Here is a 57,671-nt window from a genome sequence, read left to right on the forward strand (position 1 = left end):
AAAGAAAGCTGCGCCACAGCCTTGGCAGGCCATCGCGCAGCGATTTTGTTCAATTAGAGGTTATTGATGGACAGCAGAGATTGACAACTCTTATGCTACTTTTAAGAGCGTTCTATTCTAAGTTCGGTCATATGCAGGACAAGGCTTCTATATCAACAAAGCAGAACATTGAAAAGTGTTTATGGAAAACTGATGAATTTGGCGAGCCTGATATGTCACAGCTCAAGATAGATTCTGAGGTTGCCACTGATAATGATAAAGAAGAATTTCTTGAGATATTAAGAACAGGAAGTGTCAATAAAGAAATGAAAAGCAAATATGCTTGCAACTTCAGATTCTTTCAGGATAATATTGATGAATTTTTGTCCAAATATCCTACTTACTTTGCTTATTTACCTACCCGTATTATGAATAACTGTATTCTCCTTCCGATTGAAGCTGAATCGCAGGATACAGCGTTGCGGATTTTCTCAACGCTTAATGATAGAGGAAAGCCGTTGTCTGATGCGGATATTTTTAAGGCACAGTTTTATAAGCATTTTTCTAAATTGGGTAAAAAAGAAGAATTTATTACTCAATGGAAAAAGCTCGAAGAACTTTGCGAGAGAATATTCCACCCGATTTCTGGTACACCGATGGACGAATTGTTTACAAGATATATGTATTTTGTTCGTGCAAAAATGGGAATTGTATCTTCTACAACAGAAGCTTTAAGAAAGTTTTATGAGAAAAACTCGTATGCCCTTTTGAAAGACACTAATACATTAACCGAATTGATTGTATTGGCTGAATTTTGGGAAGATGTTTCCAACCAAGATACCGATAGATTTTCAAATAGAGTTTTGAAGCAATTTTTTGTATTGAACTATGCTCCAAACGGAATGTGGACATATTTTGTATCCGTATATTTTATGCAAAATAAAGATGATGAAGGTTTGCTTGATGACGAGAAGTTCTATACATTCTTGCAAAAGATAACTGGATTTATATGGACGTATGCTATTACAAATCCGGGCGTAAATGCACTTAGAACTCCAGTGTATGCTGAGATGGTAAATATCGTAAATGATAAGCCTGTTGAATTTTCAAAATACAAGTTCGATGCGGATACTATAAGAAGTATGTTTGATAATTTCAGCTTCAATAATGCACGTCCAATTACAAAAGCAATGATAGCTTGGTGGGCATATCAGAATGATAAACAGCCACTACTTTCACTTGAAACTACTTTTGAGATTGAACATATTTATGCTCGGAATAGAAATGAGAAAGAAAATTCATTAACAGATGCTCGAAATGTAGAGTCATTGGGCAATAAAGCATTACTTGAGAAAAGAATCAACATTCGTGCTTCTGATTATCGTTTTACGGATAAGAAGAAGTATTATGAGGGATTTACAAACAGTAAAGGTCAGGTGAAAGAGGGAACAGGTGTTGTTGAACTTCTTGATCTGACGGCTACATCGGCTGATTTTACCGAGAAAGATATTATTGACCGATATAAAAAGATGATTGATTGCTTTATCAATTACTTACAGAAGAATGGCTTGTTAAAATAAGAGCATAGAATGCGAAAAATATATTTTATTTGGAAAGGTACAGGAAATTTACTTGGAAAATAATAAAGCTGTTTTATTTGAATTAAATATAGAAAATGACAGATGCATATTCCCAAACACAATATCAGATGCAATCATTGATGCCAATGAAGAACTGAAAGATTTGGAAGGTAAACTAACTGAAACACTTGAAACCATACGCACACTAGTTAATTACAACTGAAGAAAGTGAATTGAAGAAAATGCAGATATTTGTAGATGCAGATGCGTGTCCGGTAGTGGACATTGTAGAGACAATAGCAGAGAAATACAATATTTCCACCACATTGCTGTGTGATACAAATCACATTTTGTATTCTGATTACAGCGATGTGATTGTGGTAGGTGCAGGAGCAGATGCAGTAGATTATAAACTGATCAGCATTTGTCATAAAGGGGATGTAGTAGTATCGCAGGATTATGGTGTCGCTGCTATGGCTCTTGGAAAAGGTGCATATGCTATTCACCAATCTGGCAAGTGGTACACGAATGATAACATAGATCAGATGCTTATGGAACGACATCTTAACAAGAAGGCAAGACGCAGCTCTCATAAGAATCATATGAAAGGACCGAGAAAGCGTACAGAAGAAGATGATGTACGTTTTGCACAGTCCTTTGAAAAACTTATAGAAGATATATGGCAGGAAAGGAACAGCAAACCAACCAAAGTGAAATAAAATTATGAGCAGTAAAGCAGAAAGCAGAAGAAAAAGTATCGGGATGACATCCGGCTCTTTATGGAAGAACATCTTCCTCTTTAGCATACCGTTGATGTGTTCTCAGATATTAGAAGTATTATTTAATTTAAGTGACGTAGCAATTGTAGGAAAATATGCAGGATATATCCCCCTTGGGTCGGTTGGCTCGACCACGCTGTTGGTGTCCTTATTTACCGGCTTCCTGATTGGAATGGGTGGCGGTGTTAATGTAAGGGTAGCGCATAAACTGGGCGTAGGCGATGCGAAGGGAACGGAAGAAACCGTGCACACGGCGGCATTGATTTGTCTGGTGGCAGGACTTATACTGTGCCTGATATGTAATATATTTGCGGAGCCATTTTTAAACATTTTACATACAAAATCAGAGTTTATGGATGGCGCAGTACTATATTTTCGGATTTATGCACTGGGGCTTCCGGCACTTGCAATTTACAATTTTGGAAATGGTGTTTTAAGTGCATCCGGCGAGACGAAGCTTCCACTTATTTATCTGAGTATTGCCGGTGTGTTAAATGTGTTATTAAATCTTTTCTTTGTTATCCAGTGTAATATGGCAGCAGGCGGAGTGGCAATTGCCAGCGTTATTGCTCAGTATGTGTCAGCTATTTTGGTGGTTTCTCATCTGTGCCGGAGAAAGGATAGCTGCAGGCTTTACTTTTCCAGACTGCGTTTTCATAAGGAAGCGGCGAAAAGTGTGCTGATGCTTGGCGTTCCGGGCGGAATGCAGAATGCAATCTTTGCAATTGCAAATCTTTTTGTGCAGACCGGAGTCAACTCCTTTGATGCGGTTATGGTGTCCGGCAATTCAGCGGCAATCAATGCAGATACGCTGATTTTTAATATTATGACAGCATTTTATACGGCATGCGCCAGTTTCATGGGACAGAATATGGGGGCAGGAAACAGGGAACGCATGATAAAAAGTTACCGCATCAGTTTATTGTATTCGTTTCTGGCAGGCGTAATTTTTGGTGGGCTGCTGGTGGTTTTCGGAAGACAGTTCCTGTCTCTTTTTGCCAGCAAACCGGAGGTAATTGAAGCCGGAATGGAGCGGATTAAGATTATGGGATTTTCCTATGCACTTTCCGCATTTATGGACTGCACTATTGCGGCATCCCGCGGAATTGGAAAGAGCATTGTGCCGACCATTATTGTTATCATGGGCTCCTGCGTATTCCGTGTAATCTGGGTATATACGATCTTTGCATATTTTGGAACCATTGCATCCTTATATCTTTTGTATGCATTTTCCTGGTCGATTACAGCAATTGCCGAGATTATTTATTTCAAAGTATGCTTCCGGAAGCTTCGGATAGCGGCATAGAACCATAGAGTCATGGAAGAAAGTAAAAAAGAAAGCGGAAGAGAGAAAGAAAAATGGAAGAAAGACGTTCGGAAAATACAACGCTTTGCTATATAGAAAAGGAAAATTGCTACCTGATGATGCACCGGGTGAAGAAAAGCCATGATGTAAATAAGGATAAATGGGTTGGTGTTGGCGGTCATTTTGAAGCCGGAGAATCTCCGGAAGAATGCCTGCTTCGGGAAGTAAAAGAAGAAACCGGGCTTACTTTGGATGCCTATCGGCTGCGGGGCGTGGTAACTTTTGATTCCGATGCGTGGCCGACAGAATATATGTTTCTTTATACGGCAGATGAATTCCACGGTACGATGACCGAGTGCAACGAAGGAACACTGGAATGGATGCCAAAGGAAGAAGTATATAATCTGCCTATCTGGGAAGGTGATAAGATATTTTTCAGGCTGTTAGAAGAGAGGGAGAGCTTCTTTTCACTGAAATTATCCTATCGGGGAGATGCTTTGACCCATGCCATATTAGATGGGACAACCCGATTGAAATAAAAGTAAATTATAAGTAGAAATAAGCAACCAGATACCATTAATTAGAAAAACTAATTAGTGGTATTACTATATATAATTGGTCTTTATAAGCAAATGAAGTTATAATGTAAGTAGCATTGAGCAGTGCCAGACCTTATAAGCAGTCCGCTGGGCTGCTGGCAGTCCAAACGGGCTGATTATGGTCTGATAGGGCAAAAGCCCGTAGTATGGAAATGCGAAGCATTTCCATACTTGCACGGCAAGAGTAGTAACGTGCAGGAAGATAATAAAATCAGCACAAAATAAGAAGCAGGATAAATAATAATTTCAGGAGGAAGAACAATGGATTACAAGAACGCAGGCGTGGATATTGAGGCAGGATATAAGTCCGTAGAACTGATGAAGGAGCATGTAAAGAAGACCATGCGTCCAGAGGTTCTTGGAGGACTGGGCGGATTTTCCGGAGCATTTTCATTAGAGAAGATTAAAGAAATGGAAGAACCGGTACTGTTATCCGGAACAGATGGCTGTGGCACGAAAGTAAAGCTCGCCATGATTATGGACAAGCATGATACCATCGGTATTGATGCAGTAGCAATGTGTGTAAATGATATTGCCTGTGCAGGTGGAGAACCATTATTCTTCTTAGATTATATTGCATGTGGTAAGAATTATCCGGAGAAAATTGCAGCCATCGTAAAAGGTGTAGCAGAAGGCTGTCTTCAGTCTGACGCAGCATTAATTGGTGGAGAGACTGCAGAGCATCCGGGTCTGATGGCAGAGGATGAATATGACCTGGCTGGATTTGCAGTAGGTGTATGTGATAAGAAAGATATGATTACCGGCGAGACCCTGGCAGACGGTGATGTTCTGATTGGTATGGCATCAACCGGAGTACATTCCAATGGATTTTCACTGGTTCGTAAAATCTTTACCATGGATAAAGAAACCCTTGATACATACCATGAAGAACTGGGAACTACTTTGGGAGAAGCATTACTTGCACCAACCAGAATTTATGTAAAAGCACTGCGTGCCATCAAAGATGCCGGCATCCGTGTAAAAGCCTGCAGCCATATCACAGGCGGTGGTTTCTATGAAAATGTTCCACGTATGCTTCCGGAAGGAAAACATGCAGTGATTGAAAAGAACAGCTATCCGATTCCACCAATCTTTACCCTGATGGCAAAAGAAGGAAATGTAGAAGAGAAAATGATGTACAATACCTACAACATGGGACTTGGTATGGTACTCGCAGTTGCACCGGAAGATGTAGATAAAACCATGGAAGCAATCAAATCTGCCGGAGACAAGCCATATGTTGTTGGTAAGATTGAAAACGGAGAAAAGGGTGTTACATTATGCTAAAAGTTGCAGTATTAGTATCCGGTGGTGGAACCAATCTTCAGGCAATTATCGATGCCATGGATAATGGAACCATTACCAATGCAAAGATAGAAGTGGTAATCAGTAATAATCCGAATGCCTATGCCTTAGAGCGTGCAAGAAAACATAATATCAAGGCACTTTGCATTTCTCCGAAATCCTATGAGAACCGGGCGGCATTCAATGCTGATTTCTTAGAAAAATTGAATGAATATAAAGTAGATTTGGTTGTACTGGCAGGCTTTTTGGTGGTAATTCCACCGGAAATGATTGCACAGTACCGCAACCGGATAATCAATATTCATCCATCCCTGATTCCATCTTTCTGTGGAACAGGCTTCTATGGATTAAAAGTCCACGAAGGAGCACTTTCCCGTGGAGTGAAGGTAACAGGAGCTACGGTGCATTTTGTGGATGAAGGAACAGATACCGGCCCAATCATTTTACAGAAAGCAGTTGCAGTTGAAGAGGATGATACGCCGGAGATTCTGCAGCGTCGTGTGATGGAACAGGCAGAGTGGAAAATTATGCCACAGGCAATTGATTTAATTGCCAATGGAAGAGTAAAGGTAGAAGATAGCAGGGTGAGAATTCTGCCAGAGACGAAGTAGAATTACCCACATAAATAGAAAACCAGATAGTGTGTCATAAGTTGGTACACTAGCTGGTTTTTGCAGAAAACAGGAGGATTAACATGAACGTATTAGTAGTTGGAAGCGGCGGAAGAGAGCATGCAATTGTGACAAGCGTAGCAAAGAGCAGCCGTGTAGATAAGATTTACTGTGCACCGGGCAATGCCGGAATCGGACAGCTGGCAGAATGTGTGAACATTGGAGCCATGGAATTTGACAAGCTGGTAGCTTTTGCAAAGGAAAAAGAGATTGATTTTACCATCGTAGGAATGGATGATCCATTGGTCGGTGGAATTGTAGATGTATTTGAAGCAGAAGGATTAAAAGTATTCGGACCGAGAAAGAATGCTGCAATCTTAGAGGGATCCAAAGCATTTTCCAAAGATTTGATGAAGAAATATAACATTCCGACCGCAGGATATGAGACCTTTGATGACCCGAAAAAGGCATTGGAGTATCTGGAAACTGCAAAAATGCCAATCGTATTAAAGGCAGACGGACTGGCACTTGGTAAAGGTGTTCTGATTTGTAACACCTTAGAGGAAGCGAAAGCCGGAGTAAAAGAAATCATGGAAGATAAGAAATTTGGTTCTGCCGGCAACCATATGGTAATAGAAGAGTTCATGACAGGCCGTGAAGTATCCGTGCTTTCTTTCGTAGATGGCAAGACCATTAAGATTATGTCTTCCGCACAGGACCACAAACGTGCCAAAGATGGAGACCAGGGCTTAAATACCGGTGGAATGGGTAACTTCTCTCCAAGTCCTTTCTATACCAAAGAAGTAGATGATTTCTGTAAGAAATATATCTATCAGGCAACCGTAGATGCCATGGCAGCAGAAGGAAGACCATTTGTAGGTGTTATTTTCTTCGGTCTGATGTTGACAGAGGATGGACCAAAGGTATTAGAGTACAATGCCCGTTTTGGTGACCCGGAGGCTCAGGTAGTTCTTCCGAGAATGAAAAATGACATCATTGATGTAATGGAAGCCTGCGTAGACGGTAAATTAGATACCATTGATTTACAGTTTGAAGATAATGCAGCTGTATGCGTTGTTCTTGCATCTGACGGATATCCGGTGGCATATGAAAAAGGATTTGAAATCAAAGGCCTTGAGAACTTTGATGGCAAAGAAGGTTACTACTGTTTCCATGCTGGAACCAAGTTAAATGAGGAAGGAAAAATTGTAACCAACGGAGGCCGTGTACTTGGCATCACAGCCAAGGGAGCTACCTTAAAAGAAGCAAGAGCCAATGCTTATAAGGCAACGGAGTGGGTAGACTTCGATAACAAGTATATGCGCCATGACATTGGAAAATCCATAGATGAAGCATAAAGTTAAAGAATGATTTAACGAATCGACAAAATAGAAAGATAAGAAAAGTATCCGTAAAAAACAGAAAAATTTACGGGTACTTTTTCGATACTTAAAAATGCAATGCAATAAAGAGACGAGAATCAATGACGAATTCTTGAAATTAAAACAAGACATAATAAATTTTGATAAAATAAAAACCAATCATACTACGATAATTCAATTCATATTAGAACAGACCGGTTCATATTGGGATAGACCAATTCTTCCGCCCATCCCCCAGTCCGGCACATTCCCTTCTTCTAAAAAATAATAAAATCAGAAAACAAATTAACATAAATCTTAAAAGAAAGATTTTAAGATTACATAATATATAAAATAATAAAAATTGATAAGACAACTTGCAGAAAAAAAAGAAAATGCACAAGCTGCAATCATAAATTTGTAATGTTAAATTTTCTACTCTTGCGCTTGGTGGGATTATCCGATACAATATTAATTTAGAATATACTCTAAACAGTGAAAAAACTAGCGCAGGAGGTGCCGCAGCATGAGTCTGGCAGATAAAATTTTTATCGATATGTGTCAGGATATATTGGACAACGGGGTAAGTACAGAAGGAGAAAAGGTCCGCCCACATTGGGAGGATGGAACCAGTGCTTATACAATTAAGAAATTTGGTGTGGTAAACAGATATGATTTATCCAAAGAATTTCCGGCAATTACATTACGAAAGACAGCAATCAAGAGCTGTACCGATGAGATGTTATGGATCTGGCAGTTGAAGTCCAATAATGTCAATGACTTACACAGCCATGTCTGGGATGAATGGGCAGATGAGACAGGCTCCATTGGAAAAGCATATGGCTACCAGATGGGAGTAAAGCATAAATATAAGGAAGGAATGTTTGATCAGGTAGACCGTGTGATTTATGACCTTAAGAACAATCCTTTCAGCAGAAGAATCATGACCAACATATATGTACATCAGGATTTAAGTGAGATGCATCTTTATCCATGCGCATACAGCATGACCTTTAATGTAACCCAGAAGAAGGGGGACGATAAGCTGACTTTGAATGCAATTTTAAATCAGCGTTCACAGGATATCTTAGCTGCCAATAACTGGAATGTCTGCCAGTATGCAGTACTGATGCATATGCTGGCACAGGTGTGCGATATGCGTGTGGGAGAGTTAGTGCATGTGATTGCAGATGCACATATTTATGACCGGCATATTCCTATTATAAAGGAACTGATTCAAAGACCGACGTATGACGCACCGACATTCTGGTTGAATCCGGATGTAAAGGATTTCTATGAATTTACCAGAAATGATGTACGTCTTGATAATTATGTAACAGGACCGCAGATTCAGGATATTCCAATCGCAATATAAAAAGGAGCAGGTGAAAGAGATGAATTTAATCGCAGCAGTAGATGCTAATTGGGCAATTGGCTATAAGAATAAATTACTGGTAAGCATTCCGGATGATATGAAATTTTTCCGTCAGACCACAACCGGGAAAGTGGTAGTCATGGGACGTAAGACCTTGGAAAGCTTTCCAAATGGACAGCCTCTTAAGAACCGTGTCAATATTGTACTGACCAGTGATAAGAATTATAAAGTGAAGGATGCCATTGTGGTGCATGATTTAGACGAACTGCATAAAGAGTTAGAGCAGTATAACAGTGAGGATGTCTATGTTATTGGCGGTGAAAGCATTTATCGTCAGCTTTTGGATGAGTGCGATGTAGCACATATTACGAAGATTGACTATGCATATGATGCAGATGCCTATTTCCCGAATCTGGATGAAAAGGAAGAATGGCAGATTACAGAAGACAGTGATGAACAGACCTATTTTGATCTGGAGTATTACTTCTTAAAATATGAAAGAATAAGATAAGCAGAAAGAAACGTGTAAGAAATGAATAATCTTATTTTCAGTTTAAATACCACCATGCCAATCTTTCTTGTGATGGTAATCGGTTATATCTTAAAGCAGATTGGTATGCTCAATGATAATTTTGTGACGGTGGCGAATAAGTTTAATTTTAAGGTGACCTTGCCATTTATGTTATTTCGGGATATTTCTACGGTAAATATCCGGGAAATCTTTGATTTGAAATATGTGCTTTTCTGTGCACTGGCAAGTACCGTCTGTTTCTGGGTAATCTGGGGAGCCACAAAGCTCTTTGTAAAGGATAAATCCATCCGTGGTGCATTTGTGCAAAGCTCCTTCCGGAGCAGTGCCGCAGTCATGGGACTTGCCTTTATTGAAAATATTTATGGCAGTTCTGCCATGGGACCATTGATGATTATCGGGGCAGTGCCGCTTTATAATATCTTTTCTGTTATTGTACTGACCTTTGAAGCCAATGAAGATGGAGAAGGAGAAGAGGCAGCACATGGTGGCAGAATCAAGAAAGCATTTCTTAACATATTAAAGAATCCGATTATCCTTGGAATTGCCTTTGGTATGGTGGCAGCATTATTGTCCCTTGATTTTCCTGCCATGGTAGATAAGACCATTGAGAATGTGGCAAAGATGGCAACACCACTGGCGTTGATTGCACTGGGTGCAGGCTTTGAGGGAAGAAAAGCCCTGGCAAAAATCAGACCGACCCTTGCAGCATCTGCAATCAAGCTTGTGATACAGCCGCTTTTACTACTTCCGGTGGCAGCAGCCTTGGGATTTACCGGAGAAAAAATGATTGCAATTCTGATTATGCTTGCATCACCGACTACACCAAGCTGCTATATTATGGCAAAGAACATGAAAAATGATGGTGTGCTGACAGCAAGTATTATTGTGACAACAACGCTTTTGGGAGCATTTACCTTAACTGGCTGGATTTTTATCCTTAAGACCATGGGATTGATATAGAGGAGGACGTTAGATGGATATTACAGGAAGAAAATTATTTGTAAAGGCGATGATGGAAGAAGGCGTGGATACCATATTTGGCTATCCGGGCGGAATGGTCACCGACCTTTTTGATGAATTATATAAACAGGATGATATTCACCTGGTGCTTCCCAGACATGAGCAGGGACTGATTCATGAGGCAGAAGGATATGCGAGAGCTACCGGAAAGCCGGGAGTCTGTCTGGTAACCAGCGGCCCGGGAGCTACCAATATTATCACAGGACTTGCGGATGCACATTTTGACAGTATCCCGCTTGTTTGTATTACCGGTCAGGTGCCGCTTCCACTGATTGGAAATGATGCCTTTCAGGAGGTTGATATTGTAGGAATGACCCGTTCCATAACAAAATACGGCGTAACCGTTCGGGACAGAAAAGATTTGGGAAAAATAATCCGTATGGCATTTCATATTGCAACCACCGGAAAACCGGGACCGGTTCTTGTGGATATCCCAAAGGATATCCAGTTAGAGAGTGGACCATCCGATTATCCAAAGAGTGTGCAGATTCGTGGTTACAAGCTAAATGAAGGCGTACATATCGGACAGTTGAAAAAGGCATATAAGCTTTTAAAGAGTGCCAAGAAACCATTGATTCTTGCCGGAGGCGGAATCAACATTGCCCGTGCCAATGATATTTTTGATGAATTTGTTACTAAAATGCAGGTGCCGGTTGTTACCACCATTATGGGAAAAGGAGCCATTGGCACATCCAATCCTTATTATATGGGAAACTGCGGTATGCATGGAAGATATGCAGCCAATATGGCAGTTTCTGAGTGTGATGTATTATTCTCCATCGGAACAAGATTCAATGACCGCATTACCGGCGATTTGAATGAGTTTGCGCCAAAGGCAAAAATTGTTCATGTGGATGTGGATACAGCATCCATTTCCAGAAATGTTGTGGTGGATGTACCGGTAGTAGCAGATGCAAGAACCGCACTGGAAAAATTATCAGAGTGGGCAGAACCGAAGAAAACAACAGCCTGGATAGCCCGCATTGAGGAATGGAACAAAGAAAATCCTCTGGAAATGCGAAGAGATAAGGGACTTTCCCCACAGATGATTATGGAAGGAATCAATGAGCATTTCAAAGGAGCCATTATTGCAACAGATGTTGGGCAGCATCAGATGTGGGCAACCCAGTATCTTGAGATGGAACGTGGCGGAACCTTTATTACATCAGGGGGCCTTGGAACAATGGGCTTTGGATTCCCGGCAGCAGTCGGAGCAAAAATCGGCTGTCCGGAAAAAGAGGTTATCTGTATCACCGGAGATGGTGGATTCCAGATGAATATGCAGGAAATGGCAACTGCAGTATGCCAGGATGCACCGGTAATTGTCTGCATTTTAAATAATTTTTATCTTGGCATGGTTCGCCAGCAGCAGCAGCTTTTCTACGGAAAACGTTATTCTGCAACCTGCCTGCGTCAGCATAAGGAATGTCCGAACAACTGTAAGGGACCGGGAAAAGACTGCCCGGTATATGAACCGGATTTTGTGAAATGGGCAGAAAGCTATGGCGCAAAGGGTATTCGTGTGACGAACACCGAAGAAATGAATGCAGCCTTCGAAGAGGCAAAGAAGAATAAAAAGACTTCTACCGTAATAGAATTTATGATTGCAACAGAGGACATTGTACTTCCGATGGTTAAGAGTGGAACTGCAATGAGCCAGATGATTTTGAAATAGGAGGAACGTTGGTATGAAAAACAGATGGATTGCATTATATGTAGAAAACCAGGTTGGTGTACTGGCGAAGGTTTCCGGACTTTTTTCCGGCAAATCCTATAACCTCCAGAGTCTTACCGTAGGAACCACGGAAGATGAGAGTGTGTCCCGTATGACAATCTGTGTAACCAGTGATGATATTACATTTGAACAGATTAAGAAGCAGTTAAACAGTATGGTAGAGGTCATTAAGGTAATTGATTTAACCAATGTACCAATCCATATGAAAGAGATTCTTTTTGCAAAAGTGCTGCATTGCAGCGTGGAAGATAAAGCGGAGGTATTTCAGATTGCAACAACCTTTAAAGTAGATGTGGCAGATATTGGGGAAGACAGCGTATTGTTAGAGTGCAAGCTGACAGAACGCCGCAACAATGAACTGATAGCTCTTTTAAAACGCCGCTTCAGGACCATCGAAGTAGTGCGTGGCGGGGCAGTAGCCATTGAATCAATCAGCACATCCTGCCGGTAATATTAAATACCGGGAATATGGGAAGTCCGTAATGCGGAATTCCCATATTTTTTATAATCTTTTTTTCAACAGTGCAATAAACTTCTCAAACTGCAATGGTGTTCCCTGAATTTCCTGTACCTTCAGGCGGTTCTTTTCGTTGAAGCCTACAAGAATATTATGATTTGCTTCTGCTAAGTAGTCGATGATACCGTCGATATCGGATTTTAAGTTCTTCGGACACTGGATGTATAAGTGCTTTTTCGCAGAGATACACAGCGTATAGGAGATACTGAAATGGTACCAGAAGAACTTGTGCAGGGTGGAATGTTTATAAAGCCAGATGATTTCCTGAATCGGAACAAAGGCAATTCCATCCGTAGAGATTTCAATAAAGAAATGCTCGGTAATAAACATATCTTCCGTAGCCAGCTGTGGCAGTGTCGCCAGTTCTTCTTCTGCCTGCATAAGAAGAGTCTTCGGAGAACCGAACCGGGCCAGCTGCTGGCAGGGCGGTGACAGCCATGGAAAATGAATGTATACAAAATAACATATGATACTGAAAATGGCATAAAGTCCACTGCATGCAAAAAGCAGAATCAGAAAGATACTGAAGCCGTAACGGAAACCGGGCTCACTGATATAATAGGAGGAGCTTTCTCCGTAAATACCGCTGTCTGTCCAGTTCAAATCTGCTGCAATTTTAGAAAGCAGGGTATGGTAGGATTTGGTTGCGGTCTGGATTTTGGCATGGACGGTTACTTTGTTAATATTTGGAAGTCCCTCTTCGCTGGTCTTCGGAGAGAGCAGTACGATATTACAGCACCCATCCTGAATCGTATAGTAGTAATATCCATGGGTCTGCCCTAAGACTTCCTGTGTGTATCCGGTAAATTTTAAATCCGTCAGCGTAATACTGACATACCGGTCATTCTCTTTATATAATTTATCAAGAGAAGTCTTTTCGTTGATAACCCTCGGACTTAAGATGGTGCCGATGGGAAAGATAATCCAAAGAACAATCAACAGTATCATATATAGAATCGGCGAAAAAAGCTTATGCCGGTAAAGACTTTTGATGTGGTTGGATATATAGTGGTCTAATTGGTTTGTCATAATTCCTCCCAGTAGTGTTATGATTTTAAGTATAAAGTTTTAGGGAAAAATAATCAAGCCTTAGGGCGCGACTACTTGCTTTTATCAGGGAAAATTGTTAGTATTACAGAAGAATAGGACAGAAAGAGTGGTTGTGTGGAAGCATATACAGAATTTGCAACAGTTTATGATACATTTATGGACAATGTCCCTTACGAAGCATGGAAAAAATATCTGGTGGACATATTAAAAGCAGAGGGAATAAACGATGGCCTGCTTTTGGAACTTGGCTGTGGAACCGGAAGGATGACGAGACTTTTAGCGGCAGAAGGTTATGATATGATTGGGGTGGACAATTCCGAGGAAATGCTCTCGGTAGCCAGAGAATATACCATGGAAAATACAGAGATACTGTATCTTCTTCAGGATATGAGGGAGTTTGAATTGTATGGAACCATCCGGGCAGTAGTAAGTGTCTGCGATTCCATGAATTATATCATGTCAGAAGAGGATTTGAGACAGGTATTTTCCCTGGTCAATAATTATCTTGACCCGGGCGGAATCTTTATTTTCGATATGAATACCAGATATAAATATGAGGAACTCTTAGGAGACAACAGCTTCTGCGAGACCAGAGAGGACAGCAGCTTTATCTGGGAAAATTATTATGACCCGGAGGAACAGGTCAATCAGTATGATTTAACACTTTTTATCAAAGAAGAGGATGATTTGTTCCGGAGATATGAAGAAACACATTTTCAGCGGGCGTATGAGATAGAAACCGTACGAAAATTAATCGAAGAAGCCGGTATGAAATGGGAAGGTGTCTTTGATGTAGAGACGGGAAAAGAACCGACAGCCTGCAGTGAACGGATTTATATCATCGCAAGAGAACAGGGGAAATAAGAAGAAAGAGGAAGAAAAAATGTCAGATTATATGGTGAGAGCAACAGCTGCAGATGGACAGATTCGTGCATTTGCGATTACATCAAAAGAGATGACGGAGGAAGCAAGAGTCCGTCATAACAGCAGCCCGATTGTAACAGCTGCATTAGGACGTGCCATGAGCGCAGCAGCAATGATGGGCAGCATGATGAAGGGAGAAAAAGACCTTCTGACCCTGCAGATTCAGGGAGATGGTCCGATGCATGGCCTTACGGTAACTGCCAATGCTAACGGGGGTGTAAAAGGCTATCCCGGCGTGGCAGACGTGATATTACCACCCAATGCAGCCGGTAAATTAAATGTAGGCGGAGCCATTGGAAATGGTGTTTTAAGTGTCATAAAAGACATGGGATTAAAGGATCCGTATGTGGGACAGACTGAGCTTCAGACCGGTGAAATCGCAGAAGATTTAACTTATTATTTTGCGGTATCTGAGCAGGTACCATCTTCCGTAGGTTTGGGAGTCCTCATGAATAAGGACAATACGGTGCGTCAGGCAGGCGGATTTATCATTCAGCTGATGCCGTTTACAGAGGATGCAGTCATTGATGCATTAGAGCAGAAAATCGCACAGATAGCATCCGTAACAGAAATGTTGGAAAAGGGCATGACACCGGAAATGATTTTAGAGGAAATCTTAGGAGAGATGAAGCTTGAAATCAATGATACGATGCCGGTTACCTTCCACTGTGACTGTTCCAAAGAGCGTGTGGCAAAAGCACTGGCAAGCTTAAGCAAGAAAGATTTGGATGATTTAATCAAAGATGAAGAACCGATTGAAGTAAAATGTCATTTCTGTAATGAGAATTATGTATTCAGTCCGGATGATTTAAGGGAGATAAGAAAATGAGAGATGGATTTATCAAAGTAGCAGCAGTAACACCAAAAGTAGTAGTCGCAGATCCGGTAGAAAATACCATTCGAATAAAAGCGGCAGTAATGGAAGCAGCAGCAAACGGAGCCAAAGTCATTGTGTGCCCGGAGCTTTGCATTACCGGATATACCTGTGGCGATTTATTTTTACAGGAGACTTTATTAAGAAGCGCAAGGGAGCGGCTGGTATGGCTGGCAAAGGAACTCGGTGCTTTGGATGCCGTTGTATTTGTTGGTCTGCCTCTGATGCATGAAGGCAAGCTTTATAATGTGGCAGCAGCTTTAAACAAAGGCGAGATTATCGGCATCGTGCCAAAGACCCATATTCCAAATTACAATGAATTCTATGAAGCAAGATATTTTGCTCCGGGAAAAGAAGAAGCAGAGGGTGTAGATATTGCACCGGCTTATCATGTACCGATGGGAAGCCACATTTTGTTCCAGTGTGATGATGTATTGCCGGAGCTGGTAATCGGTGTGGAAATCTGCGAGGATGTCTGGACACCAAACCCGCCGAGTATTTCCCATGCTCTGGCAGGAGCAACTTTAATCGTAAATCTTTCTGCCAGTGATGAGACAACCGGAAAGGATATTTACCGGAGAGAGCTTGTTGCAGGACAGTCTGCCCGCCTGCTCTGTGGCTATGTCTATGTCAGTGCCGGAGATGGAGAATCCACACAGGATGTAGTATATTCCGGGCATAATATCATTGCAGAAAACGGAGCGGTTTTAGCAGAATCTGAACGTTTTACCAATGAGACGGTATATTCTGAAATTGATATGGAACGTCTGGTATCCGAAAGACGGAGAATGAGCACTTTTGCAGCAGGCAGCAGAAGCGGGGATTATCTTAGATTTTCTTTCTTTATTGATAAATCAGATACAACGCTGAGCCGTTTCGTGGATCCGGCGCCATTCGTTCCGGGCAATAAGGACAAGCGTGATAAACGTTGTGAAGAGATTTTAGCTATTCAGTCCATGGGACTTAAGAAACGGTTAGAGCATACCGGATGCAAATGTGCAGTGGTGGGCATTTCCGGTGGACTGGATTCCACACTGGCACTTTTGGTTACGGTACAGGCATTTGACCGGCTGAATCTTCCGAGAGAACAGATATATGCGGTTACCATGCCGGGCTTTGGAACCACAGACCGTACCTATGAGAATGCATTAAGTCTCATTCGCTGCCTTGGAGCAAAGCTGATAGAAGTAGATATCAAAGAAGCAGTACGTATTCATTTCCGTGACATCGGTCAGGATGAGGGTGTACATGATGTAACATATGAAAATGGACAGGCAAGGGAACGTACCCAGATTCTGATGGATATTGCTAATAAGAATAATGGTATGGTAATCGGAACCGGAGATATGTCAGAGCTGGCATTGGGCTGGGCTACCTATAACGGTGACCATATGTCCATGTATGGAGTGAATGCATCCGTACCAAAGACTCTGGTGCGTCATCTGGTACACTACTATGCGGACACCTGTGGAAATAAGGAACTTTCAACTGTGCTGTATGATGTCTTAGATACACCGGTCAGCCCGGAACTGCTTCCGCCGGAAAATGGAAAAATCGCCCAGAAGACAGAGGATATTGTAGGACCGTATGAACTCCATGATTTCTATTTATATTATGTGATGCGATTTGGCTTTGCTCCGGCAAAAATATATCGTCTGGCACAGGTGGCATTTGCCGGACAGTATGACAATGCAGTGATTTTGAAATGGTTAAAGACCTTCTACCGCCGTTTCTTCTCACAGCAGTTTAAACGTTCCTGTCTGCCGGATGGACCAAAGGTCGGTACGGTAGCAGTATCACCAAGAGGTGATTTACGAATGCCAAGTGATGCATCGGCACGTATCTGGATGGATGAAATCGAACATCTGGAATAAAATGTGAAAAATGAACTACGAGAAAAGAACTGCTGCTCAAAATGGAGCGGCAGTTCTTTTATAAAAACTATATGTGCTTAAGTTGTTTTTCAAAAGATTCTTTTGCCTTGCTGCGACCGAAAGCAAAGTTCCTGCCGTAGACGAAAGAGTACATGACAGCAGCCATTACAAATGCAGTAACCACATCAAATACAGAATGCTGTTTTAAGAACATGGTTGCAAGAATAATGCTGACCATAAGGATGAAAGAAGCCAGCTTTAACTTCGGACGCTCCTTAAATTCTTTACTGTTACAGAGTGCAATGTGAACACCGAGCGAATTATAAACATGAATACTTGGAAACAGGTTTGTCGGTGTATCGGTTGCGTAAAGCCAGGCTACCATATGGGTGAAGACATTGTCATGCTCAAAGGAATGCGGGCGGAGATAATGTCCGTTTGGATAGAGGCTGGATACTACCAGAAATACAGTCATTCCCACAAACAGGAATGTACAGAGCCGGTAATAATCTTCTTTATTTTTGAAGAAAAAGTAAAGAACCGCATATGCGACATATCCAAACCATAACATATATGGTACGATGAAAAATTCTATAAATGGGATTTTATCATCCAGTGCAGTATGTATTACGTTGAAATTTGAAGTCACATGTTTTTCCAGATAGGTAAACCATGGAAAATATATGAATACATACAGCAGAACCCATGCGTGCTTATATTTTTGAAAAAATGCTTTGAGATTTTGCTTAAAGTTATCTTTTTTCGACATCGGATTCCCCTTTTTTAATGTAAGAATACTACTTCTATTGTGGAATTCTAGCACAGCATTTTTTAAAAAACAATGCTATAAAATCGAATTTAATAATTTTTATGGAATTCTTAAGATTTTAATGGAAAAGGAACATTTTCATTGTGCAAGAATACAAGAAAATGTATTTCATTTTTTAAATAAATATTACAAATGCGGGATTTCATTGACAAAGAAAAACGGTCAACTATAATGGAAACTAGCAAAATAGAAAGGTTAAGGGATATGAAGAAGAATGAAGAGAAACAGCAGGAAACTGCAAAGGAAAAAATGAGCAGAAAAAAACTCCTTTGTGTAATCGGAATTCCTGTAGGAATATTAGTTGTGATTTATCTGGTACTGGCACTGTTTTTTCAGAGCCATTTTGCATTTCGTACCACGATAAATAATGTGGGGGTATCCGCTTCCTCAACCAGTGGTGTGGAAAAGAAGATTACGAAGCAGGCATCCAGGTATGAGATGAAGCTGGTGGAGCGTGAGGATAAGACAGAGAGCATCAATGGAACAGACATTGATATGGAGCCGGTATTTGATAAGCAGGTAAAAGAGCTTTTAAAGAAGCAGAATGGATTTGCATGGCCGTACTATCTTATTTCTCCACGGAAATACGAAGTGGAGACCATGATATCTTTTGATGAAGAAAAATTGAAGGATGTTCTGGATAATTTATCCTGTATGGATGAAAGCAAATGGACGGATTCCGAAAATGCACAGATTAAGGATTATACAAAGGATGGCTATGAAGTGCAGCCGGAGGTATATGGAACAAAAATCGATAAGGATGCATTTACGGAGAAAATCAAAGAAGCCTTGGATAAAATGCAGCCGGAATTTGACCTTTCCGGGGAAGGCTGTTATGAAGACCCTAAGGTAAAAGAAGAGGATGATGTATTTCAGGATGCATTGGATACTTTGAATAAATATACCCAGATGAAGATTACCTATCAGGCAGAAGGCAAGGATGATGTGGTTTTGGATGGAGAAACCATCAGTACCTGGCTTTCTGTGGATGATGATTTCAATGTGTCTGTAGATGATGAGGCATTGAGCGCTTATGTAAAAGCTATGGCAAAAAATTATAATACCGCCTATGGAAACCGGACACTGGATACCTCTTATGGACAGACAGTGACAATTTATGGTGGAAATTACGGATGGTGGGTAGATAATGCAGCTGAAAAGGAAATGATACTGGAGGATTTGAAAGCCGGTAAGGATGTAACAAGAGAGCCGGTTTATTCCCAGACGGCTAACAGCCATGGTGAGAATGACTATGGTAATACATATGTGGAAATCAATCTGACCGCACAGCATTTGTTTTTCTATAAGAACGGATCGCTGGTGGTAGAATCTGATTTTGTCTCCGGTAACCTTGCAAAGAATCATGGAACGCCGTCCGGCTCTTTTGGTGTTACTTATAAGGCAAAGGATGCGGTGCTTCGCGGCGAAGATTATGAGTCTCCGGTATCTTTCTGGATGCCGTTTAACGGTGGTGTTGGAATGCATGATGCCAGCTGGAGAAGTACTTTTGGTGGAACAATTTATAAAAGAAGCGGTTCACATGGATGTATCAATCTTCCATACAGTGCAGCAAAAACAATTTATGAAAATATAGAAGCTGGTTATCCGGTGCTTGTTTATGAACTGCCGGGAACCGAGAGCCAGAAGGGCAAGGATATGGATGCAGCATCTGCAGTAGATGAGGCAATCACCTCCATTGGAACAGTAACCCTGGACTCCGCAGGAACCATTGCGTCTGTCCGTTCCCAGTATGATGCTTTATCTGACAGCGCCAAAGCATATGTAAAGAATCTGAATGTGCTGACAGCAGCCGAGTCAGCTCTGTCACAGTTGCAGTATGAACAGGCCCTGCAGGAATTGCAGAATCAGGAAAGTATAGATGCACAGAATGTAACGAATACAATCATGGCATTGCCAGATACGATAACTGCCACAGATGCAGCAGCAGTAGCCAATGCAAGAAATGCCTATAATGCCTTAAGCGAGGGCGCAAAAGCGAAGGTACCACAGAGTGCACTGGACAAGCTGGCAGCCGCTGAAGCAGCCTTGTAAAATAAAAGCAGGGAAAGAGAACACTACCCTCGGTTCAGACAATTCTAATGACATCGGAAATAAAATTGAAAATAGAAATGTAATAGAAATAACACCAGCCTCTGCCTGGATGATTGCAGATGCATGAGGGAGGGCTGTTAGGGACTTATGAAATTCGTTTGGAAACAGGCAACGCCGGTACAGGGATGTACCGGCGAGGCGCAGATGAACATGGATGTGAATTTGCGCCGGTTGTCAGAATCATATATGTTTTTATCGAATTTCCAATGTCCCTTACAGCCCTCACTCGTATCTGAATCATTCAGTCAGAGACTGGTGTTTTTATATAAGATTTTATATTTTCACAGTTATTTATAAATCCTTATCATGCATATGGAAAAATGTTGCCAAATAGCAATTGAGATGTTGCAGACTAGAACGGCAATATTGCAAAGAAACAGGGCATATAGTATAATCTTATCAAGAAGTAAAAAATATAAATTATGTTGCTGACGAGCACAAAGACAGATGAATAATATCCTGTGAAAATGTGCCGGATAACAGGAACGGATGAAAATAAATCGAAAGGAGAATGTATTGATGAAGGAGCAGGTTTTGACAAGGTTTAAGGAATTATTTGGGGATGAAGGAGACATCCGTGTGTATTTTGCACCGGGACGTGTGAATCTGATTGGAGAGCATACGGATTACAACGGAGGTCATGTATTTCCATGCGCACTGACCATTGGAACTTATGGCGTGGCAAGAAAACGTGCCGATAAGAAACTGAGATTTTATTCCATGAATTTTGAACAGCTTGGTGTGCTGGAATCTTCCATTGAAGGCTTGAAACCGGAGAAAGAAGCAGACTGGACGAATTATCCGAAGGGTGTTATCTGGGCGTTTGGAGAAAAGGGCATGCAGGTAGATACCGGACTGGATTTGTTATTATTTGGAAATATCCCGAATGGTTCCGGACTTTCTTCTTCTGCATCTGTTGAGGTACTGACCGGATATATCTTAAAGGACTTATTCGGATTTGGTGTAACGAATCAGGATCTGGCTTTAATCGGACAGTTTTCAGAGAATAAATTCAATGGAGTGAATTGTGGCATCATGGATCAGTTTGCCATTGCCATGGGAAAAGCAGAGCATGCAATTTTCTTAGACACGGCTACTTTAAAATATGAATATGCGCCGGTTCGTTTAAAAGATGCTAAAATTGTAATTTCCTGCAGCAATAAGAAGCGTGGTCTGGGTGATTCGAAATATAATGAACGTCGTGCAGAGTGTGAGGAAGCACTGGCAGAATTACAGAAGGTGGTGGACATCAAAAGTCTTGGTGAATTGTCCGAGGAACAGTTTGAAGAATATAAGGGAGCCATCGGAAGTGAGGTCCGCATGCGTCGGGCAAAACATGCGGTATATGAGAACCAGAGAACCCTAAAAGCAGTGGAAGCTTTGAAAGAAAATGATGTGGAAACCTTTGGAAAGCTGATGAATGCATCCCATGTATCCTTAAGGGATGATTATGAAGTAACCGGAATTGAACTGGATACCTTAGTGGAAGAAGCCTGGAAGGTGGATGGAGTCATTGGATCCCGTATGACAGGCGCAGGCTTTGGCGGATGCACCGTCAGTATTGTAAAGGATGAAGCGGTAGAGCATTTTATTGAAGCAGTAGGCAGTGCATATGAAAAGAAAATTGGATACAGCGCAGATTTCTATGTAGTAGAAATTGGAGACGGTCCATCCAGACTGGCATAAGAAACAGGAGGTAAGTTATGATTTGTGAAGATATCTTAAAATTAACAGAATATGGCATGGTAACCGGACTGGTTCCGAAGGAAGATGAAAGATTTACCATCAACCGCCTGCTGGAATTGTTTGAATTAGAAGAATTAGATGAGGACGCTGTGGCAGCTTATCAGTCACGGACTCCGATGAGCAGAGAAGAAGCAGAAGAGAGTCTGGAAGAATTATTAAACCGTCTGCTGGATTATGCTTATGAAAAAGGCATTTTGAAGGAAAACAGTGTAGTATACCGAGATTTATTTGATACGAAAATCATGGGAATGCTGATGCCGAGACCAGGTGAAGTAATTCATAAATTTCAGAGCCTTTATGAGAAGGATGCAAAGGCGGCAACAGATTATTATTATACTCTCAGCCAGGACAGCAATTATATCCGCAGATACCGTATCATGCGGGATATGAAATGGACCGCAGAGACGGAGTTTGGTGAACTGGATATTACAATTAACTTATCCAAGCCGGAAAAGGACCCGAAAGCCATTGCAGCTGCAAAGCTGGCAAAACAGAGCGGCTATCCGAAATGCCTTTTGTGTAAGGAAAATGAAGGTTATGCAGGAAGAGTCAACCATCCGGCAAGACAGAATCACCGTATTATTCCGGTAACCATCAATCATAGTGACTGGTTCTTACAGTATTCTCCTTATGTGTACTATAATGAGCACTGCATCGTGTTTAATGGAAAGCATACACCGATGAAAATCGAGAAGGCAACCTTTGGAAAACTGCTGGATTTTGTAAAACAGTTTCCACATTATTTCGTCGGTTCCAATGCAGACCTGCCGATTGTAGGAGGCTCGATTTTAAGCCATGATCATTTTCAGGGTGGACATTATGAATTTGCCATGGCAAAGGCACCGCTGGAAAAAGAGATTACCTTTGCGGGCTTTGAAGATGTGAAAGCCGGAATTGTAAAATGGCCGATGTCAGTTATCCGCCTGTCCGCACCGGATACAGAACGACTGATTGAGCTGGCAGATAAAATACTTCTGACCTGGCGTGGCTATACGGATGAGGCAGCATTTATTTTTGCAGAAACAGACGGGGAGCCACATAATACCATTACGCCAATTGCAAGAAAACGAGACAATAATTACGAACTGGATTTAGTGCTTCGTAATAATATTACAACAAAGGAGCATCCGCTGGGCGTATATCATCCGCATGCAAAGCTTCATCATATTAAGAAGGAAAACATCGGCTTAATCGAGGTAATGGGTCTGGCAGTGCTGCCGGCACGTCTGAAGGACGAGATGGCACAGCTTAAGACGGCAATTCTTTCCAGGGCTGATTTACGGAACAATGAAGTTTTAAGTAAGCATGCAGACTGGGTAGAGGAATTTTTGCCGAAATATGAGAGCATTACGGAAGAAAATATTGACGGGATTATCCGAAAGGAAATCGGACTGGTATTCCGTGAAGTTCTTCTGGATGCCGGTGTATACAAATGCACCGAAGAAGGAAGAGAAGCATTCTTACGCTTTATTGACACGGTAAATAAATAGAAAAAGGTGTTTATCTGGGAGAGGGATTCTGGTTAACATAAGAAAAGAGCATCATTGGCATAAGGTGTCATCCAATGGGAAGGATGAAAAGCACCGCCTCTGATGCTCTTTGTTGTATGTTATGACTCTTGCAAGAAGGAAAGAAATGCATTAATATAAGAGCAATATGATAAATTATGCAAAAGAATAAGGACAGAATGGAGATTTTATGAAACAGCAGATAAAGAGTTCTTTGATATTATTATTGACCGCAACCATCTGGGGCGTTGCTTTTGTAGCCCAGAGTGTTGGCATGGAATATATTGGTCCTTTTACTTTTAATGCAATCCGATGTGTTTTGGGTGGACTGGTGTTAATCCCGGTTATTTTGTTATTAAACAGAAAGAAAGAGGCAGGAGCAGAGACAGGGGCAAAGGAGAATAAAAGAATTTTATGGACAGGTGGAATTGCCTGTGGTGTAATTCTTTGCATTGCATCCAATCTGCAGCAGTTTGGCATTATGGAAGCAAGCGTTGGTAAATCTGGCTTTTTTACGGCGTTGTATATTGTGATGATTCCGGTTATCGGCATCTTTATTGGAAAGCGTCCGGGAATCAAGCTGTGGTTTTGTGTAGCACTGGCAGTTGTGGGAATGTATTTACTCTGCATGAAGGATGGCAGCTTTACCATTGAGCGGGCAGACATCATGCTTCTTTTATGTGCACTGGCATTTTCCTTTCATATACTGGTGGTTGATTATTTTTCACCGAAGGTAGACGGCGTAAAAATGTCCTGTATACAGTTTTTTGTATGCGGAGTACTTTCAGCAGTAGGAATGCTGTTTACAGAGACACCGGATATTTCCAATATTCAGGCGGCATGGCTGCCTTTGTTGTATGCGGGACTTCTTTCCTGCGGCGTTGGCTACACCTTGCAGATTGTAGGACAGAAAGGCATCAACCCGGTTATCGCATCCCTTATTATGAGCCTGGAATCCGTGATTTCCGCACTGGCTGGCTGGGTGATCTTGGGACAGGTATTATCACCAAAAGAAATTTTAGGCTGCGTATTGATGTTTGTGGCAATTATTATCACGCAGATTCCCATCGGAAACAAGAAAACAGATTGATTTTACGGATAGTCTCAGCTATACTGTAACAGAATAGAAAGAGAAAGAAGGCATAAGATATGTTGTCAAAAAAGATAAAACAGGCAATGGCAGGAAGCTCTGCAATTCGTGCCATGTTTATGGAAGGAAAAGAAATGGCTGCCAGATATGGGGCAGAAAATGTGTATGATTTCAGCCTTGGCAATCCGGCTACACCGGCACCGGAAAAAATTAAGACAGCAATTTATGATATTTTGGATAAAGAAGACCCGCTTGTGGTGCATGGATATATGGCAAATGCAGGCTATGAGGAAGTAAGGGAGGCAATTGCAGAGAACTTAAATGAACGCTTCGGAACCAATTTCCATGGGAAGAACCTGATTATGACAGTTGGTGCAGCAGGTGGTCTGAATATTATTTTTAAGACGATTTTAGATCCGGGCAATGAAGTTATGGTATTTGCTCCGTATTTTGGTGAATATAAAAACTATGCCGCAAACTTCGATGCAAAGATTGTGGAAGTCATGCCAGATGAAGCAGATTTTATGCCGGATTTAGCAGACTTTGAACGAAAAATTACAAAAGATACAAGAGCGGTTATCATCAACAATCCGAACAACCCGACCGGAGTGGTATATTCAGATGCAACCTTAAAAGAGATTGCCAGAATTTTAACTGTGAAGGAAGAGGAATTTGGAACCGATATTTATCTTATTTCCGATGAACCATACCGTGAACTGGTTTACGACGGCGTACAGGAGAATTTTTTGACAAAATATTATAAAGATACGCTGGTAGGATATTCCTTCAGTAAATCTTTATCACTTCCGGGCGAGCGGATCGGTTATGTGGTAGTGCCGGATGAAGCGGCAGATTCCGCAGAATTAATCGAGGGAATTACCGTATCAAACCGTACTCTTGGCTTTGTAAATGCACCATCCCTCATTCAGAAAGCAGTGGCAGAGTGCTTAAAGGAAAAGACCAATCTTGAATTTTATGACCGCAACCGTATTGCTTTATATGAAGGACTGACGAAGCTTGGATTCACCTGCATCAAACCACAGGGAGCATTTTATCTGTGGCTGAAATCTCCGGTTGCAAAGGAAGAAGAATTTGTAGAAGCTGCGAAGAAATACCATTTGATTCTGGTAAAAGGAAGTGCCTTCGGCTATGGCGGTTATGTACGTCTTGCATACTGCACTTCTTATGAGACAGTAGTAAATTCCATGCAGGCATTTGCAAAGCTGGCAGCAGAGTATGGACTGAAGGCAGCAGAATAAGAAATCGGAAAACGAAAGAATGATAAAATCAAGCAGCAGATAGAAGGAGTAAGACATGAAAGCATGGGAAAATAACATACGCAAAGTTATCCCGTATGTTCCGGGAGAACAGCCGAAGAAAGAGAAAATGATAAAACTGAATACCAATGAGAACCCGTATCCACCGGCACCGGGAGTAAAGGATGTTTTAACCTCTTTTGATACCGACCGGCTGCGTCTTTATCCGGATCCAAAGATTGAGAAACTGACGGACGCCATTGCAGAACGATATGGTTTAAATTCCAATCAGGTATTTGTGGGCGTTGGCTCAGATGATGTACTTGCCATGTGCTTTATGACATTTTTTAATTCTAATCGTCCGATTCTGTTTCCGGATATTACTTATTCTTTCTATGATGTCTGGGCAGAGGAATTCCGTATTCCATATAAGCAGATTCCGCTGGATAGGAATTTTACGATTCGCCCGGAGGATTATGCTGGGGAAAACGGAGGAATTGTATTCCCAAATCCAAACGCACCGACAGGAAAGCTGCTTCCGTTAGAAGATGTGGAATGCATCATTGCACAGAATCCGGATGTCATTGTTATTGTGGATGAAGCATATATTGATTTCGGTGGAACATCTGCATTGCCGCTTATTGATAAATATGACAATGTACTGGTAGTCCAGACTTTTAGCAAATCCCATTCCATGGCAGGCATGCGGATTGGATATGCGATGGCACAGCCTGAATTAATCAAATATTTGAACGATGTTAAATATTCATTTAATTCTTACACCTTAAATTCCCTTACGATTGAAATGGGAACGGCTGCTATTTTGGATGAAGCTTATTTTAAAGAGACAACACAGAAGATTATTGCAACGAGAGAGCGTACCAGGGAAGAACTTCGGACACTGGGATACCGGATGGATGATTCAAAGAGCAACTTCCTCTTTGTAACCCACGATACGATTTCCATGGAGAAGCTGTTTGAAGATTTGAAGAAGAAGGACATTTATGTCCGTCATTTCTCCAAACCGGAGCGGATTGCAAATTATCTGCGTATTACCATTGGTACAGATGAAGAAATGGATACGCTGATTACGTTTTTGAAAAACTATAAACAGTCATAATTCGTTAGGAAAGGAGTATTATGTTATTACATTATCTGATTGTATTTTTTGTTTCCATGGTACCACTGGTTGAACTGAGAGGAGCGATTCCATTTTCACAGGGCTTTGGACTTCCATTGATACCATCTTATATTATTTGCATCATTGGAAATATGCTGCCGGTACCATTTATTTATTTTTTTGCAAGAAAAGTACTGATTTGGGGTGCAGATAAGCCTGTTATTGGAAAATTCTTCGGCTGGTGTCTGGAAAAAGGTGAAAAGGGTGGTAAGAAGCTGCAGGCAAAGGCAGGAAGAGGATTATTCCTGGCATTACTGCTCTTTGTTGGAATCCCGGTGCCGGGAACCGGAGCCTGGACAGGAACTCTGGCAGCCAGCATCTTAGATATGGATTTTAAATCATCTGTTATCGCAGTGATGCTTGGCGTATTGCTGGCTGGTGTAATTATGATGTTAATCAGTGTTGGGGCATTTTCTATGATTCGCTAACAGAGTGGAATGTAAAAAGGATATCTAAGTGATAAAAAGCACAGCATGTATAGTAATGTTATTTACTATATATTCTGTGCTTTTTAACTTTACAGGAAATTGCTTTCCTGTAAAGTTAAAAACGCTCCGCGAGAATGTTCCAAGACACAGTATTTGTTTAATAATGATTTAATTTCTGACACTTTGAACTACAGTGTGGATGCTTTTTCGGCAAAATCTGTATTTACAAGATCTTCATAAGGAGCGGCACCGGAGAGAACACCAGACTCTTCTAAAATAGTAAGCATTAAGTCATAGCCTTCTTCCCGGAGTATTAAATCTGTGTTCCAGGTTTCCTGGTCGTAGTAGCGGCTTACAATAAGTGTAAGGGTTTTAAGATCTGTTTCACTAAACTGTGGTGCAATGACAGTTGCGATTTCTTCCGGACTGTGACCTGCTACATAATCCATGCCTTTCTGTAAAGCATTGGTGAAATGCTGGATAAGGTCGGCATTTTCCTTAAGATAGCTTTCTTTGGCACAAAAAGCAGTATATGGAAGGTAGCCGGAATCCACGCCAATGGATGCTACCACATAGCCGTCACCGGACTGCTCCAAAGCAGTAGCGGATGGTTCAAATTCAATGGTATAATCCCCCTGCCCGCCGGAAAAAGCCGCTGCGGTAGAACCAAAGTCAATACTCTGGTCGATTTTGACTTCGGAAGGAGAAACACCATTTTCCCGGAGTACATATTCATATACCATTTCCGGTGTGCCACCGGCTCTTCCGCCCAGCACATCTTTTCCAATCATATCTTCATAGGAAAAGGAATCGGTGTTTTCCCTTGCAACCACAAAGTTACCGGCACGCTGGGTAAGCTGTGCAAAATTGATGACATGGTCTTTTGCACCTTCCGTGTAGGCATAAATGCTTGCCTCCGTTCCCATGAACCCTACATCTGCATCCCCGGAAACAACGGCAGCCATGGTTTTATCCGCTCCAAAGCCGGTGGTCAATGAGAGCTCGATTCCCTCATCTTTAAAGTAGCCTTTTTCGATGGCCACATACATCGGTGCGTAAAAGATGGAATGTGCCACTTCGTTTAATTTTACGGTTGTTAATGCTTTAGAATCATCTGATTTGCAGGCACAAAGCGGGAAGGACATAAGAAGAATTAAGAAAAGAGAAATACCTTTTTTATAAAATCGTTTCATAGAGCATCCTTAAAAGACATTTGTATTATAGTATGAAAGACAGATGAAAATGTGCTATGATGGATAGGATAGGATTGTCTAAAATTTAGAAAACAGTATTAAGACAAGAGATATAAAAGGAGAACAGAACATGAACGACTACGTAGACCTTCATACTCATACAATTGCAAGCGGACATGCTTACAGTACTATTGAAGCAATGATAAAGGCGGCAGAGCAGAAAGGAATCCGTCTCTTTGGTATTACAGAGCATGCTCCGAAAATGCCGGGAACCTGTAGCGAGTTATATTTTAATAATCTTCGCGTGCTGGAAAGAAAGCATGGAGAAATGTATATGCTGTTTGGCGCAGAACTTAATATCATGGATATGGAAGGGCATGTGGATTTGCCGGAGCGTACCTTAAAGCAGATGGATTTGTGCGTTGCAAGTATGCATGGTCCGTGTTTTCATCCGGGAACCATAGAAGAAAATACGAAAACTTATCTGAATGTGATGAAAAATTCCTATGTAAATATTATCGGACATCCAGATGATTCTTATTATCCGGTGGATTATCGTGCATTGGTGGAAGGTGCAAAGGAACATCATGTATTGTTAGAGGTCAACAATGGCTCCCTGACACCGGGTGGCTTCCGGCAGAATACGAAGGAAAACAGCTGCAAAATGTTAGAACTTTGCAAGGAATATAAAGTTCCGGTTATCATGGATTCCGATGCGCATGTGGATACTGCAGTTGGGAATCATCAATATCCATTGGAAGTTATTCAGATGGTAGATTTTCCGGAAGAACTGGTGGTCAATACCAATGTGGAACTGGCGAAGAGTTTCTTGAATTATTTTAAATCACCGGAACATCTATAAGGAGTTATCACAGGTGAGAAAAGAATATCAACAGCGGTATTGACAGAAAACAAGAGTTAGCATAAACTAACTCTTGTAAGGAACATTACAATACACACAAAATACTTTGGACGTAAAGGGAGCAGACTTTTGATGCGGGTCTGCTCCTTTTATATGTCATCCATTAGGGGATTGCGATGTGGGAGAAAAATTTATTAAAAAATTTTGCAGCAGTCGAAGCACATTGATTTTCATATGATGAAACGTCACCGTTCTAAGAGGTCTGTTTTTCTTTTTACGATAAAAACCGTCTTTTCCATGTTTGACAAAATATTGGTACTGATCGTCGAAGTGCAGATGCCTGATAAGGGCTGTTAGGGGCACTTGGAATTTCGTCTGGCAACAGGCAACGCTGGTACAGGGATGTACCAGCGAGGCACATTTGAACATGGATGTGAATTTGTGTCGGTTGCCAGATGAAATGAAAAGTATATCGAAATTCCCAGTGCCCCTTGCAGACATTAGGTGGCATCTGCCCTCGACGGACAGTACCAATATTCTGTCAAAGCAACCGAAAAGACAGTTTATCATCAAGAAAAACAGACCCCTAAGAACGGTTGACATTTCACATAAAAGAAAATCAGATGTGCTTTGACTGCTGCAAAATTCTTTGATTCTAAATGTTATCTCCACATCGCAATCCACTAATTCTGCCAGTGAATCCCATCCGCATCAAGAACCGCAAACCGGATCAACTCTGCACTGTCCAGGTTCTCATGATGCATATCGATTCCGTTAATTGAATGATTATCATAGGTCGTATAGTAATAAATCCCCTTATCCGCATTGCAGCAGGAAGTATAGATTGTAATTTCATATTTGTTATCAGCAACTTCACAGCAGCCCCGCTGCTGGTCGACGGAACCTAAGATATGAAAGAACTGGCTGACACTTTCGATTTCTGAACTGCCGGAAATGGAATGTAGTCTGGTGAAGGCAACCCGGATAAAACGGGATTGGGAAGATAAATCGCCCGGCAGACCCAAAGCCCCCATACCGCGGCTGTAAGCCTGTAAGTTGAGCTTGTCGGAGAAATGATTTTCCGGCTGCCTGGATGAGAGAGCCGCATAATTATTTAAAGCAAACATCTGCATTGGAAAAGGTGGATTGTTGGTCAGCACACCGGCAGGATTGTCATAGATATGAAGCCCGTCTGCCATGGATTCCACAACGATGTTTTCACTTTTGTCGGCAATCATCCAGTGAAGCTGTGCTGCCGGAAAATGGCTGGCAAAAACAGTTCCAACGAGATTCATCTGCACTAATTTTTCTTTGGCTTCTGAAACAGAAGCACACTGGCTTAGAATCCATGGAATAAATTCAAATTGTGCAACATTTTCCTTTGTATCAATAATATCAGCATAAGCGGCATTTCCCACAAAGTTAAGCCCTGCCATGCAGACACCTTTTTCATTGCAGGCATCATAATAAAGAGGATAGTCAACACCATTGTCTGGTGCTACATGAGCCATGCCAATCATGGCATAGTGGGAGCTTAAAGTCCCGGCATGACGGAAATGAAAAGGATAGTTGCGAGGGGTGATGGTGACTTCATCACCATAAGAAAATTCATAATCAAGGGTTCTGCCCATGTAGAAGTTCTTTGTTTGATAAGTAGCTGCGGTGCACATAAAATAGCCTCCTTTTATCTTTCTTTTGTATTAGTATTCTGCTGAAAAATCAGATTTATGTAATAGGACTATTATAACGTGGATACAGGGGTAAATCAAATTAAGAAATAATGAGAAAAAATATCAATACGAAAGGTTCTATTTTCAATAGCAGGTGTTATAATACAACTGGATTAGAAAAAACTAACATAAAGTAGTAACAACTAAGAAAGGAAGCACATTATGGGAAGATATTATCGGATGTCTAAAAAAGTAACAGAGGATCAGGTAAAAGAAATTCTTCGTGAAACATTAGAATTAGAAGATGTAGAGGAAGCAGAATATGAGGCAGAGACACAGCTTCTTAAAATTGTAACCAAAGATAACCAGTTTGCAGGTGTTATGACCAGAGTGGTAAATATCTGCAGCAGAATCGGCAAAGGAGCAGAATTATCATTTGCAAAATTTGCCATTGAAGGATAGAAAGTGAAGGGATTATTTGAAAACTTGTGAATATTGCGATGAGATAGATTATCATGAAATTATAGAATGCATTACCTGTGCACTGGATGCCAAGGACCCTTATACGGCGGGGCATTCCCAGCGTGTCAGTGATATGGCTATGAAAGTATGCCAGTTAATTGGCTTAAAAACGGAGAATATACAGCAAATCCATATTGCGGCACATCTCCATGATATTGGAAAAATCGGTGTTCCGGATGCTGTTTTAAATAAAGAAGGAAAGCTTGATGATGAGGAATGGGAGACAATGAAGAAACATCCCTCTATTGGAGCTGAGATTTTGAGTAAATCAAGACATTTAAAAGAACTGAAATATATCGTGCTCTGTCATCATGAACGATTCGATGGAAAGGGCTATCCGCTTGGACTCAAAGGAGAAGAAATTCCGGTTGGGGCAAGAATCATTGCAATCTGCGATTCCATTGATGCCATGACTTCAAACCGGAGTTATCGCAAAGCGCATGATTTTGACTACTGTTATCAGGAAATCAAAAATAATCTCGGCAAAATGTATGACCCGATTATTGGACAATATGTTTTAGACCACTGGGAAGAGATTATTTCCGTAATTAAAATTTCAAGATAGGATTCCGTTGTTGATAAGAATTCTCAATAACAGAAAAGAGTATGGACAATGGGTTTTATTGGCGGTAAGCTAAAAAACAAACAGAAATAGGAGGAATACATATGTTTGATTTTGTAAAAAAATTTAACTGGAAGAAGACCGGAATCTTTGCTGCCGGTGTATTGTTTGGAACAGCCGGAATTAAAATATTAGGTAGCAAGGATGCAAAGAAAGTCTACACAAACTGTACAGCAGCAGCATTACGTGCAAAGGAATGTGTCATGAAGACTGCTTCTAATATCCAGGAGAATGCAGAGGATATTTATGCTGAGGCACAGCAGATTAATGAAGACAGAGCTGCTAAAGCAGCAGAATATACAGATGAATCTGTAGAAGATGCAACAGAAGAAACTGTAGCAGAATAAACATTGGGCATGCGATTTTGCACGCTGTTCACGTAAACTATGAGAATCACCTGCAGAATATGCTGTAGGTGATTCTTTATCTAAGGAAGTATGTAATATGAGATTTGTTATAAAACATGAGATAAAAGGAAGACTTCGTATTCATATCATTCAGGGCGGGATGAGTTTCCGCCAGGCAGATATGATGGAATATTACCTGAGTAACTGCAAATGTGTCACTTCAGTGAAAGTAAATGAACGTTTACAGGATGCAGTAGTCTGTTATGTGGGAAATCGTGAGGAGATGATAGAGACACTGCGTCATTTCTCTTATCAGAAAGTGGATGTTCCAGAGACTTTTTTACAGAATTCCGGCAGGGAGCTGAACCGGACTTACTGGGACAAGCTGGTAAATAAAGTGGTACTCCGTATGGGCAGTAAGATGTTCCTGCCATATCCAATCCGCGCAGGAATTACCATGGTCCGTTCCGTGAAATATTTGTGGGCTGGAGTGTCTGCATTGGCGAAGGGCAGGATAGAGGTTCCGGTGCTGGATGGAACAGCTATTGGAGTCTCTCTGCTTCGCAATGACATCAATACAGCAGGTTCCATTATGTTCTTACTGGGCATTGGAGAAATCTTAGAGGAGTGGACACACAAGAAATCCGTCGATGATCTGGCAAGAAGTATGTCCTTAAATATCAGTAAAGTATGGCTGTGTCAGGATGGACAGGAAATACTGGTATCGGCATCTGAGATTAAAGAAGGCGATGAAGTCTGTATTCATATGGGAAATGTCATTCCGTTTGATGGCGTGGTAACGGAAGGGGATGCGATGGTAAATCAGGCATCCTTAACCGGCGAATCCCTTCCGGTGCATAAGAGTGTAGAAAGTTATGTCTATGCCGGAACCGTATTGGAAGAAGGAGAACTGACCATTCGTGTCAAAGAAGTAAATGGCTCCAGCAAATTTGAAAAAATTGTCACGATGATTGAAGAGTCAGAGAAGTTAAAATCTTCCCTGGAAAGTAAAGCCGAGCATCTGGCAGACCGCCTGGTTCCATATACATTACTAGGAACAGGCATTACCTGGCTCTTTACCAGAAATGCCACAAAAGCATTAGCAGTTCTTATGGTGGACTTTTCCTGTGCATTAAAACTTGCAATGCCGGTATCTGTATTGTCTGCAATCCGTGAAGCAAGTGTGCACAATATTACCGTAAAAGGTGGCAAATTCTTAGAGGCAATGGCAGAAGCAGATACCATCGTCTTTGACAAAACAGGTACTCTGACCAAAGCACAGCCTACCGTAGTGGATGTGGTTTCTTTTACGGATAAGCCCACGGAAGAACTTTTACGTATTGCTGCCTGCTTAGAGGAACATTTCCCTCATTCTATGGCAAAAGCAGTTGTAGATGCAGCCCAGGAAAAGAATCTTGTGCATGAAGAACTACATTCTAAGGTGGAATATATTGTAGCCCACGGAATTTCTTCCACCATAGAAGGAAAGAGTGTGGTAATCGGAAGCTATCACTTTGTATTTGAAGATGAAAAATGTGTGGTTCCGGAAGGCTATGAAGAACAGTTTAACAGCCTTCCATCAGAATATTCACACCTTTATATGGCAATTGAGAACCGCCTTGCAGCCGTTATCTGCATTGAAGATCCGCTTCGTGATGAAGCAGCAGCCGTTGTAAATTCCTTAAAGACAGCCGGAATTAAGAAAGTTGTTATGATGACAGGGGATAGTGAACGTACAGCATCCGCCATTGCAGCAAGAGTGGGCGTAGACGAGTATTACTCCGAGGTACTTCCGGAAGATAAGGCAAGTTTTGTAGAGAAAGCCAAAGCAGAAGGACACAAGGTCATTATGATTGGAGATGGTATCAACGATTCACCGGCATTATCTGCGGCAGATATTGGAATAGCCATCAGTGATGGAGCAGAGATTGCAAGAGAAATTGCAGATGTAACTATCGGTGCAGATAATCTTTATGAGATAGTAACCTTAAAGGTGCTGAGTAATGCATTGATGAAACGGATTCATAAGAATTACCGGACAATTGTTGGATTCAATACAGGACTGATTGTGCTTGGCGTGGCAGGAGTCCTGCAGCCAACCGTATCTGCATTACTTCATAATACATCTACCTTGGTAATTACCTTAAAGAGTATGCAGAATCTTCTGGATTAAAAATTTCCAGAAACAGAAATCTTACGGTTCAGGAAAAGAAAAATTTTGAATAGAAAATTGAAAAGAAAATTTTTCGAAAAACGGTTTACTTTCACACTTTAATATGCTAACATTTTTGTATTGAAATAAGTATAATACGAAAAGGAGAGGCAGAATGAGTAAGAATGTAAGAACGGAAGCAGTGGATCATTTGTTTGATGCAATCTTAAGCCTTGAAAATAAAGAGGAATGTTATAAATTCTTTGAAGATGTCTGTACGGTAAATGAATTACTGGCATTCTCACAGAGATATGAAGTGGCAAAGATGCTGCGTGAGCAGAGAACTTATCTTGATATTGCAGAGAAAACTGGCGCATCAACAGCAACCATCAGTCGTGTGAACCGTTCCTTGAATTATGGATGCGATGGATATGATATGGTATTTGCCAGAACGAATGTGAAGCCGGTAGAAGAAAAAAAAGAGGAAAATTAAAACGAAGAGCAGAGATAAAATTAAAGCGATATTTAATTTTTGTACAAAATCATGTAAATGATAAAGAAAAGCACCGGTTCGAAAACTGGTGCTTTTTCGATTTACAGGAAATTGCTTTTCTGTAAAGTAAAAAACGCTCTGCGAGGATGTGCCAAGGCACATTCTTTTTTCCTGGCATATGGTTTTTTATTCGTTCGACTTTTTTCCGGAAGTCTTTTTCTCAGAAGCTTTTTTCTCTTCGGAAGCTTTCTTTTCTGCAGCACGCTGCTCATCTTCGGCTTCTTTTTCCATTTCTTTCGTCTCGTCAATCAGCTTTTCAATCAACATACGCTTTACAAATACATCAAAACTTAACATACAGATAAAGGAAAAGGTATGAAGAAAATTCTGGTCTTCTTCCGGCGCATCTGCAAAGGTGGTAGAACTGGTGTTAAATTTCTTGGTAATATCTTTCATCAGATTTTTTACTTCATCCCGTTCCAGACTGAACACCTCTTCATAGACAGTTGTCAGATTGAATTCTCCTTCTGCATTGAAGAAACGTTTTGCCAGAGGATTTAAGATACTTTCGATATCATTGATACTTAATATGCTTTTGAAATAATAAATGAAAATCAGCATCAGAATATGTTCTTTGCTGTATTTCTTCTTGACCGGCGGTGGAAGCAGATTGTTTTTCGCATAATTGTTAATCATGGTTTTGGTCAGAATCTTGTCATCGGGATGACGCTTGGAAGCTGCAAGCTGGGTATCCATGAAGGTTGTAATCTGATCCATGTAAAGGTCAATATTTGGAATACTTTCCGGACGGATATAGTCAATCCGCGACAGACTGGATAAAATACTGTTTAATAAATCTTTTGCATCAATTGTCATTTGAATTCACCTCATACCTATTATATAGTATTGAAAACTAGATAACAAGAAGAAAAATGACAGAAAGCATATACAATGACGCTGTGATGTGTAAATGACATTGCGTGATGCAACTACAATAGAATGAACATAAGGGAAAAGAACTCATGAATGCGTTCGACGGATAGTACAAAAAGAAATCTGAAAAGAAATACAGAAAATATGTTCCCATCCCTTAAGGAAGTATGGTATACTGAGCGGAGTGGTATTGAGGAGAGTAAAGGAGCATTATGAGTATATACGATTCATTAAATGAAGAACAGAAAAAAGGTGTATTTACAACAGAAGGACCTGTGCTGCTGCTGGCGGGCGCAGGCAGCGGAAAGACCCGTGTGCTGACCCACCGGGCGGTATATCTGATAGAGGAACTGGGAGTCAATCCCTATCATATCCTTGCGATTACATTTACCAATAAGGCTGCAGGCGAAATGCGGGAGCGTATTGATGACATGGTGGGCTATGGCTCGGAAAATATCTGGGTATCTACCTTTCATTCTACCTGTGTGAGAATTCTGCGCCGTTTTATTGACCATATCGGATTTGGAACCAACTTTACCATATATGATACAGAAGACCAGAAGACCATTATGAAGGATATCTGCAAGCGTCTGGAAATTGATACGAAGATGTATAAGGAAAAAAGTTTGCTTGCGGCCATTTCTTCTGCAAAGGACGAGCTGATCAGTCCGGAAGCATATGCCCTACGGGCGCAGGGAGATTTCCGGAAAATGAAGGAAGCAGCTGTTTACCGGGAATATCAGCAGGTGTTGCGGAAAAATAATGCACTGGATTTTGATGATTTGATTGTAAAGACCGTAGAGCTTTTCCAGTCAGATATGGAAGTGCTGGATTATTATCAGGAGCGGTTCCGTTATATTATGGTGGACGAGTATCAGGATACCAATACGGCACAGTTCCAGCTGATTAAACTGCTGGCAGGCAAATATAAGAATCTCTGCGTGGTAGGTGATGATGACCAGTCCATTTACAAATTCCGTGGAGCAAACATTTATAATATATTGAATTTTGAAAAAGAATTTCCAAATGCAGTCACCATCAAGCTGGAGCAGAATTACCGTTCCACCCAGAATATTTTAAATGCAGCCAATGGGGTCATTGCAAATAATGTGGGACGAAAGGCAAAACGTCTCTGGACGGAGAATGAGGAAGGCGAAAAAATTGCATTTCATCAGTTTGAAACCGGATTTGATGAAGCAGATTATGTAGCAAAAGATATCCGGAGCAAAGTACGGGAAGGCATGTATCATTACGGAGATTGTGCTGTGTTATACCGTACCAACGCCCAGTCCCGGCTTTTCGAGGAACGTTTTATCACAGCCAGCATACCATATAAGATTGTGGGTGGCGTAAACTTCTATTCCAGAAGAGAAATCAAGGATTTACTGGCTTACCTTAAGACCATTGACAATGCCATGGATGATCTGGCGGTACGCCGTATTATCAATGTGCCAAAACGTGGAATTGGAGCAACGACATTAAGCAGGGTGCAGGATTATGCCGATGAAAACGGTCTTACCTTTTATAATGCCTTAAAAATGGCAGAAGAGATTGGCACAATCGGACGGGCATCTGCAAAAATCAGACCGTTTGTAATGCTGATTCAGAGTATGCGGAGCAAGTTGCCGTATATCAGTGTATCAGAGCTTTTGCAGGAAATCATTGAAGAAACCGGTTATGTCCGTGAGCTGGAAGCAGAAAATACAGAGGAAGCACAGCAGCGAATGGAAAATATCGATGAGTTGATTTCCAAAGCGGTTACTTATGAGGAAAGCGAAGAAGAGCCGACCTTAAGCGGATTCTTAGAGGAAGTAGCACTGGTTGCAGATATTGACAGTGTGGATGAGACACAGGACTATGTCGTGCTGATGACGTTACATAGTGCAAAAGGTCTTGAATTCCCACAGGTTTATCTGGCAGGAATGGAAGACGGACTGTTTCCGGGATTCGGTGCAATCTGTGCGGAAAATCCAACAGCGGAAATCGAAGAAGAACGTCGTCTTGCCTATGTGGGAATCACAAGAGCCAAGGAGCGGTTGTCCATATCCTGCGCAAGAATGCGTATGATACGAGGAGAAACACAGTATAATAAGGTGTCCCGCTTCGTAAAAGAGATTCCGCGGGAACTTTTAGCGGGAACCATCCAGAAGGAAAAAATGCCGGATATTCCGAAACCAAGTATGATGGCGAAAAATGCATTTTCGGCAAAGCCGATGGCACTGCGCAGAACTGGCGTACCGGAGGCAAGGAACTTTGGCAATTCCGCAATGAAAAAGCCGTTGGATTATGCTGTGGGTGATACCGTTTCCCATCTGAAATTCGGCACCGGAGTCGTAAAGCAGATTATTGACGGCGGCAGGGATTATGAGGTTACCGTTGATTTTTCCGGTGTAGGTGTGAAGAAGATGTTTGCATCCTTTGCCAAATTGAAAAAGTTATAAAAATTTTATGAATTTGTAATTTTTTCTAGTAGATTGGGGAAACATATGCTATAATGAATTAATAAAAAGAGTTCTAGGTGGCAGGAAAATGAAAAACTGTTGTTGGCATAAAAAGGAGTGGTCAGAAATGGAAAAAATGGAAGAATTAAAGAATTTATTAACCGCAAATGTGAACAAAGTAACAGAATTATTGCATAAAAAGGAGAAAGAGGAAATAATGGAAGAGAAGAAAAAATCAAAAGCTGGTTTAATTTTTGCAATCATTGGTATTGTTGTAGTAGTTGCTGCAGCTGCTTATGGATTATATCGTTTCTTTGCACCAGATTATCTGGAGGATTTTGAAGACGATTTCGATGATGATTTTGAAGATGATTTCTTTGACGAGGATGACGAGGAAGAGAAATAATCATTATCATTTGCATAATTTAACAGGTGAAGATGTAAAGGGCTGTGTGATATCATGCAGCCCTTTTACTGAGTGTGCCGGAAACGCTGCGGATGACATGTGTTTTTGGAAAAGAATTGTTTGTGTGAGGTAAGTATGAAAAAAGGTCAGGTATTACAGGGAACTGTTGCATATGTGGATTTCCCGAATAAGGGAGTTGTAAAAGTAGAAGAAGGAAAGCAGGTAATCGTAAAAAACGTATTACCGGGACAGGAGATTTCCTTTTCTGTAAATAAGGTAAGAAAGGGAAAAGGCGAAGGCCGCTTACTGGAAGTTTTGAAGAAAGCACCAAATGAGCTGCCGGAAGCACCATGCCCGCATTTTGGAATCTGTGGAGGCTGTACTTATCAGAATTTATCCTATGAAGATCAGCTTGTATTAAAAGGACAGCAGGTGAAGAAACTGATGGATGCGGTAGTAGACCCGGAAACCTACAGCTTTGAGGGCGTAAAAGCAAGTCCGAATGAATTCGGATTCCGTAATAAGATGGAATTTACTTTTGGGGATGAATATAAGGATGGTCCCCTTGCTCTTGGCATGCATAAGCGTGGCAGCTTTTATGATATTGTTTCGGTAACGGACTGTAAAATTGTAGATGAAGATTATCGGAAGATATTAAGCTGTGTGCAGCAGTATTTTGCAGAAAAAAAGATTTCCTATTATCATAGGATGCGGCATACCGGATATCTGCGTCATTTACTGGTGCGTAAAGCGGTAAAGACCAAAGAGATCCTGATTGACCTTGTAACGGCAGGCGCAGAGCATATTCTGGATGGCCTGACAGAAGCAGTATCTTCAGAAAAAGATTTGCTGACCGGAATGAAAGACGCGTTATGTAAACTTGATTTAGACGGCAGCATTGCAGGAATTCTTCATACGAAAAATGACAGTGTAGCAGATGTAGTAAAGGATGAAGGAACAGAGATTTTATATGGAAAAGATTATTTCTACGAAGAACTCTTAGGACTTCGTTTTAGAATCACACCATTTTCTTTCTTCCAGACCAACTCTCTTGGAGCAGAGGTGCTTTACCAGACTGCAAGGGACTATATCGGTGATACGCTGACCGAGAAGGCAGACAAGGTGGTATTCGATTTATACAGCGGAACCGGAACCATTGCACAGATGCTGGCACCAGCCGCAAAAAGGGTAGTGGGTGTGGAAATAGTAGAAGAGGCAGTGGAAGCCGCAAAGGAAAATGCGGCATTAAATGGTCTTGAAAACTGCGAATTTTTAGCCGGCGATGTCTTAAAAGTATTGGACGATATTACCGAAAAACCGGATTTTATCGTATTGGATCCTCCGCGCGATGGCATCCATCCAAAGGCATTGGAGAAGATTATCCGCTATGGCGTAGACCGCATGATTTATATTTCCTGTAAGCCAACCAGTCTTGCAAGAGACTTAGAGGTTTTAACCGCCAGAGGATATCAGGTGGAGAGGATGTGCTGCGTGGACATGTTCCCATGGTCCGGAAATATTGAAACCGTTTGTCTGCTTTCAAAGAAACCTTGATTTTCTGCGGTTTGTGGGATAATAAAGAAAGATAATGGACGTGTGTTTTCTGGTCTTTTGAATGAAACATTTGAATATTGAAACAGAGGGGTGTTTTGAGACTCTGCTGAATAATAGGCTTTTGCTAACAGGTATCACTTTTGCGAAAATGTATGATACCTCCTGGCAGGAGCCTTTTTGTATAAAGATAACTTGACTTATAAATCTTACTGATGTAATATTTACACAAGTCCAGCAGGATTGCGGACGAAATTTTTTTGCTGCGAAATCTTACACATGTAATAAAAAAGGAGGAATGCATAGTACGATATACCCAGCAAATAGAAATTTTTTATTTCAAAATCTTACAAATGTAATATTTTGAAGATATAGCGTACATTGAAAATAGAATATGATCATATCTGCAAAGCAAAATGAATGGAGGTCAATATGAAGAAAGAAAAAAGCAGAAACAAGCGAAAGAAAACAAGAAGCAGGCTCCTATGGATTGCGATTGCTGTTATAGGAATAGCTGCGGTAATTTCTGCAGTATGCGTGGCAGGAATGTTGGCAACAAAGGAAAATGCCTGGAGGACACCGGAAGAACTTCTGGTGGAGTACATGGATCATATTCCAAAACAGGAGTATGAAGAAATGTATGCGATGCTACATATTGAGGCATCGGGGAATGTCAGTCAGGAGGATTTTGTAACTCGAAATTCAGCTATTTATGAAGGTATAGAAGTCCAGAATATGGCTGTTCAGATTATTGCATATGATGAGGAGCAAATGGCGGTAACCTACCAGACTTCTTTTGATATAGTTGCAGGAACTATCAGCTTTGAGAATGAAGCACTCTTCCTAAAGGGCGAAGATGGATATAAGTTGGTTTGGGATGATTCCATGATTTTTCCGAATCTGACTTCTACAGATAAAGTAAGAGTTACCACTACACAGGCAGTAAGAGGAGAAATTCTGGATAGGAACGGACGTGTCCTTGCAGGAAAAGGTATAGTTTCTTCGGTTGGAATCGTTCCGGGCAAGGTGGAAAACAGAGAGGAAGCAATTGCACAGATTGCAGAACTGTTGGAAACAACTCCGGAAGCGATAGAAAAGATGCTGTCGGCACAGTGGGTAAAGGATGACTCCTTTGTGCCGATAAAAACCATTCCGAGGGTTGAAGAAATCGAGTTGATGAAGATTGAACCGGACGAAGAGGTGCTGAAAGAAAAGGAAAGACATGAAAAGCTACTGGAAATTCCCGGAGTGATGATATCTGATGTTGAAGTGCGTGAATACCCATTAGGAGAAGCGGCTGCACATTTGGTCGGGTATGTTCAAAGCGTTACTGCGGAAGATTTAGAGGAACATGCAGGAGAAGGCTATACAGCCAATAGTGTAATCGGCAGAAGCGGAATGGAGTGCTTGTTTGAGAGTGAACTGAAAGGCCAGAACGGTTGCAGGATTTACATTGTAAATTCGGAAGGCAAAGAGAAGGAGGAACTGGCTTGTATTCTGGTACAGCATGGGCAGGATATTCAGCTTACGATAGATGCCAATTTGCAGGTTTCCTTGTACGAACAGTTTAAGGAAGATAAAAGCTGCTCAGTGGCCATGAATCCTTATACCGGAGAGGTATTGGCCTTGGTCAGCACACCGTCCTATGACAATAACGATTTTATTATGGGATTGTCCAGTGAACAGTGGACTGCGCTTAATGAGGATGAGAATAAGCCAATGTATAATCGGTTCCGGCAAGTGTGGTGTCCGGGGTCTACATTCAAGCCAATTACCGCTGCAGTCGGCTTGGAATCAGGAGCAATCGATCCAATGGAAGATTACGGGAACGTAGGCTTAAGCTGGCAAAAGGATGCATCGTGGGGGTCCTATTATGTAACAACACTCCATGCATATGAACCAGTCATTTTAGAGAATGCCCTGATATATTCCGACAATATTTATTTCGCAAAGGCAGCATTAAAGATTGGATCAGAAGAGATGGAGAGTTCTTTGACTGGACTTGGTTTTAATGAGGAATTGCCATTTGAGATTAAGATGGCAGAGTCGCAGTATTCTAATTCAGAGGGAATTGAAACAGAAATACAGTTAGCTGATAGCGGTTACGGTCAAGGGCAGGTTTTAGTGAATCCGTTACATATGGCTTGTATCTATTCTGCTTTCTGTAACGAGGGAAATGTCATAAAGCCTTATTTGGTATATCAGAATGAAGCAACAGCTGAGTATTGGATTCCGGGTGCCTTTTCTAATGAGACAGCAAGCCGTGTATTGGAAGGAACAAAGAAGGTTGTGAATGATTCTAATGGAACTGGATATGCAGCCCATCGGGATGACATTCTTTTAGCAGGAAAAACAGGTACGGCAGAAATCAAGGCATCGAAGGATGATATTTCGGGTACGGAATTAGGATGGTTTGCAATTTTTACAGCAGAAGATACGGTAGAACGTCCTATATTGATTATCAGCATGGTAGAAGATGTGAAAGGTAGAGGAGGAAGTGGATATGTTGTTAAGAAAGACGGCCTGGTCCTGGAAGAGTGGTTTAGCAGTAATTAGTTTTGTACTGATGCTTAGTGTTTCAGGGTGTAGCGATGCACCCCCGGAAGAAGATACAGTTTCGGAAACAGTAATTGATATTCAAGCTATTCCAGAAGATTCTAAGGAGAACGCAGAAGAAATTATAAACATCTGTATAGATCTTTATAAGAAGGCAGCAGAAGAAAACAAGATAGCTGATTTGGAAACGATTCGTAGTATTGTAAATTGCCTTGGAGAAAATGGATATCCGGCTGTTGACAGCAGAAATCAAATTAACATGACGGACCCAGAGAAGGTAGTGGAATTCTGCGAAAAGGTGGATGCACAGGAAGAAGCAGAAATAACAATTCTTGAAGTCAGTTATTTAGGCGGATTTGTAAAATACGATTTACACACAAAAGACGGAAATGTAGATGTGGTCAGAAGCTATTACAAGTACGAAAATGGAGATATACAAAGAGAGGTTACTGGAAGCTATCAGGCGGAGTATTGGAATTATACAGAAGAAGGTTACCTGATGTTTTCCGGTGTCTGGTTTTCAGAAGAATTGTATGTTCTTACATTGAGTGGGGCAGAGGAGCATACCGCATTGCGGGTACAGCCATTGGATGAAACATATCGGGAGTTGAGTCGGAAATATCTCCGCCCGATTGGCTTTGAACAGAATAACATGTTTATTGTGGATTGGAGCGAGGATGATTTCGGGGCTTTGAATTTCTATGATATGTATGACATTCTCTATCCAAAAGTAAATGGTCAGTATGTTCCCTATATTGCAGATGACAACCTGGCAGTAAGTGCAGTTTATCGGATTCCAAAAGAGGAATTTGAAAGCGTTATTATGAAATATTTCAATATTGATAGTGAAACGCTGCAATCCAAAACCGTCTATTATTCGGAGGATTCAACTTATGAATATAAGCCGAGAGGCTTCGAAGAAGTAGAGTACCCGGAATATCCATATTCAGAGGTAGTCGATTTTACAGAAAACAGCGATGGGACAATTACACTTACAGCTAATGTAGTATTCCCTTATGCAGGTGATTCCAAGGTATATGCTCATGAGGTTGTGGTCCGCCCGTTAGAGGACGGAGGGGTACAATATGTATCCAATCAAATTATACCTTCCGAGGATAATTATGAGGAAACATGGCATACACCACGGTTGACGTTGGAAGAATGGGAAGAATTGTACGGAGGCGAATAATGGAAGATGTAAAATGGCTGCTTAGAAGATGTGGACTTCCGATTTTGCTGCTGTTGATTTTCGTGATAGCCAGGGTGTTCTGTTGGGGAAAATTGCATGCAGAAAAGCAAAAGGTGGCAGAAGAAGTATGGGAGCCACCTATAGAAATCGAAAATAGCGAAGCAGAAACAGAAGAAGCCGAGAATGCGGAGATTTCCACAGAGTCAGCATATTGGTTTATTCCGCAAGCCAGTGATGATCTCCTTTCAGAAAAGGAGAAGGAGCAGCTGCAGAGTACGGTTTTGTCAGCAGCAGAATCGGTCAGAGAAATCTATAAGGATATTGTAATTGCAGATGCACCAAGCTACTCTTCCGGTATTAATGAATTTACCCACGAGCAGAGGAAAGCCGTGGTGGAACAATTGGGCAGAAGCGGTTTGGTAAGTGTTGAAGAAGATACTGCCATGCAAAACCATGAAGTAATCGAAACATTTTATGCAGATTACTTGGATGGACGGGACTCGATGGTTACGGTATTTGAAGTATATAGAGATGGACTGATTGGAGCAGTTACCTTCATTTGTCGGAAAGGTGAGTTGCAGACCTATTACATAGGAATTCGGTGGAAGGAAGGCGGTATACCAGAGATACAGGGAACTTCGGTAAGTAATGTGGCTGAGATTAAACTGACCGAAAAAGGATATTTTATCTACGCATATGAATATGTGATTGCACATGCAAGTTTGAGACAGTATTGGAGAATAGAACCGCTTCCGGAAGACTGTTGGGAATTGACGGAGAAATACATATCAGGACTAAGCTATGTGAATTACAATGTGCTTGTCACAAATTGGGACAGCAACAGTGTAGAGGACATTCTGATGCCTTGTATGTATGAAGATATTTATCGGATTTCTACGGGCGAAAATCTGAAAACTGAAGATTGGAAGATTCCGGCAGAGGAATATGAAAGGATAATGACTACTTATTTTCCGGTATCGGTAGAACAGTTGAGAGAGCATTGCGGGTATGCTGAGGGCAGCAACAGCTATGAATATGAGATGATTTATGCCAGCCCATACCCACCTTTTGGAGAGGTGGTTGACTATACAAAAAATGCGGATGGAACGATTACACTTATCGTAGATGGAGTATGGTCGGATTATAATTCTGATCTCGCTTTTCGGAATACGGTTGTGGTTCTGCCATTTGAAGACGGAACTTTCAGATACCTTTCCAATTCTATAGAACAAATTGAGTTGGAACTGCCGCCGATAGCAAGAAAGAAAGGATGATATTATGGCATTAAAGAAAAAAAGCATTCTGCTGATTATGGCATTTCTGATTGGATGCGACCTGTGTGCCTGTGGAAAAGAAGATAGCGTTGTGGGTGAATCTTTTGTGGAAGATACGGAAGAAGTATCTTCCACGGAGGAAACAAAAAGTGCCGAGGAAGAGGCTGCAGAACAATGGGAAAAGGGCTATGACCTTCAGGTAGATGAACAGGAAAGGGAAGAAGCTGAGAGTGAGTGTAAAAAGCTGATGGAACTTTATCTTGATATTTATGAAACTGCAGATAAAGGGAGAGCATCCAATATTGTTTTGGATGAACAAACGGTTCTTGAAATGCAGAAGAAGGTAAAGGACGCAGGATATCCAATTGCTGCGATGGTAACGTATTCTAACATGGGGAATTATGAAAGTGTCGATAGTTTTCTTAAAGAATGTATGGAAGGGCAAAGCGGTTCTGTAGTAATTTATGAAATCCACAACGATGGTGGACTGGGCAGAATGAAATTCATTTTTGATGGAACGGATATGTATGTTGTAAGTACAAGAGGAATCTGGAATGCTGACAACGAGCCGGGAATTTCGTACATTTCATATACGAGACTCAAGGAATGGAAATACACGGAAAAAGGATGGTTCTGCTATGAGTTGTGTGTGCCGGAGCCGCCAGAGGTCAGTGAAATCGTGGATGGAAGTTGCCTAATCAGAGTAAAGCCAATGACAGAAGAACAACGTGAAATATCTGAACGTTGTGTTCAGGGACTTGGTTATCAGGGACAGAATCTTTTGTGTTCTAATTGGAATGCAGAAAATATGAGTGAGTTGGATTATAACGGAATGTTTGAATATCTGTATGGAATGAAATATGGAGAAAAGTTCAATTCTGAAGATTATCCCAATGGCATTCCTAAAGAAGAGTTCGAAAGTCTGATTATGGAGTATCTTCCGATAACAGCAGAGCAGATACGGGAGTACGCAGCGTTTGATGAGGAAAATCAGACCTATCTTTGGGCGAGACTTGGATGTTTTAATTACGCACCTACTTTCTTTGGAACTTCTCTGCCAGAGGTTGTCGATATCAAAGAAAATGAAGATGGAACAGTCACATTAACAGTTGAGGCAGTTTGCGATATGGTCATTTGCGATGATGCAGTCATAACCCACGAACTTACGGTAAGATTTGCAGAGGATGGTAGTTTTCAGTATTTGGGGAATGAAATCCTGAATGATGGAATAATGGACATACCAGATTACCAATACCGAATCCGTGAATAGCAACAGAAGAATGATTTGATAATAGTGGTATTCTATGGTAATCTTACGGATGTAAGAGAAAGGAGGATGGAATGAAAAAATTGAGAAGAGTTTGAATTTTGGTAGCAGTTGTTATGCTTGTAGTAGTTGTAGTTTATTTGTTTGAAAAGAATACAGATGAACCAGAAAAAATATTTGTTATTCCTGTAAACAGAGATGAATTATTTATTAGTTCGGAGGAGGGATATAATTCTATTGAAATATATAAGCAGGAAAATAAGTTAGTTATAAATGCACAATCAGAAGCAGCGTTTTTCGATGGGGTGTAATTTACAGTAGAAATAGAGGGGGAAATAGCACAGGAAGATGTAGAAATCATTTGGATGACTATAGGCGGCAATACGGAATATGTAGAAGGCAATGACCGTATTATTGCAGAGATAAAAATATCCGATAATGATGAATTGATTTGTGATACAAAGATAAATTTTGCAAAAAAAGCAATTGACGCAATAGAAGATGTGTTAGAAAGGAACGGGATGTAAGAAAGGAGGACACATGAAAAAATTAAAATTAGTTGGAATATTGGTAGCAGTTGTATTGATAGGCGGAGTAATATCCATTTCATTCATAAATAATAACATTGCCTATAAAGTGGAAAAGGAATTATGTGAAACACCACTGCCAGAGAAAACGGAACTGATAGAGTCAATATCACGGGCAGGGAAGCTGACAGGTAACGGAAACGGGATGCAATATTTTGGTGCGATTCTAATTCAGAGCGAGTTGTCCTTGAAAGAACTGGATGATTACTATTCGGATCACAGAAACAATGAATGGGAGTATCTTGTGGAAATTCAGGAAGGACAGTCTATTGATGTGATTGACCACGAAACTCTGAATTTTGGGAAAGAAATAAATGACGCCGGATATTACATTGTATATTCATGGGAAAGCGAAAATTCTCTATTGAAAGAACTGGATATACGAGGACATTAAAAAGGGGGCTATATCAATGAAAAAATTTATGCTATGTATTATGGGCTCGCTCATTGCACTGTTTGTAGTATTTTGTGTTGCATTTCGCATACGGTAAATTACAAGAAGATAACTTGCGATACATCCGTTTCACCAGATAAAAAATATGAAGTGATACTTCAAGCTGTTGGAGAACTGGAATGGCCTTTTGGTTCAGCAAGTGGACGGTTAGTCCTTAAAGAAGGCGAAGATAAGATATCGCAAACAGATTTTGAATTGCACAATGACGGTGCAAGCATCAGTAGCAGCTGTTGGAAGGTTACCTGGCATGAGGATTATGTAGAAATAATTCTATCAGGTGAAGAACAATTTGATGAACAAGTCATTTTATATTTCAATGGTACGAAAGAAATACAGCAATTGACAGATGTAGCAGATATTGAAGTAGAATATCCATCAGGAGAGAGATTAGATGAAAGCCGGGTTATAACTGAACAATCCTTTGATGTAGAATTGAATGATTGGGGTGAAGTACAGTTTGTATCTTATCTGCCGACTTATGAAACGCTCTGGGAAGATGTTTCATTTGTGCTGGCAAAAGACAATCAAATTATATATTATTTTCCGGAGTGTTATGAAAATAATAGTACAGAGAATGATAGTGTAGGAATGTTTGATAGTGTTGAAGCGGTTGGATTTCAGGATATAGATGGAGATGGTGCAAAGGATGTGATTGTCATCATAAACTATGTTACAGGGGCAGGACCGCAGGGAATGATGCCACGAAAGACTATTAGAATATTCAGTTCACAGGATAATGGTTTTGTCATTCAACACGATTTAATGGATGAATTAATGGAAAATATGAAAGAGGATGATATTTCTATTCCTGCGATCTGTGATTATGTGACATTAATGGAAACAAATGAAATATATGATGGATATCGTACTATATATCAACAATACTTCGCAGACGAAGGATGTGATTTTATGATATCATACGGTGCGAATGGAAATTCTAGAGTTATCTTAAATGAGAATGAGGAAATAATAGAATATCTTGTATATGACAGACTTTCGGAGAATGAAAAATGCGAATTATATGTTTGGTACAGAAGTAAGAAAAACGCAGATGGTTCATGGCATATCTCAGAGGCAGAAATTCTTGATATATTTGCTTATAATGTGTCTACAAAAGATGTGGTTAGTAGCGGTAAAACATCATGGTCAGCGACTGGAAGTGAAGAGTATTATGAAATAAATTAAGATAAGCTTTTGATTTTAATTCGATTATCTACATGTGAAGTGAGGTGTTTTTATGCGAAAGTTTGTTAGAACGTATTCTCCATTTTTAGTATATTTTGTATGTGTGGCTTTAGCTTATTTTCTTTGTTTTTATTTATTTCCCAAATATAATGCTGCCTTAGCCTATTTGGGCTTTTTAATTATATATACATATATTGATATTGGGGTTTTTATTTTAGGTTTTTTTATGGGAAAAATCATTGTCAAACGCAGCATTGACATTAGCTTTTTGCTGTGTCTAATATATGCATTAATTTCTTTCGGGTTGATGCTCTTGATAGGTTCTCTGAAATACGTTTTTTATGATTATATGTATAGTAACTTTACGTTTATATTTTCAATCTTCATTGAATCATTAGGTGATAGAGATAGTTTGTATGTTTCAATTGGGACATTGATATCTTTTTTTATTGGAGAAATTGTAGAATACATCAATAATAAATCTAATTCTTGACGTATAGAACTGGATAGTTGAAACGCTTTTATGCATAAAGTGAAAATAAAAAAAACGGGCAAAGGATTATACGACTATGACCTTTACCCGATATTTTTATTTCCAGATATTCATGTCTGACAAGATAGACATGGTTATTTCAGTTGCGTTGCCTCCGGTAGCATCGCTGTCTGCACCAATGTTGGTAGCAAAAAAGTATGTATTATCTGCAGTTTCGATATAACCGATAAACCATCCGTTCACATCCTGACCATCCACACGGCCGGTTCCGGTCTTTCCGTAGAATGTTCCGGCATCGGAAGAAGAAAGACAGATGGCATCTTTTACTGCATTGATGTTTTCAGGGGCGAAGCCAAGGCTGTTATTCTGCAGCCTGGTTAGAAGTTCGACCTGCTCTATTGGGGAAATCTTCAAGGAAGATTCCATCCAATAAGTGGAGAAATCACCACTTATATTTTCGTTTCCATACCCAATTTCCTCAATATAGTTGGAAATGTTAGCGGCTCCAAGCTGTTCGTCCACAGATTCAAAATACCAATTCACGGAGGAATTCATTGCAGACTGTAAAGTTTGATCCGCATTCCATGCTTCAAATGGATAGGTTTCGCCATTCCATGCAATGAACGAATTTTCCGGTGTAATGATCTCTTCTTCCAATCCGAACAGGGCATCATATATCTTGTAGGTGGAGTTTGGAGCAACTCGTAAGGTGGCATGCTCCATGTCGTGTATGCTCCATGCATCATTTTCTAAATCGTATAACACAAAGCTGCCTTCGTATTCTCCGAAGTATGTGGAGAGGTCTACATAGGAAACATTCTCAGAAGAGGAATCCCATTGGTAGTGGCTTCCGTCTGCTGCGTATGTGGAAATAAAAGGTGCGAATCCAAGGAGAAGAACAGCAGTCAACATGAATGCAGTCATACCTTTTATTCTTTTCATAAATGTCGGTTTCTCATAAGAGGCAATGTTGATAATTCTTCGTTTCATCTGCTCCATGTTTCCACCAAGACCGGCGGCAAACGGAAAAGGAGTAAGTGAAACCTTCTCTGCAAAGTTAATCAGTGTATTGCCATAATCTTCGTAAGCATCCTCTTCAAGCATTTTCAAAACGGAAGTGTCACAGGCAACCTCTCTATCATTACGCATTTCTTTCAGTGCGTACCAGACAAGAGGATTGAACCAATATACTACCCCAGCAAGATTCATCAGATAACTGGCAACAGCATCTTTGTGCTTATAGTGCTGCAGTTCGTGCAACAGCATATATCGCATATCGGATTCGTTGTAATCAGAGATCAGATGAATCGGCAGATAAATACATGGTTTCAAAAGTCCCACAATAATCGGGGATTTCAAAAATGCAGTACTGTAAACAGGGATATTTCTGTGAATTCCCATTTCCTCCAAACATCGATGATATAGTCTGCGTACTTCCGGGTTCTGAAGGGGAAGTCCAGATTTCTCCAAATTGCGTAGGCGGAGTGAGGATTTGATTACTAATATGATCATTGCAAAAATGCCTATAATCCATATCCCCAATAATATGTATCCGGCAATGGATGGTGTTTCGCTATTTACAGAAAGTGCGAAATCATTCATCCAGTCTGTATTTCCGACCGGATGAATTCCCACAGCTTCTCCCATAGCGGTTGCAGTGCCGGAAGCAGGGGAGCTTCTTAAGCTACCAAGCCACGAGAAGATTTGTGGAAATCCGATGAGACGGAACGGTATAAAGGGAACTGCCAGCAACCCAAGGAGCAGGAACCACAGATTATACTGCATCCGGCTGGACAGGTTGTTTTTGAATATCCGTTTGGCAAGCAAAAGGATTTCAATGATACCGCTGATAAACACATTGCATAGGGAAAAGCGTATCATAAAATTAGCCACGTTAATTGCCTCCTTTTTTTGACCTCTTGGAAAGAAGGGAGCGGAGTGTGTCTATTTCTGTTTCAGACAGTCTGTCATTTTCGATGTATGCAGACAGCATGGCAGTGATATCTCCATCATAGTAGCGTTCCAGAAAAGAGTTGCTTTCCTGGCCGATATATTCATTTTCTTTTACAACTGGGGTGTAAACAAATACTCGGCTCTGTTTTTCATAAGTCAGAACGCCTTTTGTTACGAGACGTTTGATTAAAGTCTGTATCGTCTTAGGACTCCAGCTTGTGGTCTGTAATAATTTATCTGTTATTTCATTGGTACTGATCGGCGCATGTTTCCATATGATTTTCATAACTTCAAATTCAGCTTCAGAAATCTGTGGTAAATCGCTCATTTCAAATCCCTCCTTAAATCTTACAGCTGTAATAAATATATTATAGACGTTATTTATGTGGTTGTCAATTTCAGAAAAAACATATTGACTTGAAATCTTACTTGCGTAATAATTGAAATATTACAAAAGTAAGATTTGAAGATGGCGACCAAAAGAAAAGAACCAGAATCACAACGGATTAGCTGGTTCCTTTACTCGTTTGAATTACTTCTTTTATGTATGAGTGCTAAGAGGTATTCAATTGCTGGAAGAATCTCGGCTGCCTCTTGCTCATCACATTCCTGTAGCATCAATAACAGTTTTTGTTTTTTCAACCCGTCCGTGGCTGCGTCGGGGTGGAAAATCTGGTCTGCAGGGAATGCGGTGATCGCTACTGTGGCATTTGCGGTGGCAATGTCACTGCCGGAATTACGGGAAAATTAGTGAATAAATAACTTGCTATTTCCTCCATTCAGAGTGATATATGTAGTACCAAATTGAATGGAGGAAAAGCAAATGAAGGTAAAAACAACAGCAGAAAACAGAAAAGATGTTGTAAAAGCGATGGAGGAAATCCTTAATGTAAAAGCAAAATATCAGGGATCACCATCCTTTGGATACAAGGTCGGGGAGTATACAGTGGATCGTGATGGCAACGTGGAACATGAATCCGAGGAGGCAGCACTTACCATGCAGAATGAATTAGTAGCGAGAGGTCTTGCTGAAGGCGAAACAGACAGACTTAACATTGAGATTCCGATAGAGGGATTCACAGCAGAGGGTATTAAAAACCTCATTTACATGATTCACAGCAAACAGTACCTTTTGGAAAAAGCAGTCGGAAAAAAGGTGTTCAGAATTTCCGATAAGCTGGTAGAGAGACTGGATGCGGAAGAAAACATACCGCTTGAGAAAGTGATACAGATTGCTGAAGAAGAAAGTATAGAGGGGATTGCCTTTGAGGATGACAGAATATGCTTCTGCGGATTTCCGCTGAACGAGGATGAAGCGAGAGCCTATGCTGAATTGGCAGCTTGCATGGCAAAGACGGCAAAGGAAGCAAAGAGAGTAAGTCCAAAGGCTACCATCGAAGAAAATGAAAAATATTACATGAGAGTCTGGCTTGTCAGAATCGGTCTTGGAGGTAAGGACGGAAAGGACACAAGAAGCAGAAGGTAAAGGTGCGAGCCTTTGGGGACTTCTGAAATCTTATCAGAAAAATCGTGACGGATGGATTTCACTGGATTATACCGAGAGGGTTTAAAGATAAGCCGGACAGAGACAACAGGTTTCTGTCCGGTCGCTTTTTTCGGCTCCTGACAAGTTTGGACAGAGTGAAAAAAGAGTGGGTGGAAACCGTAGAATTGCTTGACTTTACAGGGGTTTAGAGTGATTTATATACTACCAAAAACGAAAGGAGTACTTATTTATATGGTGATTGCAGGAACGATAAATAGGGTGGCTTTTTACTGCAGAGTCAACCATCGTGACAGAGATTATGAAAAATATCTGGACGATGTAATGAGGCGGTTGGAAGAAGAATATGGAAAACAGAAATGGGATTTGCAGATATTCTTTGAGGAAGCCTCAGGAGCAGACCCGAACAGAAAAGAATTTAATCGTCTGAAAGCAGAAATCGCAGCAAAGAAGATTGATGTGGTGGTTACTATGAGGGCTGCCACGATTGCCCGTAACTGGGGACAGTTTATGGAGTTCATGCTGATTTGCAGTAAGAGAAATGTGGAAGTGGTGTGCATTGACAAGGTAGAGGATGCACAGGCCATTTTCCAAAGAATTCAGGAGTTTAAGAAAAGGTTTTTTGAAGGAAGTAATGTAACGTGCGAGTAAAAGTGATTAACAAACGACCAGCTTCGGTCTTACAAAAGAAAAGGGTTTGTGCTTATGCCAGAGTTTCCACAGACAGCAGAAGACAGGAAGACTCTCTTGAAAACCAGATGGAAACCTATAAGAGACTGATTACCGGAAATCCGGAATATGAATTTATCGGAGTATTTGCTGATCAGGGCATATCCGGTTATTGTGAGAACCGCCCACAGTTCCAGAGAATGATGGAAAAGGCAAGGGCAGGAGAGATTGACTTAATTATTACAAAATCCATATCGAGGTTTGCTAGAAATACCGTCACCGTTCTAAAGTTCGCAAGGGAACTGAAGGAACTAGGTGTCGGTATTTTTTTTGAAGAACAGAACATTAACACTCTATCAGGGGACGGTGAGATGATGCTTGCCGTCCTCGCTTCTTTTGCACAGGAAGAAAGCAGAAGCATGAGTGAAAACAATAAATGGTCCATTCGGAAGAAGTTTGAGAGGGGAGAAGTGATGATTACCACATCCCGCTTCCTCGGTTATGACAAAAACGAATATGGAGATTTGATTGTGAACAGAAAGGAAGCGGAAATTGTCAGTCTGACTTTTGACCTTTATCTGCTGAATGTCGGCTCGTCAAGGATTGGGGAGCTGCTTGATTACCTGGGTGTGAAAACGGTGACGGGAACCACATGGGAAAGCGGGACTATCAATGGGATGCTTTGTAATGAAAAGTACAAAGGGGATTTTCATCTGCAGAAGTATTACACCCCTGAAAACAAAAGAAACCATACAAGGAAAAACAACGGGGAAGTGCAGAGTTATTACATTTCGGAAAATCACGAACCAATTGTATCGCCAGAGGTGTGGGAACAGGTACAGAAGGTCAGAGAGCAGAGAAAGCGTGACAGGAATATTGGACAGGACAACACAATGAAGTTCCAAAACCGCTATCCCTTAAGCGGAATGCTGATTTGCCCTTACTGCGGAAAAACACTCCGGCGCAGACAGGTTTACAAGAAGAAAATCCAATGGCTTTGCAGCACCTACATTGAAAAGGGAGTCAAGGCATGCAAAGGGATAAGAATTGATGATGCCGAATTGCAAGGCTTGAACATTACGGAACAGACAGTGATTGAGGAGGTGGTTAAAAATGGCAAGAAGCATTACTGTTATACCAGCAAAGCAGATTTCGACTGCGGAATCAGGAACAGCACAGTCAGTGCAGAAATTGAAGATGGCAGCGTACTGCCGAGTGTCAACCGACCAAGAAGAACAGTTATTAAGCTATGAGAATCAGGTCAATTATTACACAAATTATATCAGCGAGAATCCTCTCTATGAATATGCAGGGACTTATGCGGATGAAGGAATTTCGGGAACCAATACCAAAAAGAGAGATGAATTCAACCGTATGATTGCGGATTGCAGGGCGGGGAAAATAGATATGATTATTACCAAGTCCATTTCCCGATTTGCAAGAAATACGCTGGATTGTTTGAACTATGTGCGAGAGTTGAAAGATTTGGGGATAGGGATTATTTTTGAAAAGGAAAATATCAATACCCTCGATGCAAAGGGCGAAGTGCTGCTGACCATTCTTTCCTCACTGGCACAGGATGAGAGCCGGTCCATTTCAGAGAACTGCACATGGGGAATCCGCAGAAGGTTTGAAACAGGAAAACACAAAATGAGTACAAAGCGTTTTCTTGGATACGATACGGATGAAACGGGGAAGCTGGTAATCAACAGGACACAGGAGCCGATTGTAATTCGGTTGTATCAGGAATTCCTGGACGGAAAAACAACCGATCACATCAAGAGGATTTTTGAACGGGAAGGTGTGAAAAACTGGGATGGCGGTACGAAGTGGCAGTCCACAACCTTAATGAGTATGTTGGAAAATGAAAAATACAAGGGTGATGCCTTGCTGCAGAAAAGTTATACGGTGGATTTCCTTACCAAGAAACGTACACAGAACAAGGGGGAAATACAGATGTTTTATGTGGAGGATGACCATGATGCCATCATTTCAAAGCGGATATGGGAATGTGTACAGCTTGAAATAAAACGCAGGAAAAAGTATCTGGAGGAGCATGGGACAAACTCCTATTCCCACCGGCCGGAAAGCAATCCATTTGCATCCAAGATAATTTGCGGAGACTGCAATAAGGTTTTGGCACGGAAAGGCTGGCGGAGCAGCACGGGTGTTGACCGTAAGGTATGGCAATGCAGTGAACGGTACAAGGTCAAAGGAGTCATGGGATGTGTCAACCGCCATGTGGAGGAAGAAACGCTGATAAAGGCTTATCTGATGGCTTGGAACGCATTGGTGGAGAACCGAGAGGATTTCATGGAGTAGTGGACAGAACAGCTGCAGAGCGAGAACCTATTAGAAGGTTATCGGGCAGAGAAGTTCATAGAATACACCGATGGAGCAGAACCTCTGACAGAGATGGATACGGACTTCATGCTGAAAACACTGGACCACATCAAGGTTTTTGAGGATGGAACATTGTTGGTGGTGTTTCTGGACGGAACGGAGATTGAATGTAAAAATGAAGAGGAGTAAGAAAAGATGCCGATTGGGAGTTGCGATTCCTGATCGGCTTTTTTTCTTGCTCTTTTGCAGATGGTAAAAAAACAGGTGATATGGTAAAATAAAATAGATAGCTTGAACGAAAGGGAGGATTGCATAATTTGGAGAGACATCAAGGTAGTTGGAAGGTTGAAGGAGAAGAAGAGTATAATATTGGGGAATTAGTTATAGACAATGATTATATTGAATTTTTTGTAAGAGGTAAATCTATTCCTTGGGCTTGTACTTTTATAGGTTCAAATGGAGAACATCCAATAAAAGTGTATGCTAAAGGACCTGGAGAAACAAAACATAGGTCATTAAATATGAGTATTGGATATAGAGTAGTGAAGGTCGCTATGACAAATGCAGGATTTCAAGAGGGGTTTGAAATAAACAATATTAGTGCATTCTCATTTGAAATTCCAGAACTTGTTGATTGGTTAAAAATAAATAGTGTGTCAATAGGTTTTACAGAGGCGAACGAGTTATTTGCAATTGAAGAGAAAATAGAACCTATTATTATAAAAAATGAAAATCCACATATTGAAATATCATTTGGGCCTGCATCACCGTTTATGCCACCGGAAATAAATGATAGGGTAGAATATGTGGTAAAAAACTATCCAAGAGTTCATGTGTCATATGAGGAAATGGTAACTGATGAAAGAGTGTATGCAGATATACAAATTTTAATGCGTTTCTTTGGTATGCTTATAGGGTATGTTTCTTATGCGAAAGATATTCGATTAAATATTGAGGGTAAAGACTTAAAAACATGGATATGGTTTAATGAAGATTTTTCGCATAACCTAAGGCACCTTAACGGGATAGATAGATTCAGAACGGAATATTCTCAGGTGAAAGATGAATTAGCAAATTATTTTGAAAATTGGTATACATTTTCTAATGATGATTATTTCTTTTTGCCGAGACAGATGTTCTTTAATAGTAATAGAAAAAGAGAAATATTTGCAGAGGATTTGTTTGTACAGTATGTAAAAATTTTAGAAGGTTATCATCTAAGAATATCAGGTGATGAGAAAAAAGCGGAACAATTGGGTATAGAAATTTTAGAGCAGCTAAAAGATGAAAATGTAAAGAAGGTGTTAAGTGAGCCGTTCAAAAAAGCTGGTTCATCTTATAAGCCAAAGACAGTTGCTCAATGGATACAAGGAGGATTTTTGAGCCGAATTACCCTTGAAACACGATTGAAGAAATTAGACGAAGAACACGGTTC

Annotated in this window: 52 protein-coding genes (1 of these 52 running past the window's edge); 45 read left to right on the forward strand and 7 right to left on the reverse strand. The window is 40.9% G+C overall.

All coding sequences use genetic code 11. The features are described from left to right. From DWY37_RS10510 to ilvN, 13 genes are all read left to right on the forward strand, one after another. A partial coding sequence (locus DWY37_RS10510) for a DUF262 domain-containing protein (RefSeq protein ID WP_147403589.1) occupies window positions 1-1,559 on the forward strand: 1,559 nt, incomplete at its 5' end. Window positions 1,560-1,611: 52 nt separating this feature from the next. Then, window positions 1,612-1,782, forward strand: coding sequence for a hypothetical protein (locus DWY37_RS15830; protein WP_156454678.1), 171 nt, complete (start codon window positions 1,612-1,614; stop codon window positions 1,780-1,782). Between the two features lie 19 nt (window positions 1,783-1,801). Beyond that, window positions 1,802-2,278 (forward strand): YaiI/YqxD family protein, encoded by a 477-nt coding sequence (locus DWY37_RS10515; RefSeq protein WP_118542204.1) that lies wholly within the window; start codon window positions 1,802-1,804, stop codon window positions 2,276-2,278. Between the two features lie 4 nt (window positions 2,279-2,282). Beyond that, window positions 2,283-3,644, forward strand: a complete 1,362-nt coding sequence (locus DWY37_RS10520; protein ID WP_117698012.1) for an MATE family efflux transporter — start codon at window positions 2,283-2,285, stop codon at window positions 3,642-3,644. 53 nt (window positions 3,645-3,697) lie between these two features. Then, the gene (locus DWY37_RS10525; protein WP_118542206.1) at window positions 3,698-4,183 is read left to right on the forward strand and encodes an NUDIX hydrolase; all 486 of its coding nucleotides are present in this window, start codon (window positions 3,698-3,700) and stop codon (window positions 4,181-4,183) included. 321 nt (window positions 4,184-4,504) lie between these two features. Beyond that, on the forward strand, window positions 4,505-5,530 hold the full coding sequence (gene purM / locus DWY37_RS10530) for a phosphoribosylformylglycinamidine cyclo-ligase (protein ID WP_022243386.1): 1,026 nt from the start codon (window positions 4,505-4,507) through the stop codon (window positions 5,528-5,530). Further along, window positions 5,524-6,159 carry a phosphoribosylglycinamide formyltransferase gene (gene purN / locus DWY37_RS10535; protein ID WP_118542208.1) on the forward strand — a complete coding sequence of 212 codons (636 nt, stop codon included), beginning with the start codon at window positions 5,524-5,526 and terminating at the stop codon, window positions 6,157-6,159. Before purM ends, purN begins: the two co-directional genes overlap by 7 nt. Before the next feature lie 83 nt (window positions 6,160-6,242). Next, entirely contained in the window at window positions 6,243-7,517 is a 1,275-nt protein-coding gene (gene purD, locus DWY37_RS10540; protein WP_117947764.1) for a phosphoribosylamine--glycine ligase, read from the forward strand. Window positions 7,518-8,046: 529 nt separating this feature from the next. Continuing rightward, window positions 8,047-8,895: a thymidylate synthase gene (gene thyA, locus DWY37_RS10545; protein ID WP_117698015.1), complete on the forward strand. Its 849-nt coding sequence runs from the start codon at window positions 8,047-8,049 to the stop codon at window positions 8,893-8,895. Window positions 8,896-8,914: 19 nt separating this feature from the next. Continuing rightward, window positions 8,915-9,406 (forward strand): dihydrofolate reductase, encoded by a 492-nt coding sequence (locus tag DWY37_RS10550; RefSeq protein WP_117841761.1) that lies wholly within the window; start codon window positions 8,915-8,917, stop codon window positions 9,404-9,406. 21 nt (window positions 9,407-9,427) lie between these two features. After that, complete coding sequence (locus DWY37_RS10555; RefSeq protein ID WP_118542210.1) at window positions 9,428-10,387, forward strand: AEC family transporter; 960 nt, start codon at window positions 9,428-9,430, stop codon at window positions 10,385-10,387. A gap of 13 nt (window positions 10,388-10,400) precedes the next feature. Further along, window positions 10,401-12,122, forward strand: coding sequence for a biosynthetic-type acetolactate synthase large subunit (gene ilvB, locus DWY37_RS10560; protein ID WP_118542212.1), 1,722 nt, complete (start codon window positions 10,401-10,403; stop codon window positions 12,120-12,122). A gap of 13 nt (window positions 12,123-12,135) precedes the next feature. Then, the gene (gene ilvN, locus DWY37_RS10565; RefSeq protein WP_117698016.1) at window positions 12,136-12,633 is read left to right on the forward strand and encodes an acetolactate synthase small subunit; all 498 of its coding nucleotides are present in this window, start codon (window positions 12,136-12,138) and stop codon (window positions 12,631-12,633) included. A gap of 51 nt (window positions 12,634-12,684) precedes the next feature. Here ilvN and DWY37_RS10570 read toward each other — a convergent pair whose 3' ends face one another. After that, complete coding sequence (locus DWY37_RS10570; protein WP_118542214.1) at window positions 12,685-13,728, reverse strand: DUF6709 family protein; 1,044 nt, start codon at window positions 13,726-13,728, stop codon at window positions 12,685-12,687. Window positions 13,729-13,863: 135 nt separating this feature from the next. On the opposite strand from DWY37_RS10570, the gene DWY37_RS10575 reads away from it, so the two are divergent. The 3 genes from DWY37_RS10575 to DWY37_RS10585 are packed head-to-tail and all read left to right on the forward strand — an operon-like array spanning window position 13,864 to window position 17,421. Continuing rightward, window positions 13,864-14,613, forward strand: coding sequence for a class I SAM-dependent DNA methyltransferase (locus tag DWY37_RS10575; RefSeq protein ID WP_117698017.1), 750 nt, complete (start codon window positions 13,864-13,866; stop codon window positions 14,611-14,613). Window positions 14,614-14,632: 19 nt separating this feature from the next. After that, window positions 14,633-15,502 (forward strand): Hsp33 family molecular chaperone HslO, encoded by an 870-nt coding sequence (gene hslO / locus DWY37_RS10580; RefSeq protein ID WP_117698018.1) that lies wholly within the window; start codon window positions 14,633-14,635, stop codon window positions 15,500-15,502. Beyond that, complete coding sequence (locus DWY37_RS10585) at window positions 15,499-17,421, forward strand: NAD(+) synthase (RefSeq protein WP_117698019.1); 1,923 nt, start codon at window positions 15,499-15,501, stop codon at window positions 17,419-17,421. The genes hslO and DWY37_RS10585 overlap by 4 nt, the downstream gene beginning before the upstream one ends. Window positions 17,422-17,488: 67 nt before the next feature. Here DWY37_RS10585 and DWY37_RS10590 read toward each other — a convergent pair whose 3' ends face one another. After that, complete coding sequence (locus DWY37_RS10590; RefSeq protein ID WP_117698020.1) at window positions 17,489-18,190, reverse strand: phosphatase PAP2 family protein; 702 nt, start codon at window positions 18,188-18,190, stop codon at window positions 17,489-17,491. Window positions 18,191-18,454: 264 nt separating this feature from the next. Here DWY37_RS10590 and DWY37_RS10595 point away from each other — a divergent pair, with 264 nt between their 5' ends. The 7 genes from DWY37_RS10595 to DWY37_RS10625 all read left to right on the forward strand — a co-directional run bounded on the left by DWY37_RS10595 (window position 18,455) and on the right by DWY37_RS10625 (window position 27,570). Further along, entirely contained in the window at window positions 18,455-20,302 is a 1,848-nt protein-coding gene (locus DWY37_RS10595; RefSeq protein ID WP_242986269.1) for a peptidoglycan binding domain-containing protein, read from the forward strand. Between the two features lie 579 nt (window positions 20,303-20,881). Next, a complete protein-coding gene (locus DWY37_RS10600) occupies window positions 20,882-22,048 on the forward strand; it encodes a galactokinase (RefSeq protein WP_199534364.1) in 1,167 nt (388 codons plus the stop codon). A gap of 17 nt (window positions 22,049-22,065) precedes the next feature. Beyond that, window positions 22,066-23,598, forward strand: a complete 1,533-nt coding sequence (galT, locus tag DWY37_RS10605; protein WP_117699124.1) for a UDP-glucose--hexose-1-phosphate uridylyltransferase — start codon at window positions 22,066-22,068, stop codon at window positions 23,596-23,598. Between the two features lie 208 nt (window positions 23,599-23,806). Next, on the forward strand, window positions 23,807-24,706 hold the full coding sequence (locus tag DWY37_RS10610; RefSeq protein ID WP_117699125.1) for a DMT family transporter: 900 nt from the start codon (window positions 23,807-23,809) through the stop codon (window positions 24,704-24,706). Between the two features lie 59 nt (window positions 24,707-24,765). Continuing rightward, on the forward strand, window positions 24,766-25,965 hold the full coding sequence (locus tag DWY37_RS10615; RefSeq protein WP_118544514.1) for a pyridoxal phosphate-dependent aminotransferase: 1,200 nt from the start codon (window positions 24,766-24,768) through the stop codon (window positions 25,963-25,965). Between the two features lie 55 nt (window positions 25,966-26,020). After that, entirely contained in the window at window positions 26,021-27,082 is a 1,062-nt protein-coding gene (gene hisC / locus DWY37_RS10620) for a histidinol-phosphate transaminase (RefSeq protein ID WP_118544513.1), read from the forward strand. Between the two features lie 20 nt (window positions 27,083-27,102). Then, window positions 27,103-27,570, forward strand: coding sequence for a COG2426 family protein (locus tag DWY37_RS10625; RefSeq protein WP_118541754.1), 468 nt, complete (start codon window positions 27,103-27,105; stop codon window positions 27,568-27,570). Between the two features lie 188 nt (window positions 27,571-27,758). Here DWY37_RS10625 and DWY37_RS10630 read toward each other — a convergent pair whose 3' ends face one another. Then, a complete protein-coding gene (locus DWY37_RS10630; RefSeq protein ID WP_118541756.1) occupies window positions 27,759-28,763 on the reverse strand; it encodes an ABC transporter substrate-binding protein in 1,005 nt (334 codons plus the stop codon). Between the two features lie 130 nt (window positions 28,764-28,893). Here DWY37_RS10630 and DWY37_RS10635 point away from each other — a divergent pair, with 130 nt between their 5' ends. Then, window positions 28,894-29,625: a phosphatase gene (locus DWY37_RS10635; protein WP_117699130.1), complete on the forward strand. Its 732-nt coding sequence runs from the start codon at window positions 28,894-28,896 to the stop codon at window positions 29,623-29,625. A 683-nt stretch (window positions 29,626-30,308) separates the two neighbouring features. On the opposite strand, the gene bsh is transcribed toward DWY37_RS10635, so the two are convergent. Further along, window positions 30,309-31,295, reverse strand: a complete 987-nt coding sequence (gene bsh / locus DWY37_RS10640; RefSeq protein WP_117699131.1) for a choloylglycine hydrolase — start codon at window positions 31,293-31,295, stop codon at window positions 30,309-30,311. Window positions 31,296-31,517: 222 nt separating this feature from the next. Between bsh and DWY37_RS10645 the strand changes: the two genes are divergently transcribed. From DWY37_RS10645 to DWY37_RS10665, 5 genes are all read left to right on the forward strand, one after another. After that, on the forward strand, window positions 31,518-31,757 hold the full coding sequence (locus tag DWY37_RS10645; RefSeq protein ID WP_118087716.1) for a hypothetical protein: 240 nt from the start codon (window positions 31,518-31,520) through the stop codon (window positions 31,755-31,757). Window positions 31,758-31,773: 16 nt separating this feature from the next. After that, the gene (locus DWY37_RS10650; RefSeq protein WP_118541758.1) at window positions 31,774-32,382 is read left to right on the forward strand and encodes an HD-GYP domain-containing protein; all 609 of its coding nucleotides are present in this window, start codon (window positions 31,774-31,776) and stop codon (window positions 32,380-32,382) included. A 101-nt stretch (window positions 32,383-32,483) separates the two neighbouring features. After that, on the forward strand, window positions 32,484-32,786 hold the full coding sequence (locus tag DWY37_RS10655; protein ID WP_022243411.1) for a DUF6110 family protein: 303 nt from the start codon (window positions 32,484-32,486) through the stop codon (window positions 32,784-32,786). Window positions 32,787-32,883: 97 nt separating this feature from the next. Next, window positions 32,884-34,959: a heavy metal translocating P-type ATPase gene (locus DWY37_RS10660; protein ID WP_118544512.1), complete on the forward strand. Its 2,076-nt coding sequence runs from the start codon at window positions 32,884-32,886 to the stop codon at window positions 34,957-34,959. Between the two features lie 154 nt (window positions 34,960-35,113). After that, a complete protein-coding gene (locus tag DWY37_RS10665; RefSeq protein ID WP_022243413.1) occupies window positions 35,114-35,431 on the forward strand; it encodes a YerC/YecD family TrpR-related protein in 318 nt (105 codons plus the stop codon). Window positions 35,432-35,617: 186 nt separating this feature from the next. Here the strand turns inward: DWY37_RS10665 and DWY37_RS10670 are convergent, their stop codons facing one another. Next, a complete protein-coding gene (locus DWY37_RS10670) occupies window positions 35,618-36,307 on the reverse strand; it encodes a DUF1836 domain-containing protein (protein ID WP_117699168.1) in 690 nt (229 codons plus the stop codon). Window positions 36,308-36,576: 269 nt separating this feature from the next. Here DWY37_RS10670 and pcrA point away from each other — a divergent pair, with 269 nt between their 5' ends. From pcrA to DWY37_RS10720, 11 genes are all read left to right on the forward strand, one after another. Next, window positions 36,577-38,805 carry a DNA helicase PcrA gene (gene pcrA, locus DWY37_RS10675; protein WP_022242637.1) on the forward strand — a complete coding sequence of 743 codons (2,229 nt, stop codon included), beginning with the start codon at window positions 36,577-36,579 and terminating at the stop codon, window positions 38,803-38,805. A gap of 127 nt (window positions 38,806-38,932) precedes the next feature. Continuing rightward, window positions 38,933-39,211: a hypothetical protein gene (locus DWY37_RS10680; protein ID WP_022242638.1), complete on the forward strand. Its 279-nt coding sequence runs from the start codon at window positions 38,933-38,935 to the stop codon at window positions 39,209-39,211. 135 nt (window positions 39,212-39,346) lie between these two features. Then, the gene (rlmD, locus tag DWY37_RS10685) at window positions 39,347-40,765 is read left to right on the forward strand and encodes a 23S rRNA (uracil(1939)-C(5))-methyltransferase RlmD (protein ID WP_118541760.1); all 1,419 of its coding nucleotides are present in this window, start codon (window positions 39,347-39,349) and stop codon (window positions 40,763-40,765) included. Between the two features lie 429 nt (window positions 40,766-41,194). Next, window positions 41,195-43,318 carry a penicillin-binding transpeptidase domain-containing protein gene (locus DWY37_RS10690; protein ID WP_118544511.1) on the forward strand — a complete coding sequence of 708 codons (2,124 nt, stop codon included), beginning with the start codon at window positions 41,195-41,197 and terminating at the stop codon, window positions 43,316-43,318. Beyond that, entirely contained in the window at window positions 43,266-44,507 is a 1,242-nt protein-coding gene (locus DWY37_RS10695; protein WP_118541762.1) for a DUF6070 family protein, read from the forward strand. Before DWY37_RS10690 ends, DWY37_RS10695 begins: the two co-directional genes overlap by 53 nt. After that, window positions 44,507-45,781, forward strand: a complete 1,275-nt coding sequence (locus DWY37_RS10700) for a DUF6070 family protein (RefSeq protein WP_118541764.1) — start codon at window positions 44,507-44,509, stop codon at window positions 45,779-45,781. The genes DWY37_RS10695 and DWY37_RS10700 overlap by 1 nt, the downstream gene beginning before the upstream one ends. A gap of 4 nt (window positions 45,782-45,785) precedes the next feature. Beyond that, window positions 45,786-47,051 (forward strand): DUF6070 family protein, encoded by a 1,266-nt coding sequence (locus DWY37_RS10705; RefSeq protein ID WP_118544510.1) that lies wholly within the window; start codon window positions 45,786-45,788, stop codon window positions 47,049-47,051. A gap of 98 nt (window positions 47,052-47,149) precedes the next feature. Next, the gene (locus DWY37_RS10710) at window positions 47,150-47,359 is read left to right on the forward strand and encodes a hypothetical protein (protein WP_117698794.1); all 210 of its coding nucleotides are present in this window, start codon (window positions 47,150-47,152) and stop codon (window positions 47,357-47,359) included. A 54-nt stretch (window positions 47,360-47,413) separates the two neighbouring features. Continuing rightward, window positions 47,414-47,575 carry a hypothetical protein gene (locus tag DWY37_RS15835; protein ID WP_158552113.1) on the forward strand — a complete coding sequence of 54 codons (162 nt, stop codon included), beginning with the start codon at window positions 47,414-47,416 and terminating at the stop codon, window positions 47,573-47,575. Window positions 47,576-47,588: 13 nt separating this feature from the next. Further along, a complete protein-coding gene (locus DWY37_RS10715; protein WP_117698795.1) occupies window positions 47,589-48,029 on the forward strand; it encodes a hypothetical protein in 441 nt (146 codons plus the stop codon). Window positions 48,030-48,179: 150 nt separating this feature from the next. Next, window positions 48,180-49,274, forward strand: a complete 1,095-nt coding sequence (locus DWY37_RS10720; RefSeq protein ID WP_242986213.1) for a hypothetical protein — start codon at window positions 48,180-48,182, stop codon at window positions 49,272-49,274. A 589-nt stretch (window positions 49,275-49,863) separates the two neighbouring features. Here DWY37_RS10720 and DWY37_RS10730 read toward each other — a convergent pair. Both DWY37_RS10730 and DWY37_RS10735 read right to left on the reverse strand, forming a co-directional pair. Further along, entirely contained in the window at window positions 49,864-51,660 is a 1,797-nt protein-coding gene (locus DWY37_RS10730; RefSeq protein ID WP_117698796.1) for a BlaR1 family beta-lactam sensor/signal transducer, read from the reverse strand. 1 nt (window position 51,661) lies between these two features. Next, window positions 51,662-52,048, reverse strand: a complete 387-nt coding sequence (locus DWY37_RS10735; RefSeq protein WP_117698797.1) for a BlaI/MecI/CopY family transcriptional regulator — start codon at window positions 52,046-52,048, stop codon at window positions 51,662-51,664. Between the two features lie 495 nt (window positions 52,049-52,543). Here DWY37_RS10735 and DWY37_RS10745 point away from each other — a divergent pair, with 495 nt between their 5' ends. From DWY37_RS10745 to DWY37_RS10765, 5 genes are all read left to right on the forward strand, one after another. Then, window positions 52,544-53,206: a phage terminase small subunit P27 family gene (locus DWY37_RS10745; protein ID WP_242986215.1), complete on the forward strand. Its 663-nt coding sequence runs from the start codon at window positions 52,544-52,546 to the stop codon at window positions 53,204-53,206. Window positions 53,207-53,458: 252 nt separating this feature from the next. Further along, window positions 53,459-53,875 (forward strand): recombinase family protein, encoded by a 417-nt coding sequence (locus DWY37_RS10750; RefSeq protein ID WP_117698798.1) that lies wholly within the window; start codon window positions 53,459-53,461, stop codon window positions 53,873-53,875. Continuing rightward, the gene (locus DWY37_RS10755) at window positions 53,866-55,146 is read left to right on the forward strand and encodes a recombinase family protein (protein ID WP_117698799.1); all 1,281 of its coding nucleotides are present in this window, start codon (window positions 53,866-53,868) and stop codon (window positions 55,144-55,146) included. The genes DWY37_RS10750 and DWY37_RS10755 overlap by 10 nt, the downstream gene beginning before the upstream one ends. After that, window positions 55,091-56,215, forward strand: coding sequence for a recombinase family protein (locus DWY37_RS10760; protein ID WP_330408395.1), 1,125 nt, complete (start codon window positions 55,091-55,093; stop codon window positions 56,213-56,215). The genes DWY37_RS10755 and DWY37_RS10760 overlap by 56 nt, the downstream gene beginning before the upstream one ends. Window positions 56,216-56,553: 338 nt before the next feature. Beyond that, window positions 56,554-57,671 carry the 5' portion of a HEPN domain-containing protein gene (locus DWY37_RS10765; protein ID WP_118544508.1) on the forward strand. It continues 292 nt past the right edge of the window, so only the first 1,118 of its 1,410 coding nucleotides appear in the window; it begins with the start codon at window positions 56,554-56,556; its stop codon lies beyond the right edge, outside the window.

Source organism: Roseburia sp. AF25-13LB, from assembly GCF_003478915.1.
Taxonomy (GTDB): domain Bacteria; phylum Bacillota; class Clostridia; order Lachnospirales; family Lachnospiraceae; genus Roseburia_C; species Roseburia_C amylophila.

Excerpts from the sequence above, each read along its gene's own strand:
- DWY37_RS10515 (WP_118542204.1), top strand. The coding sequence starts at position 1,802 with ATGCAGATATTTGTAGATGCAGATGCGTGTCCGGTAGTGGACATTGTA.
- DWY37_RS10520 (WP_117698012.1), top strand. The coding sequence starts at position 2,283 with ATGAGCAGTAAAGCAGAAAGCAGAAGAAAAAGTATCGGGATGACATCC.
- DWY37_RS10525 (WP_118542206.1), top strand. The coding sequence starts at position 3,698 with ATGGAAGAAAGACGTTCGGAAAATACAACGCTTTGCTATATAGAAAAG.
- purM (WP_022243386.1), top strand. The coding sequence starts at position 4,505 with ATGGATTACAAGAACGCAGGCGTGGATATTGAGGCAGGATATAAGTCC.
- purN (WP_118542208.1), top strand. The coding sequence starts at position 5,524 with ATGCTAAAAGTTGCAGTATTAGTATCCGGTGGTGGAACCAATCTTCAG.
- purD (WP_117947764.1), top strand. The coding sequence starts at position 6,243 with ATGAACGTATTAGTAGTTGGAAGCGGCGGAAGAGAGCATGCAATTGTG.
- thyA (WP_117698015.1), top strand. The coding sequence starts at position 8,047 with ATGAGTCTGGCAGATAAAATTTTTATCGATATGTGTCAGGATATATTG.
- DWY37_RS10550 (WP_117841761.1), top strand. The coding sequence starts at position 8,915 with ATGAATTTAATCGCAGCAGTAGATGCTAATTGGGCAATTGGCTATAAG.
- DWY37_RS10555 (WP_118542210.1), top strand. The coding sequence starts at position 9,428 with ATGAATAATCTTATTTTCAGTTTAAATACCACCATGCCAATCTTTCTT.
- ilvB (WP_118542212.1), top strand. The coding sequence starts at position 10,401 with ATGGATATTACAGGAAGAAAATTATTTGTAAAGGCGATGATGGAAGAA.
- ilvN (WP_117698016.1), top strand. The coding sequence starts at position 12,136 with ATGAAAAACAGATGGATTGCATTATATGTAGAAAACCAGGTTGGTGTA.
- DWY37_RS10570 (WP_118542214.1), bottom strand. The coding sequence starts at position 13,728 with ATGACAAACCAATTAGACCACTATATATCCAACCACATCAAAAGTCTT.
- hslO (WP_117698018.1), top strand. The coding sequence starts at position 14,633 with ATGTCAGATTATATGGTGAGAGCAACAGCTGCAGATGGACAGATTCGT.
- DWY37_RS10585 (WP_117698019.1), top strand. The coding sequence starts at position 15,499 with ATGAGAGATGGATTTATCAAAGTAGCAGCAGTAACACCAAAAGTAGTA.
- DWY37_RS10590 (WP_117698020.1), bottom strand. The coding sequence starts at position 18,190 with ATGTCGAAAAAAGATAACTTTAAGCAAAATCTCAAAGCATTTTTTCAA.
- DWY37_RS10595 (WP_242986269.1), top strand. The coding sequence starts at position 18,455 with ATGAAGAAGAATGAAGAGAAACAGCAGGAAACTGCAAAGGAAAAAATG.
- DWY37_RS10600 (WP_199534364.1), top strand. The coding sequence starts at position 20,882 with ATGAAGGAGCAGGTTTTGACAAGGTTTAAGGAATTATTTGGGGATGAA.
- galT (WP_117699124.1), top strand. The coding sequence starts at position 22,066 with ATGATTTGTGAAGATATCTTAAAATTAACAGAATATGGCATGGTAACC.
- DWY37_RS10610 (WP_117699125.1), top strand. The coding sequence starts at position 23,807 with ATGAAACAGCAGATAAAGAGTTCTTTGATATTATTATTGACCGCAACC.
- DWY37_RS10615 (WP_118544514.1), top strand. The coding sequence starts at position 24,766 with ATGTTGTCAAAAAAGATAAAACAGGCAATGGCAGGAAGCTCTGCAATT.
- hisC (WP_118544513.1), top strand. The coding sequence starts at position 26,021 with ATGAAAGCATGGGAAAATAACATACGCAAAGTTATCCCGTATGTTCCG.
- DWY37_RS10625 (WP_118541754.1), top strand. The coding sequence starts at position 27,103 with ATGTTATTACATTATCTGATTGTATTTTTTGTTTCCATGGTACCACTG.
- DWY37_RS10630 (WP_118541756.1), bottom strand. The coding sequence starts at position 28,763 with ATGAAACGATTTTATAAAAAAGGTATTTCTCTTTTCTTAATTCTTCTT.
- DWY37_RS10635 (WP_117699130.1), top strand. The coding sequence starts at position 28,894 with ATGAACGACTACGTAGACCTTCATACTCATACAATTGCAAGCGGACAT.
- bsh (WP_117699131.1), bottom strand. The coding sequence starts at position 31,295 with ATGTGCACCGCAGCTACTTATCAAACAAAGAACTTCTACATGGGCAGA.
- DWY37_RS10645 (WP_118087716.1), top strand. The coding sequence starts at position 31,518 with ATGGGAAGATATTATCGGATGTCTAAAAAAGTAACAGAGGATCAGGTA.
- DWY37_RS10655 (WP_022243411.1), top strand. The coding sequence starts at position 32,484 with ATGTTTGATTTTGTAAAAAAATTTAACTGGAAGAAGACCGGAATCTTT.
- DWY37_RS10660 (WP_118544512.1), top strand. The coding sequence starts at position 32,884 with ATGAGATTTGTTATAAAACATGAGATAAAAGGAAGACTTCGTATTCAT.
- DWY37_RS10665 (WP_022243413.1), top strand. The coding sequence starts at position 35,114 with ATGAGTAAGAATGTAAGAACGGAAGCAGTGGATCATTTGTTTGATGCA.
- DWY37_RS10670 (WP_117699168.1), bottom strand. The coding sequence starts at position 36,307 with ATGACAATTGATGCAAAAGATTTATTAAACAGTATTTTATCCAGTCTG.
- pcrA (WP_022242637.1), top strand. The coding sequence starts at position 36,577 with ATGAGTATATACGATTCATTAAATGAAGAACAGAAAAAAGGTGTATTT.
- DWY37_RS10680 (WP_022242638.1), top strand. The coding sequence starts at position 38,933 with ATGGAAAAAATGGAAGAATTAAAGAATTTATTAACCGCAAATGTGAAC.
- rlmD (WP_118541760.1), top strand. The coding sequence starts at position 39,347 with ATGAAAAAAGGTCAGGTATTACAGGGAACTGTTGCATATGTGGATTTC.
- DWY37_RS10690 (WP_118544511.1), top strand. The coding sequence starts at position 41,195 with ATGAAGAAAGAAAAAAGCAGAAACAAGCGAAAGAAAACAAGAAGCAGG.
- DWY37_RS10695 (WP_118541762.1), top strand. The coding sequence starts at position 43,266 with ATGTTGTTAAGAAAGACGGCCTGGTCCTGGAAGAGTGGTTTAGCAGTA.
- DWY37_RS10700 (WP_118541764.1), top strand. The coding sequence starts at position 44,507 with ATGGAAGATGTAAAATGGCTGCTTAGAAGATGTGGACTTCCGATTTTG.
- DWY37_RS10705 (WP_118544510.1), top strand. The coding sequence starts at position 45,786 with ATGGCATTAAAGAAAAAAAGCATTCTGCTGATTATGGCATTTCTGATT.
- DWY37_RS15835 (WP_158552113.1), top strand. The coding sequence starts at position 47,414 with ATGACTATAGGCGGCAATACGGAATATGTAGAAGGCAATGACCGTATT.
- DWY37_RS10715 (WP_117698795.1), top strand. The coding sequence starts at position 47,589 with ATGAAAAAATTAAAATTAGTTGGAATATTGGTAGCAGTTGTATTGATA.
- DWY37_RS10735 (WP_117698797.1), bottom strand. The coding sequence starts at position 52,048 with ATGAGCGATTTACCACAGATTTCTGAAGCTGAATTTGAAGTTATGAAA.
- DWY37_RS10745 (WP_242986215.1), top strand. The coding sequence starts at position 52,544 with ATGAAGGTAAAAACAACAGCAGAAAACAGAAAAGATGTTGTAAAAGCG.
- DWY37_RS10750 (WP_117698798.1), top strand. The coding sequence starts at position 53,459 with ATGGTGATTGCAGGAACGATAAATAGGGTGGCTTTTTACTGCAGAGTC.
- DWY37_RS10760 (WP_330408395.1), top strand. The coding sequence starts at position 55,091 with ATGGCAGCGTACTGCCGAGTGTCAACCGACCAAGAAGAACAGTTATTA.